The 46,896-nt window shown below is 69.1% G+C and carries 42 protein-coding genes and 1 pseudogene; 8 read left to right on the top strand and 35 right to left on the bottom strand.

Annotated features, from left to right (window positions below):
- The 11 genes from RT051_RS06850 to RT051_RS06800 all read right to left on the bottom strand — a co-directional run.
- A partial coding sequence (locus tag RT051_RS06850) for an acyl-CoA dehydrogenase N-terminal domain-containing protein (RefSeq protein WP_313074104.1) occupies nucleotides 1-382 on the bottom strand: 382 nt, incomplete at its 3' end.
- A gap of 67 nt (nucleotides 383-449) precedes the next feature.
- Nucleotides 450-1,100 (bottom strand): TetR/AcrR family transcriptional regulator, encoded by a 651-nt coding sequence (locus RT051_RS06845; RefSeq protein WP_313074101.1) that lies wholly within the window; start codon nucleotides 1,098-1,100, stop codon nucleotides 450-452.
- A 187-nt stretch (nucleotides 1,101-1,287) separates the two neighbouring features.
- Nucleotides 1,288-2,397 (bottom strand): acyltransferase, encoded by a 1,110-nt coding sequence (locus RT051_RS06840; protein ID WP_313074099.1) that lies wholly within the window; start codon nucleotides 2,395-2,397, stop codon nucleotides 1,288-1,290.
- Between the two features lie 161 nt (nucleotides 2,398-2,558).
- The gene (gene argB / locus RT051_RS06835; protein ID WP_313074095.1) at nucleotides 2,559-3,449 is read right to left on the bottom strand and encodes an acetylglutamate kinase; all 891 of its coding nucleotides are present in this window, start codon (nucleotides 3,447-3,449) and stop codon (nucleotides 2,559-2,561) included.
- Nucleotides 3,450-3,549: 100 nt separating this feature from the next.
- Complete coding sequence (locus RT051_RS06830; protein ID WP_313074092.1) at nucleotides 3,550-4,410, bottom strand: hypothetical protein; 861 nt, start codon at nucleotides 4,408-4,410, stop codon at nucleotides 3,550-3,552.
- Between the two features lie 62 nt (nucleotides 4,411-4,472).
- Nucleotides 4,473-5,573 carry a glycosyltransferase gene (locus RT051_RS06825; RefSeq protein WP_313074089.1) on the bottom strand — a complete coding sequence of 367 codons (1,101 nt, stop codon included), beginning with the start codon at nucleotides 5,571-5,573 and terminating at the stop codon, nucleotides 4,473-4,475.
- Nucleotides 5,574-5,643: 70 nt separating this feature from the next.
- Nucleotides 5,644-6,996 carry a TolC family outer membrane protein gene (locus RT051_RS06820; RefSeq protein WP_313074086.1) on the bottom strand — a complete coding sequence of 451 codons (1,353 nt, stop codon included), beginning with the start codon at nucleotides 6,994-6,996 and terminating at the stop codon, nucleotides 5,644-5,646.
- A gap of 1 nt (nucleotide 6,997) precedes the next feature.
- Nucleotides 6,998-8,368, bottom strand: a complete 1,371-nt coding sequence (locus RT051_RS06815) for an HlyD family type I secretion periplasmic adaptor subunit (RefSeq protein WP_313074082.1) — start codon at nucleotides 8,366-8,368, stop codon at nucleotides 6,998-7,000.
- A 291-nt stretch (nucleotides 8,369-8,659) separates the two neighbouring features.
- Nucleotides 8,660-10,429, bottom strand: coding sequence for a type I secretion system permease/ATPase (locus RT051_RS06810; protein ID WP_313074079.1), 1,770 nt, complete (start codon nucleotides 10,427-10,429; stop codon nucleotides 8,660-8,662).
- Nucleotides 10,430-10,464: 35 nt separating this feature from the next.
- Nucleotides 10,465-12,246, bottom strand: a complete 1,782-nt coding sequence (locus tag RT051_RS06805; protein ID WP_313074077.1) for a type I secretion system permease/ATPase — start codon at nucleotides 12,244-12,246, stop codon at nucleotides 10,465-10,467.
- A complete protein-coding gene (locus tag RT051_RS06800) occupies nucleotides 12,243-12,854 on the bottom strand; it encodes a hypothetical protein (protein WP_313074074.1) in 612 nt (203 codons plus the stop codon). Before RT051_RS06800 ends, RT051_RS06805 begins: the two co-directional genes overlap by 4 nt.
- Nucleotides 12,855-13,041: 187 nt before the next feature.
- On the opposite strand from RT051_RS06800, the gene RT051_RS06795 reads away from it, so the two are divergent.
- Entirely contained in the window at nucleotides 13,042-14,679 is a 1,638-nt protein-coding gene (locus RT051_RS06795; RefSeq protein ID WP_313074071.1) for a hypothetical protein, read from the top strand.
- On the opposite strand, the gene RT051_RS06790 is transcribed toward RT051_RS06795, so the two are convergent.
- The 6 genes from RT051_RS06790 to RT051_RS06765 form a co-directional block, all read right to left on the bottom strand.
- Nucleotides 14,666-15,037 carry an SMR family transporter gene (locus RT051_RS06790; RefSeq protein ID WP_313074068.1) on the bottom strand — a complete coding sequence of 124 codons (372 nt, stop codon included), beginning with the start codon at nucleotides 15,035-15,037 and terminating at the stop codon, nucleotides 14,666-14,668. The genes RT051_RS06795 and RT051_RS06790 overlap by 14 nt on opposite strands.
- Before the next feature lie 14 nt (nucleotides 15,038-15,051).
- The gene (locus RT051_RS06785) at nucleotides 15,052-15,465 is read right to left on the bottom strand and encodes a divergent PAP2 family protein (protein ID WP_313074065.1); all 414 of its coding nucleotides are present in this window, start codon (nucleotides 15,463-15,465) and stop codon (nucleotides 15,052-15,054) included.
- A 16-nt stretch (nucleotides 15,466-15,481) separates the two neighbouring features.
- Nucleotides 15,482-16,360 carry a decaprenyl-phosphate phosphoribosyltransferase gene (locus tag RT051_RS06780; protein ID WP_313074063.1) on the bottom strand — a complete coding sequence of 293 codons (879 nt, stop codon included), beginning with the start codon at nucleotides 16,358-16,360 and terminating at the stop codon, nucleotides 15,482-15,484.
- Between the two features lie 75 nt (nucleotides 16,361-16,435).
- Nucleotides 16,436-17,116: an RloB family protein gene (locus RT051_RS06775; protein ID WP_313074060.1), complete on the bottom strand. Its 681-nt coding sequence runs from the start codon at nucleotides 17,114-17,116 to the stop codon at nucleotides 16,436-16,438.
- A complete protein-coding gene (locus RT051_RS06770; RefSeq protein WP_313074057.1) occupies nucleotides 17,116-18,384 on the bottom strand; it encodes an ATP-binding protein in 1,269 nt (422 codons plus the stop codon). The genes RT051_RS06775 and RT051_RS06770 overlap by 1 nt, the downstream gene beginning before the upstream one ends.
- 87 nt (nucleotides 18,385-18,471) lie before the next feature.
- Nucleotides 18,472-18,720 carry a tyrosine-type recombinase/integrase gene (locus RT051_RS06765; RefSeq protein ID WP_313074053.1) on the bottom strand — a complete coding sequence of 83 codons (249 nt, stop codon included), beginning with the start codon at nucleotides 18,718-18,720 and terminating at the stop codon, nucleotides 18,472-18,474.
- 49 nt (nucleotides 18,721-18,769) lie between these two features.
- On the opposite strand from RT051_RS06765, the gene RT051_RS06760 reads away from it, so the two are divergent.
- Complete coding sequence (locus RT051_RS06760; protein ID WP_313074050.1) at nucleotides 18,770-19,003, top strand: type II toxin-antitoxin system RelB/DinJ family antitoxin; 234 nt, start codon at nucleotides 18,770-18,772, stop codon at nucleotides 19,001-19,003.
- 2 nt (nucleotides 19,004-19,005) lie between these two features.
- Nucleotides 19,006-19,278 (top strand): annotated as a pseudogene (locus RT051_RS06755) (type II toxin-antitoxin system YafQ family toxin); the annotation flags it as partial.
- 59 nt (nucleotides 19,279-19,337) lie between these two features.
- Here the strand turns inward: RT051_RS06755 and RT051_RS06750 are convergent.
- The 8 genes from RT051_RS06750 to RT051_RS06715 all read right to left on the bottom strand — a co-directional run bounded on the left by RT051_RS06750 (nucleotide 19,338) and on the right by RT051_RS06715 (nucleotide 30,458).
- The gene (locus RT051_RS06750; RefSeq protein WP_313074048.1) at nucleotides 19,338-20,459 is read right to left on the bottom strand and encodes a transposase; all 1,122 of its coding nucleotides are present in this window, start codon (nucleotides 20,457-20,459) and stop codon (nucleotides 19,338-19,340) included.
- Nucleotides 20,456-20,746 carry a DUF2442 domain-containing protein gene (locus RT051_RS06745; protein WP_313074045.1) on the bottom strand — a complete coding sequence of 97 codons (291 nt, stop codon included), beginning with the start codon at nucleotides 20,744-20,746 and terminating at the stop codon, nucleotides 20,456-20,458. The genes RT051_RS06750 and RT051_RS06745 overlap by 4 nt, the downstream gene beginning before the upstream one ends.
- Before the next feature lie 61 nt (nucleotides 20,747-20,807).
- The gene (locus RT051_RS06740; protein ID WP_313074041.1) at nucleotides 20,808-20,963 is read right to left on the bottom strand and encodes a DUF4160 domain-containing protein; all 156 of its coding nucleotides are present in this window, start codon (nucleotides 20,961-20,963) and stop codon (nucleotides 20,808-20,810) included.
- A gap of 266 nt (nucleotides 20,964-21,229) precedes the next feature.
- Nucleotides 21,230-22,777 (bottom strand): class I SAM-dependent methyltransferase, encoded by a 1,548-nt coding sequence (locus RT051_RS06735; protein ID WP_313074039.1) that lies wholly within the window; start codon nucleotides 22,775-22,777, stop codon nucleotides 21,230-21,232.
- 156 nt (nucleotides 22,778-22,933) lie between these two features.
- Nucleotides 22,934-25,387, bottom strand: a complete 2,454-nt coding sequence (locus RT051_RS06730; protein ID WP_313074038.1) for a hypothetical protein — start codon at nucleotides 25,385-25,387, stop codon at nucleotides 22,934-22,936.
- Between the two features lie 278 nt (nucleotides 25,388-25,665).
- The gene (locus tag RT051_RS06725; protein WP_313074036.1) at nucleotides 25,666-26,961 is read right to left on the bottom strand and encodes a tetratricopeptide repeat protein; all 1,296 of its coding nucleotides are present in this window, start codon (nucleotides 26,959-26,961) and stop codon (nucleotides 25,666-25,668) included.
- Nucleotides 26,962-27,125: 164 nt separating this feature from the next.
- Nucleotides 27,126-29,033: a CHASE2 domain-containing protein gene (locus tag RT051_RS06720; RefSeq protein WP_313074033.1), complete on the bottom strand. Its 1,908-nt coding sequence runs from the start codon at nucleotides 29,031-29,033 to the stop codon at nucleotides 27,126-27,128.
- A gap of 18 nt (nucleotides 29,034-29,051) precedes the next feature.
- Nucleotides 29,052-30,458, bottom strand: a complete 1,407-nt coding sequence (locus RT051_RS06715) for a FecR domain-containing protein (RefSeq protein ID WP_313074030.1) — start codon at nucleotides 30,456-30,458, stop codon at nucleotides 29,052-29,054.
- A 187-nt stretch (nucleotides 30,459-30,645) separates the two neighbouring features.
- Here RT051_RS06715 and RT051_RS06710 point away from each other — a divergent pair, with 187 nt between their 5' ends.
- Nucleotides 30,646-31,317, top strand: coding sequence for a Crp/Fnr family transcriptional regulator (locus tag RT051_RS06710; protein WP_313074027.1), 672 nt, complete (start codon nucleotides 30,646-30,648; stop codon nucleotides 31,315-31,317).
- Entirely contained in the window at nucleotides 31,301-32,395 is a 1,095-nt protein-coding gene (locus tag RT051_RS06705) for an acyltransferase (RefSeq protein ID WP_313074024.1), read from the top strand. The genes RT051_RS06710 and RT051_RS06705 overlap by 17 nt, the downstream gene beginning before the upstream one ends.
- 62 nt (nucleotides 32,396-32,457) lie before the next feature.
- Here RT051_RS06705 and RT051_RS06700 read toward each other — a convergent pair whose 3' ends face one another.
- The gene (locus tag RT051_RS06700; protein WP_313074021.1) at nucleotides 32,458-33,507 is read right to left on the bottom strand and encodes a hypothetical protein; all 1,050 of its coding nucleotides are present in this window, start codon (nucleotides 33,505-33,507) and stop codon (nucleotides 32,458-32,460) included.
- Nucleotides 33,508-35,304 carry a PIG-L family deacetylase gene (locus RT051_RS06695; RefSeq protein WP_313074018.1) on the bottom strand — a complete coding sequence of 599 codons (1,797 nt, stop codon included), beginning with the start codon at nucleotides 35,302-35,304 and terminating at the stop codon, nucleotides 33,508-33,510.
- A gap of 144 nt (nucleotides 35,305-35,448) precedes the next feature.
- Between RT051_RS06695 and RT051_RS06690 the strand changes: the two genes are divergently transcribed.
- Nucleotides 35,449-36,576 (top strand): glycosyl transferase, encoded by a 1,128-nt coding sequence (locus RT051_RS06690; RefSeq protein WP_313074015.1) that lies wholly within the window; start codon nucleotides 35,449-35,451, stop codon nucleotides 36,574-36,576.
- Here RT051_RS06690 and RT051_RS06685 read toward each other — a convergent pair.
- Complete coding sequence (locus RT051_RS06685) at nucleotides 36,504-37,814, bottom strand: ABC transporter ATP-binding protein (RefSeq protein ID WP_313074013.1); 1,311 nt, start codon at nucleotides 37,812-37,814, stop codon at nucleotides 36,504-36,506. The two genes, RT051_RS06690 and RT051_RS06685, sit on opposite strands and share 73 nt — an antisense overlap.
- Entirely contained in the window at nucleotides 37,804-38,574 is a 771-nt protein-coding gene (locus RT051_RS06680) for an ABC transporter permease (RefSeq protein ID WP_313074010.1), read from the bottom strand. The genes RT051_RS06685 and RT051_RS06680 overlap by 11 nt, the downstream gene beginning before the upstream one ends.
- Before the next feature lie 62 nt (nucleotides 38,575-38,636).
- On the opposite strand from RT051_RS06680, the gene RT051_RS06675 reads away from it, so the two are divergent.
- Together RT051_RS06675 and wecB are read left to right on the top strand one after the other, a co-directional pair.
- Entirely contained in the window at nucleotides 38,637-40,730 is a 2,094-nt protein-coding gene (locus RT051_RS06675; protein ID WP_313074007.1) for a glycosyltransferase, read from the top strand.
- A gap of 57 nt (nucleotides 40,731-40,787) precedes the next feature.
- On the top strand, nucleotides 40,788-41,936 hold the full coding sequence (gene wecB / locus RT051_RS06670; protein ID WP_313074004.1) for a non-hydrolyzing UDP-N-acetylglucosamine 2-epimerase: 1,149 nt from the start codon (nucleotides 40,788-40,790) through the stop codon (nucleotides 41,934-41,936).
- Here the strand turns inward: wecB and RT051_RS06665 are convergent.
- The 6 genes from RT051_RS06665 to RT051_RS06640 all read right to left on the bottom strand — a co-directional run.
- Complete coding sequence (locus tag RT051_RS06665; RefSeq protein ID WP_313074001.1) at nucleotides 41,933-42,793, bottom strand: glycosyltransferase family 2 protein; 861 nt, start codon at nucleotides 42,791-42,793, stop codon at nucleotides 41,933-41,935. The two genes, wecB and RT051_RS06665, sit on opposite strands and share 4 nt — an antisense overlap.
- A complete protein-coding gene (rfbC, locus tag RT051_RS06660) occupies nucleotides 42,790-43,332 on the bottom strand; it encodes a dTDP-4-dehydrorhamnose 3,5-epimerase (protein ID WP_313073998.1) in 543 nt (180 codons plus the stop codon). The genes RT051_RS06665 and rfbC overlap by 4 nt, the downstream gene beginning before the upstream one ends.
- Nucleotides 43,333-43,334: 2 nt before the next feature.
- Nucleotides 43,335-44,222 carry a glucose-1-phosphate thymidylyltransferase RfbA gene (gene rfbA / locus RT051_RS06655; protein ID WP_313073995.1) on the bottom strand — a complete coding sequence of 296 codons (888 nt, stop codon included), beginning with the start codon at nucleotides 44,220-44,222 and terminating at the stop codon, nucleotides 43,335-43,337.
- Between the two features lie 151 nt (nucleotides 44,223-44,373).
- Nucleotides 44,374-45,267 (bottom strand): dTDP-4-dehydrorhamnose reductase, encoded by an 894-nt coding sequence (rfbD, locus tag RT051_RS06650; RefSeq protein WP_313073993.1) that lies wholly within the window; start codon nucleotides 45,265-45,267, stop codon nucleotides 44,374-44,376.
- A 36-nt stretch (nucleotides 45,268-45,303) separates the two neighbouring features.
- Nucleotides 45,304-46,365 carry a dTDP-glucose 4,6-dehydratase gene (gene rfbB, locus RT051_RS06645; protein WP_313073990.1) on the bottom strand — a complete coding sequence of 354 codons (1,062 nt, stop codon included), beginning with the start codon at nucleotides 46,363-46,365 and terminating at the stop codon, nucleotides 45,304-45,306.
- Nucleotides 46,366-46,501: 136 nt separating this feature from the next.
- Nucleotides 46,502-46,896: M48 family metalloprotease (locus RT051_RS06640; RefSeq protein ID WP_313073987.1), on the bottom strand; the 395-nt coding region annotated here is incomplete at its 5' end.

Here is a 46,896-nt window from a genome sequence, read left to right as displayed (position 1 = left end):
TGGTCCAGGCCTGGTTGGCGCTGTTGAGCATCTCGTACAGGCACTGGTTCACCGTATGCGGCAGGCCCTGGCCGCCGAACTCGGGGTCGCACGACAGCGCCGGCCAGCCACCTTCCACGTACTGGCGGTAGGCCTCCTTGAAGCCCTTCGGGGGCGTGACCTCGTGCGTCTGCACGTCCAGCTTGCAGCCCTCCTCGTCGCCGCTGATGTTCAGCGGGAAGGCCACGCCGGCGGCGAACTTGCCGGCTTCCTCCAGCACGGCGTTGATGGTGTCCTTGTCCACCTCGGCGTGCGCCGGCATGGCCTGGAACTCGTCGGTGACCTTGAAGACTTCGTGCAGCACGAATTGCATGTCGCGCAGCGGGGGCGTGTAGATGGGCATGGGCGCACTCCTGGAGAAAAACGGTGGTGGGAAAGGGAAAGAAAAAGCGTGGCCGGCGCGCAGCCGCTCAGGGGCTGTAGCGCGCCAGGATGTTGTCGAAACCCCGGTTGGCGCGGTCGATGGAGCCGGGGGTTTTCAAAAAGCGCGCCTCGTAGTGCAGCGCCAGGATGAGGCCGTGGATCTCGAACAGCATCTGCTGCTCGTCCACGTCGGCGCGCAGCTGGCCGCATTCCTTGCACTGCTGGATGGCGCGGCGCATGGCGGCCATCCAGACCAGCACCGAGCCGGCCAGCGCATCGCGCACGGGGCCCTCGCGGTCGTCGAACTCGACGGCGCCGCTGATGTAGATGCAGCCCGAATCGATCTCGATGGAGGTGCGCTGCATCCAGTGCGCGAACATGGCGCGCAGCCGCGGCAGGCCGCGCTCTTCGTCCATCGCCGGGAAGAACACCTCCTGCTCGAAGCGGTGGTGGTATTCGCGGACGACGGAGATCTGCAGCTCCTCGCGCGAACCGAAGTGGGCGAACACGCCCGACTTGCTCATGCCCGTCACATCGGCCAGCGCGCCGATGGACAGCCCCTCCAGCCCGATGTGCGCGGCCAGGCCCAGGGCGGCGTCGATGATCGCCGCCTTGGTCTGCTGACCCTTGTGCATGGACCCACCTTCGCGGCGCGTGGAGCGCGAGGGCTTGGAGAGAGGGGACGGGGAAGCCGGCATGGGTGCAATAAAACGAACGATCGTTCTATTTTGCACAAAAGCCTTCCGTCTGACCAGCCGTTCAGCAAGTCGTTGGTCGAGCCAAGGGTAAACCCCTAGATCGGGTGCTGCCCTGTGCCCGCTACGGGGCTTCAGGCGGCACGCGCCTGATCAATCCTCGCCTTTCAGCAAAAATTTCTGCCGTGCTTCACGCGCTCCCGACTTCCTTGGACAGGCTGTTCTGTACCTGGACTTCGACGCTGCCGCTCCCTGGTCTGCTTCGCAGGAGCACACCATGCAGTCGCTGCCCGAGCCTTATGGCCGGTTTCTCGATGAGGTACCACGACAGCACTCCGAGAAGGGCTGCCAGCAGCATCGCTGAAGCCCTGTGAAAAAGCAGCCCCTGCTGGGGAAAATTCAAGGCCAGCACCTGTTGCACCGGCCAGCCCCACAGGTAAATCCCATACGAAGCATCGACTGGCAGGCGCAACGCCAGCACCGCAGGGAGGCTGCACAAATACAGCAGGCCGAGAAACAATGCGGCATAAAGCAAATACGGCGCGTGGGCACTTTGCTTGAAAGCCAGGAACAATATAAATGCACCCACTGCGGGAGTCGCATTGATATGGATTTTATCCTTCCATAAAGCGAGCAACGCTCCGAAGGCAAAGCACGGCGCCAGGGAATCAATGGAGAGCTGCCGGGGCCGCCAGGTGAAAATAAGCTGGTTACCCGTGAGCGGATCCAAAATGATCAATGCCACGACCAAGGTTGCAATCAGGCGGTAATGATGCAAGCCCAGAGCAAATAAAGCGATCAGTACGATGTACGCGTCCACTTCGTATGGAATGCTCCATAACGAGCCATTGATCACCTGGGACACCTGGCCCACGAAGACCCCTGGCAACTCGTAATGCGGATGCATCGTCAGGTTGCCTCGAACGTAGCTCCAGACCCCAGAAGACTGAAAATAGGTGCTCCACGGCAGATTCGTCAACCACGGACCAAGAACCAGGGCACAAACAAGCACCACAACAATCAAGGCGGGCCAGATGCGGAACACCCGCGCCAGAACGAATTGCGTCACGCTCCTTTTTTGCAGCAGGCTGTTGGTCACCACCAGGCCGCTGAGAAAGAAAAAAATCTTCACCGCCAGGGAGCCGCTGTAATCGAAAGTGAGCCAGCGAGCCACAAAGTCACCCTCCTGCCCTGCAGGCAGCATCGCGGGTGCGTGTCCGTAGATCACCATGCAGGCGGCGATCAAACGGATCAGGTCGAAATTGTTGTTTTGGCGTTGCAGCAGCTGGTTCAGATACATGGCAGCGAGAAACGCGTCAGGCAGAAAAAACAGGATGGCCAGCGCCCTGCAGGGTGGAACTGGCCTTTGCTCCCCACCCTCACCCGGAAAAGAGAGGGAGGAGACATCACATCAAACCTGGAGTTGTTGCAATCAATAGCTACGCCCGGAAATCCCTACATTTATTCGCTGCGGATCATGGTGCCGTAGGCCTGGTCCGTCAGGATCTCCAGCAGCATCGAGTGCGGCACGCGCCCATCGACGATGTGCACCGCGTTGACGCCTGCCTTGGCCGCGTCGATGGCGCCGGCCAGCTTGGGCAGCATGCCGCCGGAGATCGTCCCGTCGGCGATCAGCGCATCGACCTGCTGCGAGGTCAGCTCGGTCAGCAGCTCGCCTGATTTGTCCAGCACGCCCGGGATGTTGGTAAGCAGCAGCAGCTTCTCGGCCTTGAGCACCGTGGCCAGGCGGCTGGCGACGACGTCGGCGTTGATGTTGTAGCTCTCGTTGTCCTCACCAAAGCCGATGGGGCTGACCACGGGGATGAAGGCATCGTCCTGCAGCGCCTTCACCACGCTCGGGTCGATCGCCACGATATCGCCCACCTGGCCCACGTCGTGCTCCACGGCCGGGTCGTGGTTGTCCAGCAGGCGCAGCTTGCGCGCGCGGATCATGCCGCCGTCACGCCCGGTGAGGCCCACGGCCTTGCCGCCGACCTGGTTGATCAGGCCCACGATGTCCTGCTGCACCTCGCCGGCCAGCACCCACTCGACCACCTCCATGGTCTCGGCGTCGGTCACGCGCATGCCCTGGATGAACTCGCCCTTCTTGCCCAGGCGCTTCAGGGCCTGCTCGATCTGCGGGCCGCCGCCATGCACCACCACCGGGTTCATGCCGACCAGCTTCAGCAGCACCACGTCCTCGGCGAAGTCCTGCTGCAGCGCCGGGTCGGTCATGGCGTTGCCGCCGTACTTGATGACCATGGTCTTGCCATGGAACTTGCGGATGTAGGGCAGCGCCTGGGCCAGGATTTCGGCCTTGTCGCGCGGGGCGATGGATTGCAGGTCGGTCATGGGCAACGAACGGGTAAAAGGGGGGAACGGAGCGAGGGCGCATTGTGGCGCATGGCGCCGGCGCGCGTGGCTGGGTGGCGAGCGCCGGCGCTCTGGCGCGTCAGGGCGCCGCCAGCTGCTCAATGACGCGCACCGCCAGCCCGCCGCCCGGCACCAGCGCGCCGGCCAGCTCGGCGGTGGCGTTCATCAGCATCTGGCGCGTGAGGATGCGGTCGAGCTTGTCGGCGAACCACTTGCCATCGGTCTGCACCGCCCCGGTCAGGCCATCGACCTCGATCACGCCGCGCTTGTCGGCGCTGGACCAGACGAACTCGAAGGCGAACACCGGCCGCAGAAACAGCGACAGCTTCTCCAGCGTCACCACGTCCTGGCCGATGGAGTGGGCGTTGATGGCCTGGCCGTTGAGCGCGGCGCAGGCCCGCTGCACCACGGCCTGCTCGGGCACCGCGGGCCGCACCACGCCGCCGGCCTCCACCGCGGGCACCTCGTGGTAGCGGTATTTTTCCGCATAGGCCTGCAGGGTGGCGGCCTTGACGTGCGCGCGCTCCAGCCCGTCGAGCCACATCAGGTGCGACAGCTTGCGATGGCAATGCTCCTGCGCCGCCACCTCGAAGCGGGCTTTGTCCCCCGTGCGCGCCAGCTCGAACTCCTGGCCCAGCAGGGTCACCTTCTGCGCGTGCGGGTTGTGCACGCCGATGGGGTACTGCACGCTGCAGGTGTAGTCCACCGTGCGCGTGGCCTGCACGCACCAGAACGGCTCGATGCGCGACTCGCTGCGCGCCAGCAGCACCGTGTCCTCCTTCGGCCGGTTCCACGGCGTGAGCCGGGCCAGCTTGCCGAAGGCATCCAGCTTGGCCTTCTCGGCCTGCTCCTGGGCGGCCCGGAAGGAATAGACCTCCTCGAACTGGTAGATGTGCGTGGCTTCCGGCGACTGCACGATGGTCTGCTGGGCGATTTGCATGGTCGATGGCCTGTGGGAAGGACGAGAGGAAAACGCAGCACCCGCACCAGACCGCAGCCCGCTCAGGACTGCAGCCAGCCCGGCACCTTGAAGCGCACGATGGCCAGGTAGGCCGCGACGTAGAACACGATGAACAGCGCGCACAGGCCGATCAGCACCGGCGTGTTGTTCCAGAACAGCACGGCGGGCACCACCGTGAGCGCGGTGAAGGCCCAGAGATAGGGCGAGGTGCGGTTGTTGCGCATCAGCATGTCGCGCGCGGCGTCGTCGTGGAACACGCCGCGCACGATGCGCCGGTAGATGAGCTGGTGAAAATGCAGCGCGTCGGCCACCCCCGGCGAGACGCCGCGCACCAGCTTGCGGTAGATGGAGAACACCGTCTCCCACACCGGGTAGATCAGCAGCAGCATCGGAAACCACGGCGACACTGCCGCGTTGCGCTGCACCAGGCTGACGCTGGCCAGGGCGATCACCGCGCCCCACAGGTAGGCGCCGCCGTCACCCGCGAACAGCAGGCCGCGCGGGTAGTTCCAGACCAGGAAGCCCGCCGTGGCCGCCGCCGTGGCGACCAGCAGCGCGGCCAGGGCCCGGTCGTCCACCTGCAGCGCCACGTGCGCCAGCGCCAGGCAGACGATCAGCGCCACCATGCCGGCCAGGCCGTTGTAGCCATCGATCAGGTTGAAGGCGTGCGGCAGCCCGGCCACGGCCAGCAGCGCCAGCGCCATGCCCAGCCAGGGCGCGGCGGCCAGGGGCGCGTCCAGCCAGGCCAGGCCCATGCGCGGCACCGCCATGTCCAGCAGCCCCACGGCCAGGGCGCCGGTGAGCGCGGTGAGCACCAGCCGGTGGCGCGCGGTCAGGCGTTGCGTCAGGTCCTCGGCGATGCCGCCCAGCACGGCCGGCGCCAGTGCCAGCAGCCACAGCAGCACCCAGGGGCCCAAGTGCAGCGACCCCGGGTCGCCCAGGTAGGCCCGCGCCATGCCCAGCAACCAGGCCCCGCCCATGCCCAGCAGCAGCGCCACGCCACCCAGCCGGGGCACGTTGCCCAGGTGAAAGCGCTGGGGCATGTCCTCGCCATAGTTGGCGGTGTGCCGGTGCGCGCTGCGCACGATGAAGCCGGCGGCCACCGCCGCCATCGTGAAAGCTATGACCGCCAGCCAGACCATGGGGCACCGATGTTAACTGCTGGCCGGCGGCGCCTGGCAGCCTACCCAACAGGCGGGCTCAGACGCAGCTTCAGCGCAGCAGCCAGGCATTGGCCTGCGCCACGCTGGCCTGCGCGTCCTCGCCGGACAGCGCGTACAGCCGCAGGCGCGAGGCCAGGTACAGGTAGCGCGCTTGCGCCAGGTCGCGCAGCGCGGCGGTGCGCTGCTGCTCGGCGTTGAGCACGTCCAGCGTGGTGCGCACGCCCGCGGCTAGCGACTTGCGGCTGGACTGAACGGCCTGCTCGGCCGAGCGCACGGCCTGCTCAAGCGCGGCGATGCGCAGGATGCCCTCGGTCATGCCGCGAAACTCGTGGTGCACGCGCACGCCCAGGTCGCGCCGCGCCGCCTCCAGCAGCTCGCGGGCGCGCTCGTGCGCGGCCACGGCCTGGCGCACGGTCGAATTGACGTAGCCGCCCGCATACAGCGGCACCTGCAGCTGCAGGCCGATGATCTTGTTGTCGTAGCGCTGGTTCACGCTGTTGACGTTGTCGCTGCTGGTGCGCGACCACTGCGCCACCGCGTCCAGCGTGGGCAGGTGCCCGGCGCGGGCCTTGTCCACCTCCTGGCGGGCAGCCTCCGCCTGGGCGCGCAGCGACTGCAGCTCGGGGCTGCTGGCCTCGGCTCGGGCGATCCATTCGTCCACCGACGCGGGCACAGGCTGCTGCGGCGCAAAGCGCTCGCCGTCCAGGCCCGCCAGCTGCTCGACCGCCTGGCCCGTGAGCACCTCCAGGCGCCGGCGCGTATAGACCTCGTTCTGGCGCGCCTCCATCTCCTGTGCCACGGTCAGGTCGAGCCGCGCCTGGGCCTCGTCGATGTCGGTACGGGTGCCGCTGCCAGCCTGGAGGGACTTGCGCGCAGCGTCCAGCTGCGTGCCGTAGGCCTCTTTCTGCGCCAGCACCAGCGCCAGCTGCTCGCGCGTGAGCAGCGCCTCGAAATAGGCCTCGCCCACGCGCACGACCAGGTTCTGCTCGTCGCGCGCCAGGTCGGCTTCGGCGCTCTCGACCTGCGCCTCGGCCTGGCGCACCTGGGCCATCAGGTAGGGGCGGTACAGCGGCTGGCGCACCGACAGCGTCTGGTTGCCCGAGAAGTAATGCGTCTGGGTCCGCACGTCCTGGCCGAACGGGCCGCGGCCCTCGCTGATCAGGTCGTTGTAGTTGCGCCCGGCGCTGAACGAGACGTTGGGCCGCAGCTGCGACAGCGCCTGCGGCAGCCGCTCGCGCTGCGCCTCGGCGCCCGAGCGGGCCGCGCGGATGGTGGCGTCGTTGGCCACTGCCGCGTCGTAGGCCTGCTGCAGGTCGAGCGCCCAGGCAGGGGCGGCCAGCGCACCGCACAGGGCCGCGCCCGCCAGGCCGGGCAGAAGAGAGAGGCGAGAGAGGCAGCGCATGTCACTCCTCCTTCATCGATGCCGACATGCGCTTGAGCAGCGGGTGCAGCAGATAGGTCAGCAGCGAGCGCTCGCCGGTTTTGAACACCACCTCCACCGGCATGCCCGGCTGCAGCTGGCGCTTGCCCAGGGTCTTCATGCCCTCGGGCGTGAGCTGCACGCGCGCCAGGTAGTAGGTGGCGCCCGTCTGCGGCTCGGTCAGCAGGTCGCCCGAGACCGACACCACCTTGCCCTGCACCACCAGCTGCGGCGAGTGGGCGAACGAGTTGAAGCGCACGTCCACCGGCAGCCCGGCGTGCACGCGGTCGATCAGGTGCGGGGCGACGTGCGCCTCCAGCAGCAGGTCCTCGTTGCCGGGCACGATGTCCATGATCTTCTGGCCGGGCTGCACCACGCCGCCCACGGTCTGCACCGCCAGGCCCACCACCTGGCCATCGACCGGCGCCTTAATCTCGATGCGCCGCAGGTCGTCCGACACCGCCTTGAACTTCTGCTCCTCGGCCAGCACCTCGCGGTCCACGTCGGCCAGCTGCGTCTCCACCTCGCGGCGGTACTCGGCCTGGCGCGACGTGGCGCGCTGGCGCAGCTCGCCGATGGTGCGCTGGGCGCGGATGGTATTGCCCTGCAGGTCGGCGATCGACGTGTTGATGTCGGCCACCGTGCGCTCCAGCTCCAGCTGGCGGTTGCGCGGCGCGTAGCCCTCGGCCACCAGGCCGCGCAGGTTGGACAGCTCCTCGCGCACCAGCGACAGCTGGCTCTGGCGGCTGCCCAGCATGCTGGCGTACGACGTCAGCAGCCCCTGCTGGCCCTGGATGCTCTCCTCGATGGACTGCAGGTCCGAGCGCAGCAGGCTGCGCCGCGTCTGGAACAGTTGCTCCTGGTTCATCATCTGCTGGCGGATCAGCGGGTCGGAGGCGGCTTTTTCCAGGTCGGGGTGGAAGCGGACCTTGCCCGCGCCCGACTGCTCGGCCATCAGCCGGCCCTGCATGGCGCGCAGGCCCAGGTAGCGCTGGCGCACCGACTCATGGTTGGCGCGCACCACGGCCTCGTCCAGGCGGATCAGCGGGTCGCCCTCGCGCACCTGCTGGCCCTCGCGCACCAGCACCTCCTTGACGATGCCGCCCGACAGGTGCTGCACCGCCTTGCGCTTGGTGTCGATGGCGACCACGCCCTGCCCGGGCACGCCCTCGTCCAGCGGCGCAAAGGCCGCCCACAGCAGGAAGCCGCCAAAGCCGATGGCCAGCGCCAGCAGGCCGATGCGCCCGGCGCGGCGGGCCTCGGCGGCAGCGGGGGGGGCGGCGGGCGCGTCGCCGGGGCGGGCCGTCGGCGTGCCGGGCGCGGGGCGGGGGGAAGGAAGGGAGGGGGTAGCCATGTCAGTGTGTGCCAAGCGAAGGGGTTCGGGGGCGCGGGAAGGAGAAGGAAGGGTGCAAATGCGCGATCGGCCTGCATGCACTCCCTCTCCCGCGTGCGGGAGAGGGCGGGGGTGAGGGTGTCTGCTGCTGGCTCATGGCGGGTGCCGTGCTTGCATGCCCCCTCACCCCTGCCCTCTCCCCCGAGGGGGCGAGGGAGCCGCCAGGGAAATCACCATGAAAACCAGGCCTAGCCCTTGCCAGCAAAGGGCATGCAGCTATCAAAACAAAATCAGCCATGGCGCCTTCCGCCCTCACGCCGCCTGCGGCGCCACCGTGACGGCGCCGCCCTGCCCGCCCGCCGGGGCGGCCTGCTGTGATCCTTGAGCCTGCCGCGCCTGGCGCTCCCGCAGCGCGGCCAGCACCTCGTCGCGCGGGCCGTCGGCCTGCACCGTGCCGTTTTGCAGCAGCAGCAGGCGGTCGGCCACCGCCAGAATGCCCGGGCGGTGGGTGATCAGCACCACCGTGCAGCCGCGCTCCTTGAGCTGGTGCACGGCGCGCACCAGGGCCTGCTCGCCCGCGTCGTCCAGGTTGGCGTTGGGCTCGTCCAGTACCACCAGCACGGGGTTGCCGTAGATGGCGCGCGCCAGGCCGATGCGCTGGCGCTGGCCGCCCGACAGCAGGCCGCCGGCCTCGCCCATGGGCGTGTCGTAGCCCTTGGGGAAGCGCAGGATCATCTCGTGCAGCCCGGCGCCGCGGGCGGCGGCGATGACCTTGTCCGAGTCCACCTCGCCCAGGCGGGCGATGTTCTCGGCGATGCTGCCCTCGAACAGCTCCACGTCCTGCGGCAGGTAGCCGATGTGCGGGCCCAGCTCGGTGCGGTCCCAGCCCGACAGGGGCAGGCCGTCGAGCAGCACCTCGCCCGCCGCGCCCGGCCAGATGCCGACCATGCAGCGCGCCAGCGTCGATTTGCCCGAGCCCGAAGGGCCCAGCACCACCGTCACCGTGCCCGCGGCCACCGCCGTGCTCACGCCCTTGAGGATGGGCTCGGCGCGGCCCGGCGCGCTGGCCACCACACCTTTCAGCACCAGCGTGCCCTGCGGCGCCACGCGCGACAGCGCCGGGTCGCGCTCGGGGTGCTCGCGCAGCAGCGCCTCCAGGCGCCCGAAGGCCAGGCGCGCGCCGATGTACTGGCGCCAGGTGGCCACCAGCATGTCGATGGGCGCCAGCGCCCGCGTCATCAGCACGTTGGAGGCGATCATGCCGCCGGGCGAGAGCTGCCCCTCGATGACCAGCAGCGCCCCCGCGCCCAGCGCCAGCGACTGTTGCGAATAGCGGATGAACTTGCTCCAGGCGTTGATGCGGTGCGCCAGCGACTGCGACGCCGACTGCAGCGCCAGCGTGCCCTCGTGGCGGCGCTGCCAGTGCGCGCGCAGGCTGTGCACCATGCCCATGGATTCGAGCACCTCGGCATTGCGCAGCTTGGCCTGCAGGAAGGCGCCCGTCTCGCCCGCCGCGCGCGTGGCGGCCTCGGCCGGCGCCACCGTGTGGCGGTGCCCGAACCAGGCCAGCGCCGCCTGCACCAGCGAGAAGAAAATCGCCATCCAGCCCAGCATGGGGTGCAGGAAGAACAGCACCGCCACGTAGATCGGCGCCCAGGGCGCGTCGAAGAAGGCGAAGATGCCCTGGCCGGTCAGGAACTGGCGAATCTGGATCAGGTCGCCAAACGAGCGCGCCGGGCCGCTGCCCTCCTGGTTCAGGTAGGACTCGAAGCTGGCGTTGAACACCCGCGTGCCCAGCAGCGCGTCGAGCCGCACGCCCGAGCGCACCAGCACGCGCGAGCGCATCCACTCCGAGAACGCCATCACGCCGAACAAAAACAGCGTGATCAGCGACATGGCCAGCAGCGTCAGCTCGCTCCTGCTCATCAGCACCCGGTCATAGACCTGCAGCATGTACAGCGTGGGCGAGAGCATGAGCACGTTGGCCACCATGCTGAAGATGCCCACCATGATGAATTCGCGGCGGAAGCCCCACAGCACCTGCGTCAGTTCGCTGCGGGAGAAGAAACCGGGTTTGCTCATAAAAAAGCGTCTTTCGTTGCGTGCCTCGGGGCGCCTCAGGCAGCGGCCGCCTGCAGCCTCTGCGGGGCCAGGGCCGCGGCCGGCGGCTGCTGCGCCGGGGCCTGCTGGGCCTGTTGGGCCTGCGCCTGCTGCGCCGCCTTGTTCAGCGCCGCCAGCACCTCGTCGCGCGGGCCGAAGGCCTGCATCTGGCCGGCCTGCAGCACCAGCATCTTGTCGGCCACGGCCAGCACGCTGGTGCGATGCGTCATGATCACGAAGGTCGTGCCGCGCGCCTTCATGGCCAGGATGGCGCGCGCCAGGGCCGCGTCGCCCTCGTCGTCCAGGCTGGAGTTGGGCTCGTCGAGCACCACGAACACCGGGTCGCCGTAGAGCGCGCGCGCCAGGCCCACGCGCTGGCGCTGCCCGCCCGACAGGCGCGCCCCGCCCTGCCCCACCGGGCTGTCATAGCCCTGGGGCAGCGAGAGGATGAACTCGTGCAGGCCCACGGCGCGCGCGGCCGCCTCCACCTTGTGCATCTCCACCTCGCCAAAGCGCGCGATGTTCTCGGCCACCGTGCCGTCGAACAGTTCCACGCCCTGCGGCAGATAGCCCACGTGCGGGCCCAGCTCGCCCTTGTTCCAGGTGAAGACGTCGGCGCCGTCCAGGCGCACCTTGCCCACCATGGCCGGCCACAGGCCCATCAGCAGGCGCGCCAGCGTGGTCTTGCCCGAAGCAGATGGCCCGACCACCGCCAGCACCTCGCCGGGATCGAGGGAGAAGGCCACGCCGCGCAGGATCTGCGCGCCGTTGCCGGGCGCGCCGGCCACGACCTGCTCGACCTGCAGCGCGCCGCGCGGCGCCGGCAGCGGCATGCCATCGGCCTGCGCCGGCACGGCGGCAAGCAGCTGGTCCAGCCGGCCCCAGGCGTCGCGCGCGTTGACCACCGTCTGCCACTGCGTCACCGCCTGCACCAGCGGCGCCACCACGCGCCCGCCGAAGACCGAGGCCATGATCATCATGACGTCGCCGCCGTTGAGCGTGCCGTGCAGCAGCAGCCAGCAGCCCAGGCCCAGCAGGCCCGAGCTGAGTGTGGTCTGCAGGAATTTGGACAGCGCCTGGTAGCCCCCCGCGCTCTCGGACGCCCGGGCCTGCAGGTTCAGAAATTCGCGCTGCTTGTCCATCCAGCGCGCATGCACGTCGCGCAGCATGCCCATGGACTCGATCACCTGGGCGTTGCGCAGCGAGCCGTCGGCGTACTGCTGCGCGGCGATGGCGCTGCGGTTGGCCTGCATCAGGGGCGGCTTGGTGGCGCGCTCATTGAGCCACGCCACCAGCGTGATCACGCAGGCAAAGCCGATGGCCGCCCAGCCCAGCGCCGGGTTGATGAGAAACAGCAGCACCAGCATGACGACGGACACGGGCGACTCCATCACGCCCAGCAGCACGGGCGAATACAGGAATTCGCGCACCTGGCGGAAGTCGTTGAGCGGCTGCTGCGTGCCCCCGGGGATGCGGCGCAGGTTGGCATCGAAGATGGCGCGAAAGACCCGCCCGCGCAGGCGCTCGTCCAGCGCCACGCTGGCCGCGCGCATCATCTCGCTGCGTGCCCATTCCAGCAGCTCCATGAGCACGTACACGCCCAGGATCAAGAGGGTCAGCATCCACAGCGTGGTGTGGCTGCGGCTGTTCACCACCCGGCCATAGACCTCCAGCATATAGCCCGAGGGCGCCAGCACCAGCAGGCTCGACAGCAGGCTGAACCAGCCCGCGCGCACGAAGTACGGCCGCAGCGTGGCCAGGGCGGCGCGCAGCTCGGAAGGGTTCTTCTCAGGGGTCATGTCGCTTCTTCAACCATCACGTATTCGGGGATTTCCGCGTCCGCCTCGGTCACCGGCTGAGCCGCGCCCGGCTCGGGTGCCTGCTGGTCCACGAACACGAAGGACAGGCCAAAGCGCCCCTCGTCCGTGCGCGCCAGCACGATCTCGCGCAGCCTGTGCGTCTGGAATAGCGCCTCGTCCTCGGCCTTGAGCGCCAGCTGGAAGCGCATGCGCCCGTCCAGCGTGAACATCGACAACTGCCCGCCCTTCAGGCTGAGCGTGTGGCGATCGAAGTACACCGGGCAGGTGTCGGCAAAGCGCAGCAGCGGCAGCGGCCGCTCGCCCAGGCGCGAGAGGTGAAACGGGCTGCCCAGATGCTGGAAGATGACGCGGCAGGTGCGCGAGACGGAATAGATGGCGTTGCACACCATCTGCGAGCCCATTTCAGGAAACTGCTCGCGCAGCTGCCGGTAGGCCAGGTGGTGCAGGGCCACGCGGTTCCAGACGCGCGTCTGCTGCACCAGGGGCGCCAGCGCGTTGCACACCTGCGCGAAGCCCTGCTGCAGCGCCAGCAGGCGCGCGGCCTGCTCGGGCGTGGTGTCGAGGGGGATGCGCAGAACGGCGGACATGGGGGGCGGAGTGTAGCAACCTCCTATATGAAGTTCATATAAGGAGACAAAAAAACTTGCGCCACAACAACAGGGGCCCGGCGTGAACCACGCTGCGGCGCCTCCCGGATTCCTAGAATGGCGGGCTTTGCCGCAGCTGCCCGCCGGCGACCCCACCTGCCTTCGGGCATCACCGAGATTTCCGCCGATGCCCCCTTACCGCAGCCTTGTCCTTCAGACGCTGGCGCTGTCCCTGGCGGCGGGTGCCTTGTCAATGGCGCTGACGGGATTCTTCTTTGGCATCGGCAACAACGTCTTCCACATCCCCTACGTGCTGGGCCTGGCGCAGGCGCCACAGTTCGCGGGCGACGCGTTCTACCAGTCGCTGGACAAGTTCACCTCCATCGTCTGGCCCCTGCTGCGGCTGGTGAGCACCGAGGCGAACGTCGAGCAGGTGTTCTTCCTGGCCCAGTGCGCCAGCCGGGTGGCGGCGTTCGCCGCCGTCATCGTGCTTGCGCGCGCACTCGGGCTGGTGCAATGGATGGCGCTGGCGCTGCTGTGCGCGGTGCTGGCGCTCAGCCCCTGGATGCAGCTGGTCTCGGTGGTAGGCGGGCATGGGATGCTGATCCCGTACTTCACCCATTCCGAGCTGACTTGGCCGCTGGTCTTCCTGCTGGTGGCGTTCCTGCTGCGGCGCCAGGCCGTGCGCGCCGCCGCCGCGTGCGGCGTGGCGTTCTGCGTGAACGCCTTCGTGGGTCTGTGGTTGCTGTGGCTGGCCTTCGTGTGGGGGCTGCTCGCCCGGCCGGCGCTGGCGCCGCGCCGTTGGGCGCTGGCAGCGCTGGCCTTTGCCCTGACGGCGCTGCCAGCGCTGGCGTGGGTGGCCTGGTCGGTGGGGAGCGACCCGGCAGCCGCCTTCGACTACCGCGCATACATCCGCTCCTATTACCCGGAGCATTTTCTGATCGAAGCCGCGCCACCCTCGGCACTGCTGGCCCTCGTTGCCCTGGGCGCCAGCGCCTGGCTGGCCGCACAGGCGTTGCCCGGGCGCGCAGCACTGCGCCACCTGTTGCTGGGCCTGCTGCTGTTGCTGCTGGCGGGCGCGGCCCTGCCCTATGTGCTGAACCAGCGCTTCGTCTTCAACCTGCACCTGCTGCGCGCCGCCGGATTGCTGCAGGCCCTGGCCGTGGTGCTGGCGGCCTGCGCCAGCGCGGCCCGCGTGCTGCAGGGTCAGGACGCGCGGCTGCGGCTGCTGGGCGCGGCCACGCTGGCGCTATTGGCGCTGGGCCCAGCAACGGCAGCCATGGCGTGGCTGTTGCTCGCCCTGCTGGCCTGCGCGCAGCTGCTGGAGACAGGCGCCCTGCCCTGGCCGCGCCTGCCGCCGTGGTGTGCCGCGCCAGCCGCCTGGCTGCCACCGCTCCTGCTGGGCGGCCTGCTGGCCTCCGCAGGCTGGCAGCTGCAGGCGCGGGCACCCCGCTTCCCGCTGCTGTACGACCAGGAATGGGTGGACATGGCCTCCTGGGTGCGCCAGAGCGATCTGCGCGGCGTGTTCCTGCTGCCGCTGCACGAGCCCGACGCGGCCTACTTCCAATTGCTGGCGCGCCGGCCGGTGTGGGTGGAGCCCAAGCAGGGCGCGGCGGTGATGTGGCAGCCCTCGTTCCATGCGCAGTGGCGCCGGCGCATGGACGAAGTGCAGGCACTGGAGTCGTCCCCCGAGGCGCTGCTGGCCTACGCGCGCGCGCAGGGCATCGCCCACGTGCTGCTGGCCCGCGGCGACGGGGCCTGCCCGGCGGGCGCGCGCATGGTGCGCGCGTGGCCGCGGCACGTGCTGTGCGCTAGCGCACCATGACGAACACGCCGGCGACGATCAGCGCCATGCCCAGAAGCTGGGCGGGCTGCAAGGATTCCCCCAGAAAGTACCAGGCGGCAGCTGCATTGAGCAGGTAGCCCAGCGACAGCAGCGGGTAGGCGATGCTGACCGGCACCTTGAACAGCGCCGCCACCCAGATGCCGAAACTGACGACGTAGCAGGCCAGCCCGGCCAGCAGCTGAGGCTGCAGGCCCAGCCGCAGCGCATTGGCCCAGAGCTGCCCCGCGCCGCCCCAGTGCAGCACGCCGATGGCATTGGTGCCCGCCTTGAGCAGCAGCTGCGCCAGCGTGTTGAGCAGCACGGCGACGAGGATCAGGATCAGGCTGGACGTGTTCATGGGCCGGGAAAGCATCAGAGGGCCTGCACCAGCGCCGCCACGGCGGCGCCGGTGGCCATGCCGGCCAGCGCCTCCGCCCGGCTGTGGCCGATGCGCTCGCGCAGCGGCGCCGGGGCACCGGGCCGGCGCGCCTGCAGCTGGTTCAGGCGCTGCGCGTGCAGGCCGATCTGGCGCCGCAGGCTGGTGGCGTCGAGCAGCACGATGAAGGCCGTGGACAGCGCCACGCCAAAAGCCGGATGGCCCACGCCCTCGCGCAGCCCGATGAGCACCGCCATGCTGGTGACGATGGCGGCGTGGTTGCTGGGCATGCCGCCATAGCCGATGAGATCGAACGCCCAGCGCCGCGCGCGCAGGCTGTTGATGAGGAACTTCAGAGTGCCGCAAACCAGCCAGGCCAGCGCGGGGGTGACGAGATAGGCATAGCTCATGGTGGTGGCAACCTCGTCAAACGGGCCACAGGGCCCACAAACAGACCGCCACCCACAGCAGCACGGTCAGCAGCAGGGGCACGTCGGCCAGCAGCACATCGGTGGGAGACTCGCCCCCTTCGAGCGACTCGACGACGAACCAGTAGCGGAACATGCCGAACAGCACGATGGGCACCGTCAGCACCAGCGCCGGGCGCGCGGAGACGACGAACATGCTGTAGGACAGCAGGGCGCCGGTGGCGGACATCTCGGCATAGCGGTCCACCAGCGCCACCGTGTAGTGGCGCAGCACCTTGCGCCCTTCGTCGCCCACCTGCGCCAGCTCCTGGCGCCGCTTGATCGACGCCAGGTACAGCGCCAGGCACAGGGTGGAGATGAACATCCAGGCCGACACCTGCACCTGCAGGCCCATGGCGCCCGCCTGCACGCGCAGCACGAAACCCAGGGCGATGACGAAGATGTCCACCACGGGCTGGTGCTTGAGCGCCAGGCTGTAGGCCAGGTTGAGCAGCAGGTAGGCCAGCATCACGGCAACCGCCTGCGGCACCCACAGCGCGCCCAGTGCCAGCAGCGCGTAGAGGCCGCCCAGAACCAGCGCCGCCAGGGGCTTGCCCACCAGCCCCGAGGCCAGCGGGCGCGTGCGCGACTTGACCGGGTGCCGGCGGTCGCGCTCGATGTCGCACCAGTCGTTGACGATGTAGGCGGCGGACGAGGCGACGCAGAACAGCAGGGTGACCAGCAGCCCCTGGCCCAGCTGGTGCGGGTCGAGGAACTGGCCGGAGAACACCAGCGGCGCGAGCACGAAGGCGTTTTTCACCCACTGCCGGGGGCGCAGCAGGCGCACGAGGGCGGCCATGCGCAGGCGGGCATCGGATACGGAAGGTGCTTGTGTCATGGTTCCTGGCGATGGGCTGCTGCCGGTTTCACCAACACCGGCAGCAGCCTGATGGCGGGCCTGAGTCACAGCCGGTCATTTTTCTGGACGCAGCCGGGTCAGCAAGTCCACCAAATCAACGATCGCAGTGAACGGCTCAGGCGCGGAACGGGCATCGAACCTGGCCGCCAGCGCTTGGGCGCGTCGCGTGGCCACGGACAGGTGCTGCCGGGTGCTGCTGAAGGCATGCCTAGCACCTTTCTCATACCCAGGAATGGCAATTTTCAGGCGGCGCATCACGTCATCGCGATGGATGGGAGCCTGAATGTTTTCATAGTGCAGCAAAAGCCAAAGCTCGAAGCTCGGCACTGAGGCGACCGCCTGAAACCGTACAAACTGCTTGTTGTCATTCTTCAGCTTGCCATCCAGCGACTCAGCCATCTCCAACGCCTCAAAGTAACTGTCGTGATCGTCGCGGTCAAAGACGGCGTACACCTGCTCGAACGCGCGTGGCTGGATGCTCTTGTGCATGTTGCCGAACTCGAACAATTCCCTGGCATACCGCACGACCTGGGCGGGCGCTGTTCCAAGCTCGCTGGATCGAACTTCGACATTGGCCGTGTGCAACCGGTAGGTCTGCCGGATCTCGCCGAAATAATGGGGCTCGGTCTTGCTGCCTTCCGACACGATCAGGATACGGTCGTGGCTGGCGCGCCGCGCCAGCTTGCGTTCAAGCTGCTGACGCTGGCGCACTTTCGGGGAATTGTCGCGCGCCATCAGCGCTGCTCCCCCAGCCTGGAGTCGAGGAAAGGGATGCCTCCATAGCGCCCCATCAGATAGCCACGCTCCAGGGCCTCGTTCTTGCGCGGGCTGAATTCCGACAGGCTTACCAGCTCCGAAGTCTGATCATGGTCTTTCTCCACGAACCAGACCTGGTCCCTGCGGAACAGGTCCGGGGCATCCAGCAGCGACGTATCGTGGGTGGTGAAAATCAGTTGCGCTCCGCCAATATTGATTTCAGGGCGGTGAAAAAGCCGCACAAGCTCGCGCACCAGCAAGGTATGCAGACTGGTGTCCAGTTCGTCGATCACCAACGTCAGCCCCTTGCGCAGGATGTCCAGCACCGGACCGGCGAGAAACAGCAGATTTCTTGTCCCGTGTGATTCATCGAGCAGGTCAAAGACGGCTTGGCCTTGACCGGTCACGTGCGAGAACCGCAGTTGACGCTCCTCGATCTCCTCGCTGCGCACCTCGGTCTTGCCAGCGACCAGGTCGAGATGCACGGCCTGCCCTGGCACCTTGCGTGTCACCACTTCGATGTCGGAGATGCTGATGTCGGCAGCCGAGAGGAAGTCACAGATCTGACGGCGGCCGTCGGCCTGCTGCAGCATCTGGATGGAAAAATCCGGACTCAGCTTCTCCTGCTCATTGAAGATGACCAGCCCCTGTACGAACCAATCGAAGACCGGACGCAGCGCATCGCTGTTGAGCTGAACGGCCATGGAAAGAAACAACGCATTGGGGCGCGTCGCCTTGACCCAGAGGCTTTTCGAGCCTTTGAGACCAGCACCGAACTCATAAACATCCTTGCCCGCCTGAGCGTCGTAGTGGCGTTCATACCAGCGCTGAGGCTTGAAAGCCTTGTAGACCAGCAGGTGCTCGCTGACGATACGCTGCGATGTCATCGAAAAACCGTACTGGTACCGGACCCCGCCAAGAATGAAGGTCACCTCGAAGGCCGTGGGCTCGCTGGCTGACCGTGCATCAAGCCGAAACGGCTGCACGGCAAAGGTCTGGCCGGGCTGTATGACGATCGCCGACTCTGCAACAACGCCGCGCATGTACTGAAGCGCCTTGACCAAATTGGACTTGCCGCTGGCATTGGCGCCGTAGATGACCGCACTGCGCAGCACGCCCGGAGCGGCCTGAAGGCCCGTGCGCACCACGTGCGTGTCCTGCAGCGTCTTGTCCCTGGAGGCGACAAGGCTAAGCCTCTGCTCGTCACGCAGGGAGCGGAAGTTCGCCACTCTGAATTCAACAAGCATCCTTCCCCTCCAACCCAAAAATATCCGGCATTTTTGCATGTGAAATGCAAAAAAATCAATTATTTCACACCCCCTGGGAAGACTCCCTCACCAACCCACCCGCACCGCCTCCACCGCCTCCACCGCCTCCCGCAGCCGCTCGCGGCTCAGGTGCGCGTAGCGGCTGGTCGTGCGGATGTCGGCGTGGCCCAGCAGCTCCTGCACTTCATACAGGCTGCGCCCGGCGTTGACCAGGAAGCTGGCAAAGCTGTGGCGCAGCTTTGTCGCTTGGTACGAAATCGGGTGTTCCTTCCTGTCCCTTCCTGTCCCTATCCCTTCCTTCTCCAAAGCCCACATCAAAGCTACGATGTAGCTACAATGTAGACCTTAAAATCAAGGAGATGCCATGCTTACTGCTGACGTTCGCTCCCGCGTGGAGCCCGAGCTCAAGCGCGAGGCGGCGGCTGTGCTCAAGGCTTCTGGCCTGGACCTGAGCACTGCCATCCGTCTTTTTTTGCGCAGCGTCGTGGAGCAAGGCGGCTTGCCCATGGAGCTGCCCCGCCCCAACGCTGACACCCTGGCGGCCATTCGTGAAGCCAAGACGGGAGAGACGACGCCTGTCTCCCTGGCAGACTTCTGAGCGTGGTCCGTGCCCTGGAAGAGACCAGCCAGTTCAAGCGCGACAAGAAACGCATCAAGGGTTCCGGGCGCCACGATTGGGAGAAGATGCGGGCAGTCGTCGTGGAGCTGATGAACGACCGGCCGCTGGCGCCCAAGCACCGTGACCATGACCTCGTGGGCGACTACGCCGGGGTGCGCGAGTGCCACGTCACACCCGATTGGCTGCTCATCTATGACAAAGAGGGGCCACTCGCCACGGGTTCGGTCAAGCTCATCCGCACCGGCTCGCACAGCGAACTGTTTGACGATGCTGGGCAGGCCCGGCCTGGGCTGTGCCGCAGGGTTGATGTGTCTCAAGCCGCCGCCCGGCCCTTGTCGCAGTCTGGCTGCCGCTGCAACACCCGCCGCGCCAGCGCCATGCCGCGCAGTGCCCGGCATTGGCGCGCTGCCGCCAGCTGCACCAGGCTGGCCGGCGTGCCCACCGCGTGGGCGAACGTGCGAAAAAATGTGTCCGCACAGGCAATGAAGGCTTCGGCATCCATGCCCAGGCGCTGCAGGATGGGCGGCGCCTGCACGCTGATGGCGCCGCACTTGGCCGGGTGCACGCAGCGGCCCACGCTGTCCACCAGCTCCAGGTATTCCTGCAGGCCAAAGGGCACGGCCTGGATGAAGCGGGCGGTGGGGTCAAAGGGCATCAGGGGCGCCTCAGGCAGCGCGGCCAATGCGGCTTCGGGCAGCAGGCGGGGCATTGCGGCGGCGCCCTGCTTTGCCTGCGTTGGCGTCGTGGCGGGCACGGTCGGCGCCGCCATGGGAACGAACGCCTCGCCGCGCAGCTCGGCCAGGCGGGCGGCAATCGAGGTGTGGGCACTGCCCTCAAGGTCCTCGGCCATGCCGGCGCGCACCGGGTTCAGATCGACGTAGGCCATCACGGCCAGCAGGGCCTGCTCGTCCAGCAGCGCCTGGCTCTTGAAGCGCCCCTCCCAGAAGCGCCCGCGCACGCCATCCTCGGCATTGGCCTGACGGGCGATGGATTCATTGAGCACGCGCATGTACCACGACAGGTCGTGCAGCCGCGCGCGGTAGGTGGCGGCCAGCTCCTGCACCTGGGCCAGTTGCGCCTGGCCCATCAATGCGCGCTGGGCGGGCTGCAGGTAGTGCTGCACCAGGAGCGGCCCGGTGAACAATTGCGTCCAGCGGCGCAGCACCTCGTCGTCGTCCCAGCCCTGGGCGCGTGGCGCGTCCACGCGCACGACGATGTGGTAGTGGTTGCTCATCACCGCGTAGGCGGCCACGTCGATGGCAAAGACGGAGGCGAGCTCTCGGATGCGCGTCTCCACCCAGGCGCGGCGGTGCTCGAAGCTGCAGCCCGAGTGCGCATCGTGCCCGCACAGGAAGGCGCGGCGCACGCAGCGATTGACGACGTGGTACCAGGGGGTGTCGGACAACGACACCAGGGCCGAGCGTGGGCGGGTCATGCTGGGTTGGCCGGCAGGTGAGCGGGTAAAGCACCCTGAGGCGCACGGGCACCGCGCAACAACCCTTCGGTGCTCAGATCCTCATCAATGTCGGGCCAATGGATTCCGTAGCCCCCTCCAGCCAGCTCCCAATGGTTGCGCTGCTGTGGCGTGGCATTGGCCAGTCGTGGGAACCAAGCCAGGGGCACCGCGATGCTGCGCCCATCCATCAGCTCAACCACCAGCCGAGCGTCCTCCACCACCACATGCGCGGCGCGCACATCGGCGTCAGGTGCCAAAAAATTCATGCCATGCCTCCTTCAACGAAGATTGGTGGGCGCTCACAAGGCGCTGAATTTTGCCCAACTCCTAGGCGGAAAAGCCACTGCTGCGAGCAACTGCCGTGTCGTGCAGCCAGACCTTGGCGCTGCACGCGCCCTTGTCGACATGGACGTGTGGTGGCTCGTTGGGCTCATGGCTATAGAAGTAGAGACGAAAGCCATCAATGCGCAGGATGGTTGGCACTTTTCTCTTGTTTCCGAGCGTGAGCGAGTCCTGACCAGCAGGACGTCGCCGAGTCGATAGGCCTGAAGCGTGTGTGCAAGGCTTCAAGGGAAGGCGCGTGGAGAACAGTATGCCAGACGTCGGGTTTTATGTGAATAAAAGTGGGTGTCCTTTTATTATTGAATAAAAGTGGGCGTCCTTTTATTGTTTAAAAAGATAAAAATAAGTGTCCTTTTATTTGCACGAAAATTACCTACCTGCGAGTTCGCCATGCACTGCATGGGTATTCACCCAACTACTTGCAACGCCTTGAGCACTGGCAGCTGACCGCTGGCGAACGCTTGTGCCTGCGCCGTCAATTCAGCCAAGTTGTCTTCCTCCGTTTCAAGGGGCCGGCCTTCCTTGATGATGCGTTGGCCTTGCACAGCGAGAGCCTGCCAAGCGTATTGGGCCCACTCCTGTGGCCGCTTGTGGCCCAGCTCGCGCGCCAACAGAAAAAGTTGCTGGAAGCGGGGCACTACTACGCCTCCGCCGGTCACGGGGCTGGCCAGGTTGACTACCTCGCCGCTGAACAACGAGCGATCGCACAAGTGGCGGTTCAATGCCCGGCAACGCACGCGCACGCTGCGCTCGGCATCCTCCGGCTGGCAGGGAGCAGCAGCCTCCATGCCCACGAGCACGGTCAGCGCCTGGAGCAGTTGCGGCCAACCCATCTGAGGCAATTGGCCCGCCAGCTTGCGCAGGGGCTTGGGCGCACCCGCGTCCGCCGCGAGCGCTTGTACAAGCGGCTGGTATATCGCCTCCTGCAAGGCAGCCTCACCCAGCGCCCCAGTCACCTTCATGGAGACATCCCCTGCGGGGCGCATCAGAACGAAACGTGTACTCAACAGCTCCTCGCGTTGCTGCGCCGGCGACAAGCGGATGGCGCCACGCAGGAACAGATCCTTTCTGAACTGCTGGTTCACGAAATAATCACGTGCCTGCTCGCGCAAGAGGGGGTGTTGAATATTTTTCAGAAAGCCTTGCGCCTGGGCCTCCAGGTTCAGCGCATCCACTGTATCCAGAGGCACCGCCGTGCAGGCCCACTCCAGCTTGGCGGGTTCCAGAGCGTCCACCACATCAGTGAAATACATGCAGTTCCACTCACGATTGAAATATTCGTGAGCGAGATATTGCGGGTTCTGCTTGGCAATGTTTTCAAGGCGCTCAGTCAGATGCGGTGCGAGCCGCAAATAATTGGGCTTGGCCGCCAGCAAGGCCTCAGAAAATTGCAAGGCTGCTTGCACCCGGGCGTTCGTCTCATGGGGGGCAATGCCGAAACGGTCGTGCAAGGCGAACAGCTGGCGCAAGGGATAAGCAGGTGCCCACCCAGGAAAGCAGTTATAACTGACGTAGAGCACTCCACCCGGCTTCAGTTGCCGGCGGGCGAATTCAACAATGGTCCTGTGATTGTCACGGCTCACCCAGGTCCAAATGCCGTGGAGGCTGATGCTGTCGAATAGGGGCAGGTCCCCGCGTCCGAGGAGCTGTTCGAAACTGTCATCCAGCAGCAGCGCCCCACTGTCCGCGGCCTGGGCCAATTGCCGGGCATGGGCAGCGTGGGCGGGGTTGAAATCCGTCCCGATATAGTGGCCCGGGTTGGCAGCCGCGTGAATATTGAGCGAGACCCCTTGCCCAAAGCCCAGCTCGCAATGCGCTGCGCCCGCGCCCCTGACAGGCACCGCGAAACCTCGCAGCAGCAGGGCAAACCGCTGGAATACCGGATTGATTTCCCGGTAATAGCCATAGGTGTAGCCTGCGTCGGTGAAATAGCCTTGGCTCCAAGAATTGCTCATGGGAATGTCGAGAAATGGGCTGGGAATGGCGCCGCCGGATGAAAGGCGCGCTTGGGAGCGCTACCCCTCAACCGAGCGGCAATGGGGCAAAAAAAGGGGGCATTCGCCCCCTTTTTGCTTTAATGCCAGGCGCTTAGCGCCCGGCTTTGATCGAAATCAGGCCACCAGCAGGAAGTTCGATGCCTGCAGCGCGCCCACTTCAACACCGTTGAAGGTGCCGACGAGGTTGATTTCGCCAGCAGCAACGGCCGTATCAGCGCCCGAGTTGAAGTGATACAGGTAGGCATTGCCGGCCTGGTAGGCGACGATGTAGCCGGTGTCGCCATTGGCCGTTGCGGTCAGGGCGCCGACAGCATTCAGCAGCGCGCCGCCGGTGCCATCGGCCGCCAGCGTGTTGCCCGACAGGCTGAACGACAGCTCCAGCAGGTCATTCGTGTTGTTGAACACGATATTGCCGGTGTTGGAGTTGGCTTCCTGGATGGCGATGGTAGCGCCAGCAGCGGTGCCAGCCTTGGTGTCACCCACGGCCAGACGGATCACGTCCCCCGAGGCGCCAGCGTCGAAGCCGGTGATCACGTCGCGGTTAGCGGCCAGAAGGATGCCCGACAGGTCCACATGGTCGCCGCCCACGCCCTTGGTGGCGCTCAGGTCAATCTGGTCGATGCCGGCAGCGCCAGAAACGAGGTTCTTGCCGGTACCGGTCACGATCACGTCCGCGCCGGCCGAGCCGGTCACTGCCAGAGCGCCCGTCAGCTTCCCAGCCTGCAGATTCACTGCATTGGTGAAGCTGGTGATCTGCGTATTAGCATCGCCCGTCAGGTTAAACGTCGCATTGGCGGCATTGGTCACGACACCAACATTGTTGAAGTCGGCGGCGACCACAGCGTTGGTGAAATTGACCACTGCATCCGTGGTGCCGGTGGAGGACAGGTTGACCGTCAGAGCGCTGCCCGTGTTCAGGGTGCCAACGTCGGCATCGTCAAATGCTGTCACGCTGGTCTTGGACTTGCCTTCCAGCGCCAGGTTCAGCGTGGTGTTGCTGCCTGCCAGGGTGAAGGTCGCATTGCCAGTGTTAGCCGTGCCGAAGGCGTAGGTCTTGGAGGAGACGGCTCCGGTGACCGCGTCATCCCCGGCCGTCTGGAACACGAACTTGCCGATGCCGGCGTTGGTCAGCGTGGCGTTGTTGAACGCCGCACCGCCAGTAGTGAACTCCAGCACCTGGACATTCTTGGCAGCGTTGACCGCCTTGAGCTGTTCGTTGGTGCCTGCGCTGATGTCGGAGCCTTCGATCACCAGGGTATTGGTGCCTGCGCCCAGGTCCACCGAATCCTTGGTGGTGAAGCCGAGGGCTCCTGCGAAGGTCACGCGGTCATCGCCAGCGCCCGTCATCACCTTGACGTCGCCGCCGTTGGCGAAGCCCACGTTGATGGCGCCGGTGGCTGCGGAAGCATCGAACGAGGCCACCGTGTTGGCCAAAGCGTTGTCGATGCGCACGGAGCCTTCGCCTTCCACGCTGACGTTCTTGAGCGCCGACGTCGTGTTGACCAGGCTGGCAAAGCGGTTCGTACCCTCTGCGTCAATCTTGACGGTTTCGATGCCATTCAGCGTGATGGTGCCTGCCGCTGCAGCAGCGGCGCCATAGCTGTTCAGCTCCAGGTTCTGCGCATCATTGATGCCCGCCACGGTCGCGGCGTTGTACGTCAGGGTGACGTTGCCGGCCGCCTGGTTGGAGATCTCCAGGTCGGTGATCGCGCCGATCTGGCCGAAGGTCACGTCATTGGTGCCACCAGTGGCCGCCAGCGCCTGGATGCCAACGGCGTTGGGCAGGTTGATGGTGGTTGCACCGCCCACCGATGTGACTTCCACACGCTCGACGTTCTGGATCACCGCGCTTGCAGTGCTGGAGCCCGTCACGCGCAGGGTATCGTTACCGCCGCGGCCGTCAATGAAGTCGCCGTTGAGCGAATTAGGGGTTGCCAAGTACAAATCGTTGCTGGCCGTGCCGTTGGTGTCGATGGCCGGTGCCATAGCGCCGGGACCGTCCACGTTATTGGTGAGCGTGAAAATCTTGCCACTAGCGCTGGCTGCCGCCTCGATGGCCTCACCGACGGATGCTTCGTCCTGCGTGACCTTGGCGATCAGCTGGCTCAGGGCGTTCAGGTCGGTCATGTTGACCAGCAGCTCTTCCGTGACGTACTCGGCCACGGTGACCTTGTTTTCCAGCATCTTGGCGGTGCCGCCCCACTCGGCATCATCTTCAGCCTTGTTGGAGAGGTTCTGGAAGATCTGGTAGACCACGTCGCCCTTGGACCAGCCGGCATTCAGCGCGGCGGCCACGTCGGCCTTGGCGGCCGACTTGGCGGCGTCAGTGGCGCTGGCGCCCACCACGTTCTCGATCAGACGGTCGGCGAATTGTTCGTTCGTCAGGAACTTGGGGTACTTCGCCTCGAACTGGGGCTTGTCAGCGTAGACGTTGACGATTTGCTGGCTGGTCATGCCGGCGCCGTAGGCGTCGTCCAGCTGGTTCATGTACTCAACGCCGGGGGCGGCGCCGAAAGCGACGATGAAGAACTTGTAGGCGTCGTTCTTCTGTTCTTGGGTCATTGCCATGTGAGAGCTCCTGATGAAATGAAGGATATCCAACCACCCGCTTCGCGCGGCAGGCAGTCGAGGGATGATTCTCCGGGCGGCGCACGCATGCACCAAGCGCGTTTGGTGATGGCCGTCACACCTCTTTGCCGAAGCGCGGAGGAACAAGGTGGCGGCCCGCGGGGCCCGGAGCCTCAGCGGCGCATTATGGCGTGGCCGGTCAGGCCGGATGTGGGTTTCGCTTACATCCGTTGTAGGAAAACACGCCGCGCTGGCACCCGTTTGCCCTGGGTCAGCGGCTACCAGCCGCGCTGCCAGCTCAGCGCCACGCCGTGGTCGCTGGAGTCGAACAGCGCCAGGTTGCTGCGCCGGCGCGACACATAGGCGCTGGCCGCCCACTGCCCGCCCAGCCAGGGCGTAGCCCACTGGTGCTGCAGCGCCAGGTAGCCCGAGGCGATGGCGCGCGCCGCGCCATGGCGCAGCAGGGGGCTGTAGCCCCGCAGGTCGCGTTGCGCGTCGAGCTGGGCGTGCAGCTGCCAGCCGGGCGCCCAGCTCCACTGGGCCTGGGCGCCGGCGCGCAGGGTGCCGGGGGCGGCGCCCAGGGCGTGCTCCCATTCGGCCCAGCCGTCCACCCGCAGGGGCGCGGCGCCCAGCGTGAGGGCGCCCAGGCCGCGCTGGGCGCGCAGCGCCAAGCCCCGGCGCGCGCCCTGGGCCTCGCTGAACAGCGCCAGGCTGTAGAGGGTGGCGCCCCCCGGCGCCGCGCCGCCCTGCCCGGCCGCGTTGCGCGGCGACAACAGCAGGCCGGCGCTGTGGCGGCGCGCGCCGTCCAGGCCCTGCTGGCTCGACAGGTTCCAGTACAGGCCGGCGGCCGCGTGCAACGGGGCGGCCAGGGCCAGGCGGGCGCCGGCGTGGGCGCCGTCCGCGCCGGTGCCCTGCGCGCTGGCCAGCAGCTCCAGGCCGCCGGCCCAGCGCTGGTGCAGCAGCACGCTGGCCAGCGCGGCGGGCCGGGGGCGGTCAGCCAGGGGCAGCTCGACGCTGCCGCCCGGCAGCGTGAGGACGAGGGTTTCGGCGCGCGGGCGCGCCAGCGGGTTGCGACTGTGGCCCAGGCTCCAGACGATCTGGCCGCTGCTGCCGTCGCCCGGGGCGCCGGCGCGGGCCAGGGCCGCGTCCTGCACGGGGGATGGCTGGCTGCCCGACTGCAGCAGGGCCTGCAGGCGCTGGCGGTGCGCGGCGCTGGTGCGCTCGTCGTCGCGCAGCGCGGCGATCAGCGCCTGGGCGCTGGCGGGCTTGTCGCGCGCGGCCAGCACCATCGCCAGCTGCAGCATGGCCTGGGCGTCGTTGGGGTGCAGCATGAGGATGCGTTCGAGCAGCAGCTCGGCCTGCAGCCACTGGCCTTGCTCGAGCGCGGCGCGGGCCTGGGCGTGCAGGTGGCAGGGGTCTTCGCTGGCCGTGTCGATGGCGGCGGGGGTGGCGGGGCAGTCGGCTTCGGGGGGCGCGGGGGCGGCGGCGAGGCTGGGGGGGGTGAAGGCCAGGGCGGCGCAGGCGAGTGTGATCTGGAGCCAGAGGGAGGTGGAGGCAGGGGGGCGCCCCCTCACCCCGGCCCTCTCCCCCGAAGGGGCGAGGGAGGAAGAAAAAGGGGCGCGGGGCCTTGTCGGGCCTGGGCTTTCAGCTATCAAAATTTTTACCAGGGCGGCCAACGGCGCTGGAAGGGCCGGGCCGCGCTGGCGGGGCGCATGGGCGTGCTGGCGGCGCATGGGGGTCAGGCGTCGGCGCGGAACAGCTGGCGCGCGCCGGGTTGCTCGAACAGCAGGAACTGGCCCAGCGGCTGCAGGGCGGCGCCGCTTGCCCCGCCGGCCGCGTGCAGCGCGCGCGCGGCCTGGGGGCCGACGAGGATGGGGCCGTCCAGCTCGGGGCTCAGGTCGAGGATGCCGGTGATCTCGTTGACCGCCGGCCCGAGCAGCACACCGCGCCGGCCGTCGGGGCCGCCGACGATGCCCAGCAGGTAGCTGCCGGACTCCAGCGCGCTGTAGGCGAGCAGGGGGGTGGCCTCGCCGGCGTTGCGCTGCAGCAGGGGCTCCAGCCGGCGGTGCAGCTGCCGCAGGCAGGCCAGGGCCTGGGCGCTGGCCTGGGCCTCGGGCCAGCTCATGTAGAGGGTGTCGCCCTGCACGTATTCGAGACGGCCGCCGTGTTCGCGCGCGGTCTGCTGCGCCGTGGTGTGCATGGCGTGGATGAGGGCCAGGGCCTGCAGGCTGTCCACGCGGCCGACCCAGCGGGCCAGGCCGTCGATGCGCGTGGCCGCCAGCGCGCCGGTGTGCGGCTGGCCCAGGCTCTGCCCGGGGGGCTGGCGGGTGGCGATCTGCTGGGCCAGGCCCGCCGGCAGAAAGCTCTGCAGGTGCTCGGCCAGGGCCTGCATCTGCCGGCGCTGCGCCAGCAGTTGCAGCCCCAGGATGGCCAGCGCGGCCATGGCCAGCGACAGCACGGGCGCCGCCACGGGCAGCTGGGCCGGCAGCCACTGGCGCGCCGCCCAGGCCAGGGCCACGGGCGCCAGCATGCACAGCAGCAGCCCGCCCACCAGCGACGACAGGGGGCGGCCCGGGCGGGCCAGGGGCACCAGCGCGGCGCCGGCCAGCAGCGCCACCAGCGCGGCCATGAGGGCCGGGGCGCGCACGGGCTGGGCGCCCCAGCCGGTGGCGCCACTGGCCGCCTGCAGCAGCTCGGCGTGCACACTGACCCCGGGCGCGCCAGGGTGGTAGGGGGTGCTGACGAGGTCGCGCGCGCCCAGCGCGGTGGCGCCCACCAGCACGGTGCGCCCGCGCAGCAGGGGCAGGGGCGCGTCGCCCTGCAGCAGGCGGCTGGCGCTGATGGCGGGCCAGCCGGTGTGCGGGCGCAGGTAGGGGACGGGCAGGTAGCCTTCGCCGTCGAGCGCGAAGCGCCACGAACCGCGTTGCAGCCATTGGGCGGGCTGCCAGGGCCAGCGGCCGTCCTGCAGCTGCCAGGGCGCGTCCGGCTGCGCGGCGGCGGCGGCGGCCAGGGCCAGCTGGGGGATGCGCACCGGGGCCTGGCCGTCCGGCCGCGGCAGGCAGACCACGGCGGGCACGCGGCGCAGGCGGCCGTCGGCGTCGGGGGTGGCGGCCAGGTGGCCGGCGCGCAGGCCGGCCAGGGCCTCGGCCACGCCCAGGTAGCCGCGCACCTGGGCGTGGCCCGAGCACCAGGCGGGGGCATGCAGGCGGGTGCCGATGGCGCCCTCCTCGGGGGGGTGCGCCACGGCGGGGTCGAGCACGGGGACGATGCCGATGACGGCGTCCGAGCGCGCGAAGGCGCGCGCCAGCTGCGCGTCGGCCGGGGTGTCGTGGGCGAAGAACAGGTCCCAGACCTGCAGCGCCGCGCCCTGCTCGCGCAGGCGCAGCGACAGGTCGGCGAGCACGCTGCGCGGCCAGGGCCAGGGGCCCAGCTCCTGCAGGCTGCGCTCGTCGATGTCGATCAGGACGACGCCGTCGTCCTCGGCCGTGGCGGCCGGCGCCGGCAGCCGGGTGAGCAGGTCGTGGATCTGGCCGTCGGCGCCGCGCGGGCCCGCCAGCGTGGCCAGCCAGGCGGCCAGCAGGGCGGCTACCAGCAGCACGGCCCAGGGCGCGGCGCGCAGGCCCACGAGGCCGGCGCCGTTACGCACGCGCGCCCCGGCGCCCGATCATTGCTTGTTCCACAGCGTGATGCCCTGGTAGCTGCCGCCCTGCACGCCGGCCTGGAACAGATAGCCGGCCTGCGTGCCGTCCTGGCTCAGGGCGCCGGCCACGCGCTGGTCGGGCGCGCGGCCCAGCAGCAGGCCCTCGGCGCTGACCTGGCCGCCCACGTTCAGCAGCGCCGCGGGCTGGCCCGCGGCCTGCGCGCGCAGGCTGGTCTGGAAGCGCGCCTGGTCGAAGTTGACCTGCAGCCGGGCGTCGGACAGGACAGCGGACTGGACGGCGCCCGAGGCGGCCGTGTGGTAGCCCTCGCCCGCGGCGAGATGGAAGCTGGCGCTGCCCGACAGGCCGGGCAGGAGCTTGGCGCCGGACGGCCCATCGCGCCACAGGGCGTAGGCGCCCGGCTCGCCCACGGTCACGTGGCGGTCCTTGCTGGCGCTGGCGAAGGGCTGGGGCAAGGTCAGCGGCAGGGCGTCGGGGTTGCTGTAGAAGCGGCCCCAGGCCAGGGAAGTGGGCAAGGGTTCGGGCGCGGGGGACGGCGCGACGGCGGGGGGCGGTGCGTCCGGCGCGCCCGCGGGCGGCAGGACGGGCTGGGTGACGGCGTGCGGCCCCGGCCAGGCCTCGGCCGGGGCGGAGGTGCGCGCGGCGAGCAGGGGCGTGGCGGCGGAGGCGACGGTGACGGCGACGGCCGCGGGCTCGTCCCTGGCGCTTGCGCGGCTCGCAGGGGCGCCCTGCTGCGCCACCGCCGTGGCGCCGCGTGCCGGCGCCAGCTCGATGCCGAAGCTCTGCTCCAGCTCGGCCTTGCGCAAGGGGTGGCGCTCCAGGTGGCCCTCGCCCTGGGCCAGCAGGTAACTGCCCTCGCCGGCGCGGTGCAGCACGGGCTCCTGCCCGCTGCCGCGCGCCTGCACGGTGATGGCGCCTTCGTGCACGTAGGTGCGCACGGCGGCGGCATCGGTGCGGGCGAGAAAGTCGGTGCCGCGCACGCCGATGGCGGCCACGGGCGTGCTCAGGCGGTAGCGCTCGGGCTGCGCGCGGGCGGCCTTGCCCGAGATCTGGCGCACCGTGCCGCGCACCAGCTCCAGCTGCAGGTCGGAGTCGGCGCCGGCGGCGTCGTAGCGGTATTTGCGGATGAGCAGCTCGGAGCCGGGGCGCAGCGCCACGCGCCCTTGGTCCACGAACACCAGCATGACGATGCCGTCGTCGCCGGTAACGAGCCGGTCGCTTTCGCGCAGGGCCGTGCCCCGCTCGATGGGCACGGGGGCCGCGCCGCCGCGGATGAGCTGGGCCTGGCCGACGACCAGGCTGACTTGGGCCACGTCGGCGGCGGACTGGACTCCTGCTTGCACCTGCAGGGCGGCGCCCAGGCAGGCGACCGCAAGCACGATGCGTGCTTTGGCGAGGGGGAAAGGGGTCATGGGCGGCTCCCGGGTGCGGCGTGGGACAGAAAAGGAGGCCGATTTTAAGGCGCGGCCGGCAAAGGGCCGCTTTCTATAATGCCGGTTTTCGCCCTGAAGCCGCGTGGACTGCCTTCTTCCCTGCCTGCCTTTGCCACCTGCAGCCCCCCGGGGCACGCGGGCCACCACGGGTGCGCGGGCCTGAGGCATGGCCGTCTCTCCCCTGACGCTGGCACCCTGCCCCTTCTTTGCTTCGGCCTCGCCCGCGGCGCTGCAGTTCGCCGCCGCCCACATGGACGTGCGCCATCTGCGCCGGCGCGAGGTGCTGGGCGATGCGGCAGCGCCATTTGCCGGGCTGGGGGTGGTGCTGCAGGGCATGGTGCAGGCGGTGGATTTGACGCTGGACGGCAAGGAGGTGGCGCTGATGAGCGTCGGGCCCCATGAGATTTTTGGCCATGCCGGGCTGCTGGCGCAGCAGCCGCTGGCGCTGATGTGGGTGGCCGCCGGCCCGTCCACGTCGGTGGCCGTGATGCCCCGGGCGCAGGCGTTGCAGCTCACGCAGTTCCCGGAGTTGGTGCTGCAGGTGGCGCGCTTGGCGAGCCAGCAGGTGTGCGACCTGCTGGGCTGGCAGAAGATCCAGGCCATCCACCCGGTGGGCGCGCGCGTTTGTGCCTGGCTGCTGCACCAGGGCGCGCGCTCGCCCGAGCTGCGCCTGCCCACGCATGCCGAGATGGCCTGGCGCCTGAACACCACGCGCGAGTCGGTCACGCGGGTGCTGCAGAAGCTGCTGGCCGACGGCGTGCTGCAGCGCGACGGCGAGGTCTGGCATGTCGCGGCCCCGCAGGCCCTGCAGGAGATGGCGCGTGGCGGCGAGCGCTGAAGCCACCAGGCAGGCCGAGGGCGGCCAGCTCTGGGTGGTGGAGGCCTGGCGCGGCCTGGCCGCCCTGCTGGTGCTGTGGGTGCACTGGGGCCCGCCGCTGGGCTGGGCCATGGGGCCCCTGGCCTTCGGGTTCACGGGGGTGGATCTGTTCTTCGTGCTCAGCGGCTTCGTGTTCGCCCCCACGGTGATGGCGGGGCATGCGCCGGCGCTGGCGCCCTACGCGCTGCGCCGCCTGGCCCGCATCTACCCGGCATATCTGGTGGCGCTGGCGCTGTATGCCTGGCTGGCCTGGCGCGCGGGCAAGCCGCTGTTGTACATCCCCGAGCACCTGCTGATGGCGCACATGCAGTCGCGGGAGATGACCTTTTATTACAACCCGGTGTTCTGGAGCCTGCCTTCGGAGGTGGCGTTCTACGGCCTGGTGCCGCTGCTGGCCTGGGGCCTGGGGCGGGCACGCGGCCTGCGCTGGCCGCTGCTGTTCGCGCTGGCGCTGGCGCTGCGGCTGGCCATGGTGCAGCCCGCGGACGGCGAGGCGCAGAACTGGGCGTACATCGGGCTGCACCACATTCCGGGCCTGCTGGTGGAGTTTTTCCTCGGCATCTGGGCATGGCAGCGCTGGCAGCAGCCGCTGCCGGGGCGCCATGCCGTTCTGTGGGCGCTGGCGGCGCTGGCGGGCTGGCTGGCGCTGGCGGCGCTGTGGGGGCGGATGCAGCTGTGGAGCGGTGGACACGACTGGCGCAACGGGCAGATTGCCCTGGCGGCAGCGGTGTGCTTTGCCCTGGCCCTGCGCGCCAGCCTGGAGCTGCCCGCACCCCGGCCTGGCAGCCTGGCCTGGCACGGCGCCCGCTGGGGGGGCAAGCTGAGCTATGGGCTGTACCTGTTGCATATCGCCTGGCTGGAGCCGGCGCGGGCGCTGGTGGCCGAATGGGGAACGATGCCGGGCTCTGCCGCGGCCCTGGCCGGCCTGGTTCTGAGCTGCTGGGCCCTGCACGCCTGGGTGGAGGAGCCTGCCCGTTCGGCGGGACGCGCCTGGTCGCGGCGGCTGCGCCCGGCACGGCGCCACGCACCAGGGGCCTGAGCGCGTGACCGCCCGGGGATTGCAGGCACGACCCTGGGCGAACCATGCGGCCTGCCCGGCCGTCAGAACACGTCGGTGTCGCCGGGCTGAAAGACAGGGATGGGCCAGCCGTCGTGCTCGGGACGAGGCAGCACGCGCACGGCATGGATGGGCGTGGCGCGCGCCTGCGCGCCGGGCAGGGGCAGCCAGCATGTCCAGCGCGCCCCGGGCGCGCCAGCGGGGGCCGGCAGCGCCTGCAGCGCCGCCTCGCTCCAGGCCGCGCCGGGGGGCAGGCAGCTGTCCACCACCACGGGATCGGGCTGCGCGCGCGTGACCAGCCAGCCGGCGGGGCCGCGCGCGTCCTCCAGCAGCCACACGGTGTAGAGCGGCGAGCCGCCGGCCGCCGCGTGCTGCTGGGGGTGGCCCCAGTAGCGCCAGCGCAGATAGGCTGCGTCCTTGACCAGCCGGGGCGCTGCGTGCAACTGCGGGTGCGCGCCGAGGGCTTGCAAATGGCGCTGCCAGAGCGCATCCAGCACGGCGTCGGCGGCGGCCGTGGGCTGGATGGCGGACAGCCGCACCCGCAGCGGCCCCATCCCGCTCAGGCGATGCCAGATCGCGGGCAGCAGGCCCGGGCGCGGTGGCGGGGGCGGCACCGTGTATTGCGTGCAGACCTGCAGCGGGGCGTACACGCCCACGCGCTCGCCCAGCCGGGCGGGCCTCTGCCCGGGAAAGCCGTAGAGGTACTGCGGCGCGTCCTGCCGGGCCTGCACCAGCGCCCGCAGGGCGTCGTTCATGCGCACGTAGGTGCTCTGGGGGCCGAAACCGGCGCGGGCCCGGGGGTGGAGCATGACGTCGCACGTCTGCCCGAGGCGGATGGGGCGGTTCTCGCGCGTCCCGGGCAGGGCCTGGACGCCGATGTGGCCGATCAGGGACGCGGTGGCGACCTCCTCGGCCACGACGCTGAAACTGCCGGCCTGCGGGCCTCCCAGGTATTTCCAGTGCCACGCCGCCGGCGTCAGGGGCTGCTGGAAGACGGTCTCGAACAGCGCGCAGACCGCCGACACGTCGCGTGCCGGGTCGAGCGGGCGGTAGCGCAGGCCATCGGCGTCGCTTGTGCCAGCGTGCGGCGCCATTCAGCCGCCCTGCCCCAGCAGGCGCCGCAGTGCCCGGGCCCAGCGCACGGGCCGGGAGTGCTGCAGAAGCTCCAGGCTGCGCTCGGCCAGGGCGTGCCGCGCCTGCAGGTGGGCCAGCTCCGTGTGCGCCTGCTGCAGCTGCGCGCGGCTGCCGTGCAGCTCGTCGCTTGCCTGCTGCCACTGGGCCTGCAGGGCCTGGCGCTCGGCGATGCCTTGCTGCAGCCGGGCCTGGGCAGCGTCCAGTTCGGTGCCGGTGCGCAGGCGTTCCTGCTCCGCGCGGTCCAGCGCCACGGCGTGCCACGCGAGGGAGGCGCTCTGCTCCCGCCAGCCCCAGCGCAGGGCGTGCGCCTCCAGGATGCGCAGGTGCCAGCGCGCCCAGTGGTTGTCGTGCTGGGGGTCGCTCAGATGCGAGTCGCCCAGGCTCTGGCGGTAGGTGGCGTGGATGCCGGGCACGTGCGCGAAGCCGCCCTGGTGGCTGAGCTGGCACCAGAAATCCCAGTCCTCCAGGACGGGCAGGGCCTCGTCGAACCGGGCACTCGCCTGCCGCGCAACGTCGAGGCGGAACATCACGGCGTGGATGGGCAGGTGGTTGATGCCCTGCAGCCGCCGTGGCTCCCAGGGCAGGTCGTAGTCGCGCAGCCATTGGCCGCCGGGGCCCAGCACGCGCACCCCGGTGTAGGCGGCCACGGCCTGCCCCTCCTGGAGTAGGGCCTGCACCAGCACCTGGACATGGGTGGGGTCGATCAGGTCGTCGTCGTCGAGGAACAGCCCGAGGCTGCCCCGGCAGGCGTCCAGCCCGAGGTTGGCGGCAGCGGAGCGGCCCAGGGGAGGGATGGCGCCGTAGGCGTCCGGCCCGGGCTGGGCCACGCGCACGGCCAAGCGCTCCTGCGGATGGGCCGGCACGGGGTGCGGCGCGCCGGTGGCGTTGGCGATCACCAGCTCGATGTTGGGATAGGTCTGCTGCGCCACGGCGGCCACGGCCTCGGCGAGCGAGGGCCGGTTCATGCTGCGCACGATGACGCTGACCAGGGGCAGCTGGCCGGCCTCGGCGGCCAGCCCGACGCTCTGGCGCGCCAGCGGCCACAGGGCCATGGCCGCGAGTTGCGAGGGCTCCCCCAGCCGTGCATGGGGAAGGTGCCAGTACGCCTCGGCGGCGGTGACGCCGGCCCCGGCGCCAAAGGCACGCAGCTGGGCCAGGGCCTGGGCGTGGCGCAGGTAGGCGTGGCGCTCTTCCTGGGAGCCAAAACACTGCAGGGCGCGCCATTTGGCTTCGGCCACGGCGGAGATGTCCACCAGCGTATTGGCCTGGGTGGGCGCCCCGACTTCGTAGAACAGCAGGTCCACGGGCCGGGCCGCCGCGCGCGCGGCGGCCATGGCGGCCAGCGCAAGGGCCTGGTGGTCCGGGTGGGGCTCGGTGAGCGCTGGCAGCAGCAGCCAGCGGGGGCTGTGCTCGGCGAGGGCCCGGGCGATGCGGTCGATCAGCGGCGGCGCATGGCGCAGGTGCCGGTCGGGCAGGTGCCAGCACTCGGGCTCGGGCAGGCCCAGCACGCGGGCGGCCTCGCGGGACTCGTCCAGGCGGGGGTTGGCGGCGGGCGCATCCGCCTGCAGGCCCTGCTCGCCCGCGGTCGCGATGATGGTGTGCAGACGCAGGCCCTGGCGCTGGGCAAGGAGTTGCAGACCCGCGCTGCCCAGCACCTCGTCATCCGGGTGGGGCGCCAGGCACAGCATGGCCTGGGAGGGGTCGAGCGCGATGCCGCCAAAGTGATAATCCACCGGGCGGGAGGGTCTGTCGAGCATGCCGGATTATAGGAATGCGCCCCTTGCGCACCGGCGGCCGCATCGTGCCGCGCCTTCGTTTTCTTGTCGGGATAGCGGTTGAAGCGTCTTGTCTATCTGGCCCCCGTCGCGCTGAACAGCCCGACGCAGAGGCCGCACCATTTCGTGCAATGGGCGCACGCGCGCCTGGGTTGCGAAGTCTGGTGGGTGGAGCCCTACCCGGCCCGCCTGCCCCGGCTGGCCGATCTGCGGCGCCTGGGGCCCGCGCGGCGCCAGGCACAGCGTGGCCTGGCGCCGCCCTGGAGCGGCGAGGCTTGGCTGCACGTGGTCGCGGGCCGCAGCCTGCCGGTGGAGCCCCTGCCGGGCGGTGCGCGCCTGATCGGCCGGATGCAGCGGGACCTGCGCGCCCGGCTGAAGGCCCTGCTGGCCGACGGCGACACTTGGCTGGTCGTTGGGCGGCCGAGCGGCCTGGCGCTGGAGCTGGCCCGCGCGCAGGATGGGCGCCGCGTGCTGTTCGACGTGATGGACGACATGCCGCAGTTCAGCCGGGGGCTGTCGCGCCGCTGGATGCAGCGGGTGCAGACGGCATTGCTGCAGCAGTGCCAGGCCGTGTGGGGCTCATCGTCGCGGATCGTGTCCCACTTGCGGGAGCAGACGCGGGCGCCCGTGCAGCTGGTGCGCAATGGCACGGCACTGCCCGCCGAGGCGGCGGACGGGGTCTCCGAAGGGACGCGGGTGGGCGATGCCGCCCATGCCCGCGCGCCGCTGGTGCTGGGCTACGTGGGCACGCTGGCGGCGTGGTTCGACTGGCAGTTGCTGGCACGGCTGGCGCAGGCCCTGCCGCAGGCGCAGTTCCACATCCACGGCCCGGTGGAGGGAGAGGTGCCCGCACGGCTGCCGGGCAACGTGCGGCTGCTCGGCCCCGTGGCCCACGCCAGGGTGTTCGGGCTGATGCGCGGCTGGCACGCCGGGTTGATCCCCTTCCTGCACAACCGCCTGACCCAGTCGGTCGATCCCGTGAAGTACTACGAGTACCGCGCCTGCGGGCTGCCGGTGCTCAGCACGCTGTTTGGCGAGATGCCCTCGCATGCCTCGCAGGACGAGGGCGTGTGGTCGCTGGACGCACCGCCGGCCCCGGAGCTGGAGCAGCGGCTGCGCGACTGGCACGCGCGCCAGGCGCGGCGGCGCGCGTCCGGCCAGCCGCTGTGCCCGGCGTATGTTCAGTCGGCCACCTGGGAGTCGCGCTTCGAGCGGGGCGCCTCGGGCTGCGGCTGGCTGGGATCGCCTGAGTAAACGGTGCTCCACTCGCCGGGCATCAGCCAGGGCCCCTGATGGCTGCCCTGGGCCTTCAATTCGATGTGCGCGAAGGGGTCCACCCATTGATAGACGTAGCGCGCGTCGCGGCACAGCAGGTAGATGCCGACGCGGTAGCGCCCCTTGTTGAGCGCGACGCGAGGCATGTCGAAGCGGATGCGTGCGTTGCCCTGCGGGTCCTGGGTGGCGATGTCGCCCGGGGCGCTGAAGGCCGAGCCGATGATCTTGCCGGAGTCGGAGGAAATCACCACCGCGGCGCGCGGCTGCGGCTCCTGGTCGCTGACCTGCAGGTGGATGTCCACGGCGAGATGGCTCTCGTGTGAGCGGCCCTGCAACTCGCTGCCGGCCACGCCGTCGAGCAGCACCTCGGCGCGCACCAGGCGCACCAGTTCGGGCCGCGCGGCACTGATCAGGCCTTCGGTGGGCTCGCTCGCGCTGTCGGCGGCGCCCTCGGGCGCGGGTGGCGGGGCGCTCTGGTTGAGGGTGTCGAGGAACTCCTGGTACTGGGGCACCACGCTGGCCGTGGGGCCAAAGGCGCGCAGGCGCCCCCGGTCCAGCCACAGCGTGCGTTCGCAGAACAGGTCCACGTGGAACAGCGCGTGCGAGCACAGCAGCAGCGCCGTGCCCTGCTCGCGCAGCTGCATGACCCGGTCGAAGGAGCGCTTGGCGAAGACGCCGTCGCCCACCGACAGGGCCTCGTCCACGATCAGGATGTCCGGGTCCACGCTGGTGGCCACGGAAAAGGCCAGACGCACCTGCATGCCGCTGGAGTAGGTCTTGACGGGCATGTCCAGCGAATCGCGCAGGCCGCTGAATTCGACGATGGATTCCAGCCGCGCATGCACCTGCTCGCGGCTGAGGCCCATGGTGGCGGCATAGAGATAGATGTTCTCGCGGCCCGTGGCCTCGGGGTTGAAGCCCGAGCCCAGCTCCAGCAGCGCGGCGATGCGGCCCCGCGAGCGGATTTCGCCCTGGCTGGGGGTCAGGGTGCCGGCGGCCAGCTGCAGCAGGGTGGATTTGCCCGCGCCGTTCAGACCGACGATGCCCAGGCTCTGGCCGGGGAACACCTCGAAACTCAGGCCGTGCAGGGCGGTGTGGCCGCCGCTGGCGCCGTGCTGGCGGCCACGCAGATGGCTCCATAGCTGGCGCAAGGGGGTGCGCTGGGGCGGATAGGTCTTGCCGGCTTCGACAAAGGTCAGCAGAGGTTCAGAGGACATCGGCGAATCCCGGTTGCACCCGCATGAAGAACCAGCGCGCCAGCGCCAGCAGCGCAGCGCCGGCCGCGCAATGCCATGCCCAGCCGACCCAGCCGAAAGCCTGGCCGTGCATCAGCAGGCCACGCGCGGCTTCCGCCGTCCAGGCCAGGGGGTTGAGCACCACGAGCCATTGCAAGGCCTTGGGCACCATGGATGCCGGGTAGAAGATGGGGGTGAGAAACAGCAGCAGGCTGCTGACGGACGGCGCCAGGTGGCCGATGTCGCGCAGATAGACGCCCGCCGCGCCCAGCAGCCATGCCAGGCCGAGCGCCTGCAGGCACAGCGGCACGAGCGCCACCGGCAGCAGCAGGGCCTGCAGATGCGGCGCGCGCCAGGCGGCGAAGACCGCCGCGATGACCAGGGACAGCAGCAGCTGCACGGCCGAGGCCCCGACCACCACGGCGGGCAGCAGCGTCAGCGGGAAGCGCACCTTGGTGACCAGGTACGGATAGGACCAGATGCTGCCCGGGCTGCGGTTGATGACATCGGCCATGAAGGTGTAGAGCGACAGCCCGATGAAGACCTGCAGGCCGTATTCGCCCACCGAGCCGTCGCCCGCCGGCCAGCGGATCTGGAAGAACTGGTAGAACACCAGGGTGAACAGCAGGATGTGCACCAGCGGCTGCAGCACCAGCCAGCCGGCCCCCACCACCGAGGTGCGAAAGCGCAGTTGCAGCTCACGCAGCAGCCACTGGCGATAGACGTAGAACCATTGAGTCATGCAGGGAAGGGTTGGTCCGGCGCCTGGGGGCCGGGAGGTGCGGCGGTGCGACAATCGCGCCGATGAGTTCGCAAGATCTGCTGTTGTCCTTATGGCGCAAGTTGCCTTTTTCTCCTGCCCGCAAGGCGCGCCTGCGCAGTGCCTTGCTGCGTCGCTGGCCGGGCCTGGCCCCGAAAGCCGCCGAGACGCCGGGTGCGCCACCGCAGGTTCCCGAGGGGACCGAAGCCGACGCCTGGCAGCAACTGTGCCGCCAGGCCGTGCGCGGCACGGAGCCCGGGCGGAGGGACTGGATTATCTTCGGAATCATAGGCTGGGACTTCCGCATCCAGCGGCCCCAGCACCTGGCGCGGGAACTGGCCCGCGCGGGCGAGACGGTGTTCTACGTGGAACCCCTCTTCGTCTCCGACCCGCGCCCGGGCGCGCGGGTGCGCCAACTCGACCCCGACCTGCCGCTGTACGTCGTGCAGCTGCACCTCCACGGGGCGCCACAGATCTACTTTGAACCGGCGGACACGCAGCAGGCACGGCAGTTGCATCAATCGATGGCCTGGCTGTGGGCGCAATGGGGCATCCATGCCGCCTCGGCGGTGGTGCAGCATCCGTACTGGGCGGAGCTGGCGCTGCACCTGCCCAACACGCTGCAGGCCTACGACTGCATGGATCACCACGAGGGCTTTGGCGGCATGCCGCAGGGGCTGGTCGAGCTGGAGCATGCCTACATGGCACGGGCGGACGTGGTGGCTGTCACTTCGCAGTGGCTGCACGACTGGGCGGCGGAGCGGGGCCGGCCCGACGCCGTGGTGGTGCGCAATGGCTGCGATTTCGAACACTTCCATTTCCGCCCCGCAGAGGCCGTCCAAGGTCCGGAGCGGCCCAGGGTGATCGGCTATTTTGGCGCCATTGCGCAATGGTTCGACGTGGAACTGGTGCGCCGCCTGGCGCTGGAGTTTCCGGACTGCGAGATCGTGCTGGTGGGCGACGACACGGTGCAGGCGGGCAAGGATCTGGCGGGGCTGCCCAACATCCGCATGACGGGGGAACGCCCCTATGCCGAACTGCCGCAGTACCTGCACCGTTTCGACGTGTGCCTGCTGCCTTTCCAGCGCATTCCGCTGACCCTGGCGACCAACCCGGTCAAGGTCTATGAATACCTGTGCGCCGGCGCGGAAGTGGTTTGCACCGATCTGCCCGAGATCGCCCAGTTCGGCGACCTGGTCCACAAGGCCGGCAGCCACGAGGCTTTCGTGCAGGCGGTGCGACAGGCCCTGGAGGCCCCGGCGGATGCGGCCATGCGGCAGCGGCGGGAGGATTTCGCCCGCAGCCAGACCTGGGCCGAGCGCGCCCGCGCCCTGACCGCCGCCGTGCAGGCCGTGGAGCTTCCGTCCGTCAGCGTGGTGGTGCTGACCTACAACAACTGGGCCTATACCGAGGCCTGCCTGCGCAGCCTGTTCACGCGCACGCAGTACCCGGGGCGGCTGGAAGTCGTCGTGGCGGACAACGCCTCCAGCGACGAGACGGTCGAGCGGCTCAAGCAGTGGGCCTGTGAGGAGCCGCGCCTGAAGCTGGTGCTCAACGAGCGCAACTTGGGGTTTTCGGCGGGGAACAACGCCGGGCTGGCCGCGGCCTCGGGCGAGTACCTGGTCCTGCTCAACAATGACACGGTGGTCACGCGCGGCTGGCTGCTGGGGTTGCTGCGCCACTTCCAGGCCGATCCCCGCCTGGGCCTGCTGGGGCCCGCGACGAACCACATCGGCAATGAGTCCAAGGTGCCGGTGCATTACGAGACACTGGACCAGATGCCGGCCGCCGCCCGCGCCTGGACGCTGGCGCACATGGGCGAGGTCTATCGCCTGCGCACGCTGGCGTTTTTCTGCGTGATGCTGCCGCGCGCGGTGTACGAGCAGGTGGGTCCGATGGATGAGACCTTCGGCCGGGGCTTCTTCGAGGACGACGACTATTGCCGGCGCATCGAGCAGGCAGGGCTGACGCTGGCCTGCGCGGACGATGTGCTGGTGCACCACCGGCTGTCAGCCAGCTTCGACAAGGTGGATAGCAGCGAGCGCCAGATGCTTTTCGAGCGCAACAAGGCGTACTACGAATCCAAGTGGGGCCCCTGGGAGCCCCACGGCTACCGCCCCGCCCAGGGCGTCCAGTAGCGCATTCCGCCCAGGGGCGCGCGCCCCTGGCCCTTGGCTTTTGATTGAAAAACATCCATGAAGGTACTGACAGTTTTCGGCACTCGCCCGGAGGCCATCAAGATGGCGCCGCTGGTGCGTGCCCTGGACGAAGCCGGCGGGGTGGAGGCGCGCACCTGCGTGACGGGCCAGCACCGGCAGATGCTGGACCAGGTGCTGGAGCTGTTCGGTATCGCGCCGCACTATGACCTGAAGGTGATGCGCCCGCAGCAGACTTTGACGATGGTGACCAGCGACATCCTGCTGGGCATGCAGCCCGTGCTGCAGGACTTCCGCCCCGACCTGGTGCTGGTGCACGGGGACACGGCCACCACGTTCGCCGCCACGCTGGCCGCTTTTTACGAGAAGATTCCCGTCGGACACGTCGAGGCCGGGCTGCGCACCGGCGACCTGTATTCGCCCTGGCCCGAAGAGGCCAACCGGTGCCTGACGGGCCGGCTGGCCCGGTGGCATTTCGCGCCGACGGAGCAGACCCGCCAGAACCTGCTGAAGGAAGGCGTACCGGATGAGCGCATCACCGTCACGGGCAACACGGTCATCGATGCCCTGTTGATGACTGAACGCCGGCTGAACGGAGATGCCGCGCTCCGACAGGCGCAGCAGCAGCGGTTCGGCTTCCTGCGTCCGCAGTGCCGCATGGTGCTGATCACCGGCCACCGGCGCGAGAATTTCGGCGGCGGCTTCGAGCGGATCTGCCAGGCCGTGGCGCGACTGGCCAGCGCCCATCCCGACGTGGACTTCGTCTACCCCGTCCACTTGAACCCCCAGGTGCGCGAACCGGTCAACCGCCTGCTGAGCGGGCACGGCAACATCCATCTGATCGAGCCGCTGGACTACCTGCCTTTCGTCTATCTGATGGGGCGCAGCCACGTCATCCTGACGGACTCGGGCGGCATCCAGGAAGAGGCGCCCTCGCTGGGCAAGCCGGTGCTGGTGATGCGCGACACGACCGAGCGCCCCGAGGCGGTGCAGGCAGGCACGGTCCGGCTGGTGGGAACGGACGCCGAGGCCATCTTCCAGGGCACGCAGGCGCTACTGACGGACGATGCGCTGTACCAGTCCATGGCCATGGCCCACAACCCCTATGGGGATGGCAATGCCTGCGGGCGCATCGTGCGGTTCCTCCAGGGGCATGGCGGCGGCGGGACGAGCGATAAAGTCTCCTAGCCGGACGCCACCACGGGGCCACGCCTGCGCTTCAGGGCAAGGTATTGCCGGTAGGCGGGTGAGGCCCACAACCGCAGCAGACTGCGCAGGTGCCAGCCTAGGTGGCGCAACACCCGGCGGCTGGCGCGCCCCGCCTCGTGGATGACGCAAGCCTCTTCGGCAAGCACCAGGCGGTAGCCGGCAAGCTGCAGACGCAGGCAGATATCCACGTCTTCACAGTACATGTGGTAGGCAGTGTCGAAGCCTCCCAGCTTGCGATAGACGCCACCATGGAACAGCAGCAGCGCTGCATTGACCCAGTCCGGTGATCGCACAGGGGCATGCCGCTGCGCGCGCGCGCGTCCGCTCCAGTGGCGGCGCAGCAGGGCCCACGGGCTGGGGAGGGCACGCGCATAGTCCTGCTCACGACCCTGGGCGCCGACCTGCCGGGGATAGGCGCAGCCCGCGCCCGGCTGCGCAGCCGCGCCCAGCAAGGAGGCCCAGGGGGAGTGCTGCCAGGTGATGTCGGGGTTCACCACGGCGAAATACGGGGCGGCATCGGAGCAGGCCTGTTCGTGTTCAAACGCTTGGTTGTGGTTGGCGCCGAAGCCCTGTGGACTCGGGTTGCGGATGAAGCGGAGCTGGGGCAGGCCTTCGTGGCGGCTCCGGCCGTGCAGCGTGGCGAGCTCCTGTTCCAGGCCCGGCTCTTCGACATTCAGCGTGAGCCAGATCCGATGGACAGGACTGGCGGAAGGAGCAAGCAACAGCGCCAGCAGCTGCCGCACCTGCATACCGTGCCCATGGCTGACCACCGACAGCGCGATGGTCGCCGTGGCGCAGGCAGGGTGTCCGCCTGGTGCGCCGGCTGCCTGGCTCAAAGCTCGGCCTCGGCCAGCGGGCGGCCGGCCTGGTCCTTAGCCGACAGCTGCACCGGCACGCCGGCGTCGGGCCAGGTAATGGCCAGCTCGGGGTCGTCCCAGGCGATGCAGCGCTCGTGCTCGGGGGCGTAGTAGTCGGTGGTCTTGTAGAGGAAGTCGGCGCTCTCGCTGAGCACGACGAAGCCGTGGGCGAAGCCGGGGGGCACCCACAGCTGGCGCTGGTTGTCCTCGGAAAGCTCCACACCCACCCACCGGCCGAAGGTGGACGAGCCGCGGCGGATGTCCACCGCCACGTCCCACACCTTGCCCCGCGCCACGCGCACCAGCTTGCCCTGCGGCTGGTGCAGCTGGTAGTGCAGCCCGCGCAGCACGCCACGGCTGCTGCGGCTGTGGTTGTCCTGCACGAACTGGTGGCAGGTGCCGGTGGCGGCGTCGAAGGCCTTCTGGTTGAAGCTCTCGAAGAAGAAGCCGCGCGCGTCGCCGAAGACCCGGGGCTCGATCAGGACGACCTCGGGGATGGATTGGGGGGTGGCTTGCATGGTCAGTAAATCTTTTCTCTCAAGAGGCGCTGCAGGTACTTGCCATAGCCGTTCTTGGCCAGCGGCTGCGCCAGCCGTTCCAGCTGCTCGGCGCCGATCCAGCCGGCTCGCCAGGCGATCTCCTCGGGGCAGGCGATCTTCAGGCCCTGGCGGTGCTCCAGCGTGGCGATGAACTGGCTGGCTTCGAGCAGGCTTTCGTGCGTGCCGGTGTCCAGCCAGGCGTAGCCGCGGCCCATGATCTCCACGCTCAGGCTTCCCTGGTCGAGGTACAGGCGGTTCAGGTCGGTGATCTCCAGCTCGCCGCGCGCCGAGGGCTTGAGACTCCTGGCCAGCTCGACCACCTGCGCGTCGTAGAAATACAGGCCGGTGACGGCGTAGCTCGACTTGGGCCGGGCGGGCTTTTCCTCCAGGCTCAGCACGCGGCCCTGCGCGTCGAACTCGGCCACGCCGTAGCGCTCGGGGTCGTGTACGTGGTAGGCGAAGACGCTGGCGCCCTGCGTGCGCGCGTCGGCGCTTTGCAGCAGTTCGTGGATGTCGTGGCCGTAGAAGATGTTGTCGCCCAGCACCAGGGCGCTGGGGGCGCCGGCAAGGAACCGCTCGCCGATCAGGAAGGCCTGGGCCAGGCCGTCGGGGCTGGGCTGCACGGCGTATTGCAGCGAGAGGCCCCACTGGCTGCCGTCGCCCAGCAACTGCTCGAAGCGCGGCGTGTCCTGCGGGGTGCTGATGACCAGGATCTCGCGGATGCCGGCCAGCATGAGGGTGGCCAGCGGGTAGTAGATCATCGGCTTGTCATAGACGGGCAGCAGCTGCTTGCTGATGGCGAGGGTTGCCGGGTGCAGGCGCGTGCCGGAGCCGCCGGCGAGGATGATGCCTTTGCGGGGGGTGGTCATGGGGTGGTGGTGTGGCACCCTCTCCCGCTGGCGGGAGAGGGTGGGGGTGAGGGGGGTCAAAACAGGGGCGGCGGGGGGTTTGCCACCTCACCCCAGCCCTCTCCCCCACGGGGGAGAGGGAGGCAGAGATGAGCGGGCAGGTGCACAGGGGTCATCGCAGTGTTTCGGCCAGCATGCGCGCCACGCCCTGCTGCCAGGGCGGCAGCGTCAGGCCGAAGGTGCGCTGCAGCTTTTGCGTGTCCAGGCGCGAGTTGTGCGGGCGCCGGGCCGGGGTTGGGAAGGCACTGGTGGGCACGGGGGCGACCTCGGTTGCCTTCAATTTGATAGCTGCATCTCCTTGCCTGGCAACGTCCAACACGTATTTTGCGTAGGAATGCCAGGTAGTCTCTCCGCCGGCCACACAGTGGTACAGGCCGCCATCCTGGGGATTGGCCTGCAGGTGGCGGATGGCGTGCGCCGTCACGTCGGCCAGCAGGTCGGCGCCGGTGGGGGCGCCCCACTGGTCGTCGATGACGGTGAGGCGCTCGCGCTCCTGGGCCAGCCGCAGCATGGTCTTGGCGAAGTTGCCGCCGCGTGCGGCATAGACCCAGCTGGTGCGCAGGATGAGGTGGCGACAGCCCGATTGCCGGATCAGCTGCTCGCCTTCGAGCTTGGTCGCGCCATAGACGGACAGGGGCGCGGGGGCGTCGTCCTCGCGCCAGGGCGCGCTGCCGCTGCCATCGAAGACGTAGTCGGTGCTGTAGTGCACCAGCCAGGCGCCCAGGCGGGCGGCCTCGGCGGCCAGCACGCCGGGGGTGGTGGCGTTGAGCAGCCGGGCATGCTCGGGCTCGCTCTCGGCCCGATCGACGGCGGTGTGGGCGGCGGCGTTGACGATGACGTCGGGGCGCAGCGCGCGCACCGTCTCGGCCACGCCCTCGGGGCGGGCGAAGTCGCCGCAGTGGTCCGGGCTGTCGTGGTCGAGCGCGGTGACGCGGCCCAGCACGGACAGGCTGCGCTGCAGCTCCCAGCCGACCTGGCCGTTCTTGCCCAGGAGCAGGATGTTCATGGTGGCGCTTTCATGAGGGAGCTGGGGTCGGCCCGCTCAGGCCGCATATTGCCTGGCCACCCAGTCGCGGTAGGCGCCGGACTGCACCTGCGCCACCCACTCGGGGTGCTCCAGGTACCACTGCACGGTCTTTCGGATGCCGGTCTCGAAGGTCTCGGCCGGCTTCCAGCCGAGTTCGCGCTCGAGCTTGCGCGCGTCGATGGCGTAGCGCCGGTCGTGGCCGGGGCGATCCTGCACATGGGTGATCTGGCGGGCGTAGCTCTCGCCGTCGGCGCGCGGGCGCAGCTCGTCGAGCAGGCGGCAGACCAGGCGCACGATGTCGATGTTGGCCCACTCGTTCCAGCCGCCGACGTTGTAGGTCTGGCCCAGCCGGCCGGCTTCGAGCACGCGGCGGATGGCGCTGCAGTGGTCGCGCACGTACAGCCAGTCGCGGATCTGGCGGCCGTCGCCGTAGATGGGCAGGCTCTTGCCGGCCAGAGCGTTGACGATGACCAGCGGGATGAGCTTTTCCGGGAAGTGGTAGGGCCCGTAGTTGTTGCTGCAGTTGGTGGTCAGCACCGGCAGGCCGTAGGTGTGGTGCCAGGCGCGCACCAGGTGGTCGCTGGCAGCCTTGCTGGCCGAGTACGGGCTGTTGGGCTCGTAGTTGTGCGCTTCGGTGAAGGCCGGGGCCTCGGGCTCCAGCGTGCCATAGACCTCGTCGGTGGAGACGTGCAGGAAGCGGAAGGCTTCCTTGTCCGTGGCAGGCAGCCCGCTCCAGTGCTGGCGCGCGGCCTCCAGCAGCCGGAAGGTGCCGACCACGTTGGTCTGGATGAAGTCCTCGGGGCCGTGGATGGAGCGGTCCACGTGGCTTTCGGCGGCGAAGTTGAGGATGGCGCGGGGTCGGTGCTCGGCCAGCAGGCCGTCCAGCAGGGCCCGGTCGCCGATGTCGCCCTGCACGAAGACGTGGCGCGCGTCGCCCGAGAGGCTTGCCAGGTTGTGCACGTTGCCGGCGTAGGTGAGCTTGTCGAGGTTGACGACGGGCTCATCGCACTGGGCCAGCCAGTCGAGCACGAAGTTGGCGCCAATGAAGCCGGCGCCGCCGGTGACCAGGATCGTCATGGGGTGGGGGTTGTTCAGGGAAAAGGCGCCGCGTGGGCGGGGCGGAACCCGGGATTATCCCTAAACGGCTGAGGGTGGCCCTCACCCCTGCCCTCCCCCGGAGGGGGAGGGAGAAAGAGCCCCGGAGAGAGGCGTCTCAGGCGGCCTGCAGGGCGGCCACGCGCTCCTCGATGGGGGGGTGCGAGGAGAACAGTTTGCCCAGGCCGCCCGTGATGCCCATGGCCTGCAGGCTCTTGGGCATCTCGCCCGGCACCATGCCGCCCAGGCGATGCAGCGCGTTGATCATGGGCTGCTTGCGGCCCATGAGCTGGGCGGCGCCGGCGTCGGCGCGGAACTCGCGCTGGCGCGAGAACCAGGCGACGATCATGGCGGCCAGGAAGCCCAGCAGGATGTCCAGCACGATCGTGGTGACCATGTAGCCGATGCCGGGGCCGGAATTGTTCTCGTCGTTCTTGCGCAGGAAGCTGTCCACCGCGTAGCCGATCACGCGCGACAGGAACACCACGAAGGTGTTCATCACGCCCTGGATCA

Source organism: Melaminivora sp., from assembly GCF_032059615.1.
GTDB lineage: Bacteria > Pseudomonadota > Gammaproteobacteria > Burkholderiales > Burkholderiaceae_C > Melaminivora.
The sequence above is the reverse complement of the archived record's forward strand: the minus strand, read 5'-3'. Positions and strand labels throughout refer to the sequence as shown.

Excerpts from the sequence above, each read along its gene's own strand:
- RT051_RS06765 (WP_313074053.1), bottom strand. The coding sequence starts at position 18,720 with ATGTGGGCTTTGGAGAAGGAAGGGATAGGGACAGGAAGGGACAGGAAG.
- RT051_RS06785 (WP_313074065.1), bottom strand. The coding sequence starts at position 15,465 with ATGAGCTATGCCTATCTCGTCACCCCCGCGCTGGCCTGGCTGGTTTGC.
- rfbD (WP_313073993.1), bottom strand. The coding sequence starts at position 45,267 with ATGAACATCCTGCTCCTGGGCAAGAACGGCCAGGTCGGCTGGGAGCTG.
- RT051_RS06730 (WP_313074038.1), bottom strand. The coding sequence starts at position 25,387 with ATGGCAATGACCCAAGAACAGAAGAACGACGCCTACAAGTTCTTCATC.
- RT051_RS06840 (WP_313074099.1), bottom strand. The coding sequence starts at position 2,397 with ATGTATCTGAACCAGCTGCTGCAACGCCAAAACAACAATTTCGACCTG.
- RT051_RS06805 (WP_313074077.1), bottom strand. The coding sequence starts at position 12,246 with ATGACCCCTGAGAAGAACCCTTCCGAGCTGCGCGCCGCCCTGGCCACG.
- RT051_RS06800 (WP_313074074.1), bottom strand. The coding sequence starts at position 12,854 with ATGTCCGCCGTTCTGCGCATCCCCCTCGACACCACGCCCGAGCAGGCC.
- RT051_RS06710 (WP_313074027.1), top strand. The coding sequence starts at position 30,646 with ATGGCCGTCTCTCCCCTGACGCTGGCACCCTGCCCCTTCTTTGCTTCG.
- RT051_RS06715 (WP_313074030.1), bottom strand. The coding sequence starts at position 30,458 with ATGACCCCTTTCCCCCTCGCCAAAGCACGCATCGTGCTTGCGGTCGCC.
- rfbC (WP_313073998.1), bottom strand. The coding sequence starts at position 43,332 with ATGCAAGCCACCCCCCAATCCATCCCCGAGGTCGTCCTGATCGAGCCC.
- RT051_RS06775 (WP_313074060.1), bottom strand. The coding sequence starts at position 17,116 with ATGGCGCGCGACAATTCCCCGAAAGTGCGCCAGCGTCAGCAGCTTGAA.
- RT051_RS06810 (WP_313074079.1), bottom strand. The coding sequence starts at position 10,429 with ATGAGCAAACCCGGTTTCTTCTCCCGCAGCGAACTGACGCAGGTGCTG.
- RT051_RS06815 (WP_313074082.1), bottom strand. The coding sequence starts at position 8,368 with ATGGCTACCCCCTCCCTTCCTTCCCCCCGCCCCGCGCCCGGCACGCCG.
- rfbA (WP_313073995.1), bottom strand. The coding sequence starts at position 44,222 with ATGACCACCCCCCGCAAAGGCATCATCCTCGCCGGCGGCTCCGGCACG.
- RT051_RS06745 (WP_313074045.1), bottom strand. The coding sequence starts at position 20,746 with ATGAATTTTTTGGCACCTGACGCCGATGTGCGCGCCGCGCATGTGGTG.
- RT051_RS06700 (WP_313074021.1), bottom strand. The coding sequence starts at position 33,507 with ATGGCGCCGCACGCTGGCACAAGCGACGCCGATGGCCTGCGCTACCGC.
- RT051_RS06695 (WP_313074018.1), bottom strand. The coding sequence starts at position 35,304 with ATGCTCGACAGACCCTCCCGCCCGGTGGATTATCACTTTGGCGGCATC.
- RT051_RS06760 (WP_313074050.1), top strand. The coding sequence starts at position 18,770 with ATGCTTACTGCTGACGTTCGCTCCCGCGTGGAGCCCGAGCTCAAGCGC.
- RT051_RS06780 (WP_313074063.1), bottom strand. The coding sequence starts at position 16,360 with ATGACACAAGCACCTTCCGTATCCGATGCCCGCCTGCGCATGGCCGCC.
- RT051_RS06750 (WP_313074048.1), bottom strand. The coding sequence starts at position 20,459 with ATGACCCGCCCACGCTCGGCCCTGGTGTCGTTGTCCGACACCCCCTGG.
- RT051_RS06825 (WP_313074089.1), bottom strand. The coding sequence starts at position 5,573 with ATGGTCTGGCTGGCGGTCATAGCTTTCACGATGGCGGCGGTGGCCGCC.
- RT051_RS06790 (WP_313074068.1), bottom strand. The coding sequence starts at position 15,037 with ATGAACACGTCCAGCCTGATCCTGATCCTCGTCGCCGTGCTGCTCAAC.
- RT051_RS06845 (WP_313074101.1), bottom strand. The coding sequence starts at position 1,100 with ATGCCGGCTTCCCCGTCCCCTCTCTCCAAGCCCTCGCGCTCCACGCGC.
- wecB (WP_313074004.1), top strand. The coding sequence starts at position 40,788 with ATGAAGGTACTGACAGTTTTCGGCACTCGCCCGGAGGCCATCAAGATG.
- RT051_RS06770 (WP_313074057.1), bottom strand. The coding sequence starts at position 18,384 with ATGCTTGTTGAATTCAGAGTGGCGAACTTCCGCTCCCTGCGTGACGAG.
- RT051_RS06680 (WP_313074010.1), bottom strand. The coding sequence starts at position 38,574 with ATGACTCAATGGTTCTACGTCTATCGCCAGTGGCTGCTGCGTGAGCTG.
- RT051_RS06820 (WP_313074086.1), bottom strand. The coding sequence starts at position 6,996 with ATGCGCTGCCTCTCTCGCCTCTCTCTTCTGCCCGGCCTGGCGGGCGCG.
- RT051_RS06675 (WP_313074007.1), top strand. The coding sequence starts at position 38,637 with ATGAGTTCGCAAGATCTGCTGTTGTCCTTATGGCGCAAGTTGCCTTTT.
- rfbB (WP_313073990.1), bottom strand. The coding sequence starts at position 46,365 with ATGACGATCCTGGTCACCGGCGGCGCCGGCTTCATTGGCGCCAACTTC.
- argB (WP_313074095.1), bottom strand. The coding sequence starts at position 3,449 with ATGACCGACCTGCAATCCATCGCCCCGCGCGACAAGGCCGAAATCCTG.
- RT051_RS06830 (WP_313074092.1), bottom strand. The coding sequence starts at position 4,410 with ATGCAAATCGCCCAGCAGACCATCGTGCAGTCGCCGGAAGCCACGCAC.
- RT051_RS06795 (WP_313074071.1), top strand. The coding sequence starts at position 13,042 with ATGCCCCCTTACCGCAGCCTTGTCCTTCAGACGCTGGCGCTGTCCCTG.
- RT051_RS06685 (WP_313074013.1), bottom strand. The coding sequence starts at position 37,814 with ATGTCCTCTGAACCTCTGCTGACCTTTGTCGAAGCCGGCAAGACCTAT.
- RT051_RS06735 (WP_313074039.1), bottom strand. The coding sequence starts at position 22,777 with ATGAGCAATTCTTGGAGCCAAGGCTATTTCACCGACGCAGGCTACACC.